The organism is Kitasatospora sp. NPDC038210 (genome assembly GCF_055600605.1).
This window is the reverse complement of the sequence record NZ_JBVJYK010000020.1, coordinates 1-56,327: the sequence shown is the minus strand read 5'-3', so window position 1 is coordinate 56,327 and position 56,327 is coordinate 1. Positions and strand designations below refer to the sequence as shown.

Annotated in this window: 48 protein-coding genes, 2 tRNA genes and 1 pseudogene (1 of these 51 running past the window's edge); 25 read left to right on the top strand and 26 right to left on the bottom strand. The window is 73.2% G+C overall.

The window, feature by feature from the left end; translation table 11 throughout:
* Positions 1-976 carry the 3' portion of a dolichyl-phosphate-mannose--protein mannosyltransferase gene (locus ACZ7KX_RS31820; protein ID WP_470329473.1) on the top strand. Its footprint begins 827 nt before the window's first position, so the window shows 976 of its 1,803 coding nt (coding positions 828-1,803); its start codon lies off the left edge, out of view; its stop codon occupies positions 974-976.
* Positions 977-1,185: 209 nt separating this feature from the next.
* Positions 1,186-2,946: a penicillin-binding transpeptidase domain-containing protein gene (locus ACZ7KX_RS31815; RefSeq protein WP_470329472.1), complete on the top strand. Its 1,761-nt coding sequence runs from the start codon at positions 1,186-1,188 to the stop codon at positions 2,944-2,946.
* A gap of 27 nt (positions 2,947-2,973) precedes the next feature.
* On the opposite strand, the gene ACZ7KX_RS31810 is transcribed toward ACZ7KX_RS31815, so the two are convergent.
* Positions 2,974-4,383 carry a glycosyltransferase 87 family protein gene (locus tag ACZ7KX_RS31810; protein WP_470329471.1) on the bottom strand — a complete coding sequence of 470 codons (1,410 nt, stop codon included), beginning with the start codon at positions 4,381-4,383 and terminating at the stop codon, positions 2,974-2,976.
* A 128-nt stretch (positions 4,384-4,511) separates the two neighbouring features.
* On the bottom strand, positions 4,512-6,002 hold the full coding sequence (locus tag ACZ7KX_RS31805; RefSeq protein WP_470329470.1) for an amino acid permease: 1,491 nt from the start codon (positions 6,000-6,002) through the stop codon (positions 4,512-4,514).
* 468 nt (positions 6,003-6,470) lie between these two features.
* On the opposite strand from ACZ7KX_RS31805, the gene ACZ7KX_RS31800 reads away from it, so the two are divergent.
* Together ACZ7KX_RS31800 and ACZ7KX_RS31795 are read left to right on the top strand one after the other, a co-directional pair.
* Positions 6,471-7,802, top strand: a complete 1,332-nt coding sequence (locus ACZ7KX_RS31800; RefSeq protein ID WP_470329469.1) for a VWA domain-containing protein — start codon at positions 6,471-6,473, stop codon at positions 7,800-7,802.
* A gap of 2 nt (positions 7,803-7,804) precedes the next feature.
* A complete protein-coding gene (locus tag ACZ7KX_RS31795; RefSeq protein WP_470329468.1) occupies positions 7,805-8,668 on the top strand; it encodes a peptidase in 864 nt (287 codons plus the stop codon).
* An 89-nt stretch (positions 8,669-8,757) separates the two neighbouring features.
* On the opposite strand, the gene ACZ7KX_RS31790 is transcribed toward ACZ7KX_RS31795, so the two are convergent.
* The 10 genes from ACZ7KX_RS31790 to ACZ7KX_RS31745 all read right to left on the bottom strand — a co-directional run bounded on the left by ACZ7KX_RS31790 (position 8,758) and on the right by ACZ7KX_RS31745 (position 18,277).
* Complete coding sequence (locus tag ACZ7KX_RS31790) at positions 8,758-10,377, bottom strand: DUF2079 domain-containing protein (protein ID WP_470329467.1); 1,620 nt, start codon at positions 10,375-10,377, stop codon at positions 8,758-8,760.
* Positions 10,378-10,449: 72 nt separating this feature from the next.
* Positions 10,450-11,652, bottom strand: a complete 1,203-nt coding sequence (locus ACZ7KX_RS31785; RefSeq protein WP_470329466.1) for a glycosyltransferase 87 family protein — start codon at positions 11,650-11,652, stop codon at positions 10,450-10,452.
* Positions 11,653-12,003: 351 nt separating this feature from the next.
* Positions 12,004-12,077 (bottom strand) — tRNA-Ala (locus ACZ7KX_RS31780).
* An 81-nt stretch (positions 12,078-12,158) separates the two neighbouring features.
* Positions 12,159-13,163, bottom strand: a complete 1,005-nt coding sequence (sepX, locus tag ACZ7KX_RS31775; RefSeq protein WP_470329465.1) for a divisome protein SepX/GlpR — start codon at positions 13,161-13,163, stop codon at positions 12,159-12,161.
* Between the two features lie 149 nt (positions 13,164-13,312).
* Entirely contained in the window at positions 13,313-13,939 is a 627-nt protein-coding gene (locus ACZ7KX_RS31770) for a GNAT family N-acetyltransferase (RefSeq protein WP_470329519.1), read from the bottom strand.
* Entirely contained in the window at positions 13,936-14,469 is a 534-nt protein-coding gene (locus ACZ7KX_RS31765) for a MogA/MoaB family molybdenum cofactor biosynthesis protein (protein ID WP_470329464.1), read from the bottom strand. Before ACZ7KX_RS31765 ends, ACZ7KX_RS31770 begins: the two co-directional genes overlap by 4 nt.
* Complete coding sequence (gene moaC, locus ACZ7KX_RS31760; RefSeq protein ID WP_470329518.1) at positions 14,466-14,906, bottom strand: cyclic pyranopterin monophosphate synthase MoaC; 441 nt, start codon at positions 14,904-14,906, stop codon at positions 14,466-14,468. The genes ACZ7KX_RS31765 and moaC overlap by 4 nt, the downstream gene beginning before the upstream one ends.
* Before the next feature lie 127 nt (positions 14,907-15,033).
* A complete protein-coding gene (glp, locus tag ACZ7KX_RS31755) occupies positions 15,034-16,371 on the bottom strand; it encodes a molybdotransferase-like divisome protein Glp (RefSeq protein ID WP_470329463.1) in 1,338 nt (445 codons plus the stop codon).
* 22 nt (positions 16,372-16,393) lie between these two features.
* Complete coding sequence (gene galU / locus ACZ7KX_RS31750) at positions 16,394-17,314, bottom strand: UTP--glucose-1-phosphate uridylyltransferase GalU (RefSeq protein ID WP_350525967.1); 921 nt, start codon at positions 17,312-17,314, stop codon at positions 16,394-16,396.
* A 51-nt stretch (positions 17,315-17,365) separates the two neighbouring features.
* Entirely contained in the window at positions 17,366-18,277 is a 912-nt protein-coding gene (locus tag ACZ7KX_RS31745; protein ID WP_470329462.1) for a GGDEF domain-containing protein, read from the bottom strand.
* Between the two features lie 62 nt (positions 18,278-18,339).
* Between ACZ7KX_RS31745 and ACZ7KX_RS31740 the strand changes: the two genes are divergently transcribed.
* The gene (locus tag ACZ7KX_RS31740) at positions 18,340-18,915 is read left to right on the top strand and encodes a 5-formyltetrahydrofolate cyclo-ligase (protein WP_470329461.1); all 576 of its coding nucleotides are present in this window, start codon (positions 18,340-18,342) and stop codon (positions 18,913-18,915) included.
* Between the two features lie 110 nt (positions 18,916-19,025).
* Here the strand turns inward: ACZ7KX_RS31740 and ACZ7KX_RS31735 are convergent, their stop codons facing one another.
* A complete protein-coding gene (locus ACZ7KX_RS31735; RefSeq protein WP_470329460.1) occupies positions 19,026-21,743 on the bottom strand; it encodes a penicillin acylase family protein in 2,718 nt (905 codons plus the stop codon).
* Positions 21,744-21,984: 241 nt separating this feature from the next.
* On the opposite strand from ACZ7KX_RS31735, the gene ACZ7KX_RS31730 reads away from it, so the two are divergent.
* The 5 genes from ACZ7KX_RS31730 (at position 21,985) to mscL (ending at position 26,629) form a co-directional block, all read left to right on the top strand.
* Positions 21,985-23,469 carry a potassium/proton antiporter gene (locus tag ACZ7KX_RS31730; protein WP_350525963.1) on the top strand — a complete coding sequence of 495 codons (1,485 nt, stop codon included), beginning with the start codon at positions 21,985-21,987 and terminating at the stop codon, positions 23,467-23,469.
* A gap of 360 nt (positions 23,470-23,829) precedes the next feature.
* Positions 23,830-25,191 carry an MFS transporter gene (locus ACZ7KX_RS31725; RefSeq protein ID WP_470329459.1) on the top strand — a complete coding sequence of 454 codons (1,362 nt, stop codon included), beginning with the start codon at positions 23,830-23,832 and terminating at the stop codon, positions 25,189-25,191.
* A gap of 138 nt (positions 25,192-25,329) precedes the next feature.
* A complete protein-coding gene (locus ACZ7KX_RS31720) occupies positions 25,330-25,626 on the top strand; it encodes an FmdB family zinc ribbon protein (protein ID WP_350629561.1) in 297 nt (98 codons plus the stop codon).
* A 280-nt stretch (positions 25,627-25,906) separates the two neighbouring features.
* Positions 25,907-26,179 (top strand): hypothetical protein, encoded by a 273-nt coding sequence (locus ACZ7KX_RS31715; RefSeq protein ID WP_470329458.1) that lies wholly within the window; start codon positions 25,907-25,909, stop codon positions 26,177-26,179.
* Between the two features lie 30 nt (positions 26,180-26,209).
* Positions 26,210-26,629, top strand: coding sequence for a large conductance mechanosensitive channel protein MscL (gene mscL, locus ACZ7KX_RS31710; RefSeq protein WP_350525959.1), 420 nt, complete (start codon positions 26,210-26,212; stop codon positions 26,627-26,629).
* A gap of 25 nt (positions 26,630-26,654) precedes the next feature.
* On the opposite strand, the gene ACZ7KX_RS31705 is transcribed toward mscL, so the two are convergent.
* Together ACZ7KX_RS31705 and ACZ7KX_RS31700 are read right to left on the bottom strand one after the other, a co-directional pair.
* Positions 26,655-26,930: a hypothetical protein gene (locus ACZ7KX_RS31705; RefSeq protein WP_470329457.1), complete on the bottom strand. Its 276-nt coding sequence runs from the start codon at positions 26,928-26,930 to the stop codon at positions 26,655-26,657.
* A 156-nt stretch (positions 26,931-27,086) separates the two neighbouring features.
* Positions 27,087-28,058, bottom strand: a complete 972-nt coding sequence (locus ACZ7KX_RS31700; RefSeq protein WP_350525957.1) for a sigma-70 family RNA polymerase sigma factor — start codon at positions 28,056-28,058, stop codon at positions 27,087-27,089.
* Positions 28,059-28,549: 491 nt separating this feature from the next.
* On the opposite strand from ACZ7KX_RS31700, the gene ACZ7KX_RS31695 reads away from it, so the two are divergent.
* Both ACZ7KX_RS31695 and ACZ7KX_RS31690 read left to right on the top strand, forming a co-directional pair.
* Positions 28,550-29,425, top strand: a complete 876-nt coding sequence (locus tag ACZ7KX_RS31695; protein ID WP_470329456.1) for a phosphatase PAP2 family protein — start codon at positions 28,550-28,552, stop codon at positions 29,423-29,425.
* Positions 29,426-29,467: 42 nt separating this feature from the next.
* The gene (locus ACZ7KX_RS31690; RefSeq protein ID WP_470329455.1) at positions 29,468-30,346 is read left to right on the top strand and encodes a carbon-nitrogen hydrolase family protein; all 879 of its coding nucleotides are present in this window, start codon (positions 29,468-29,470) and stop codon (positions 30,344-30,346) included.
* A gap of 510 nt (positions 30,347-30,856) precedes the next feature.
* Here the strand turns inward: ACZ7KX_RS31690 and ACZ7KX_RS31685 are convergent.
* Positions 30,857-30,929, bottom strand: a tRNA-Arg gene (locus ACZ7KX_RS31685).
* A gap of 176 nt (positions 30,930-31,105) precedes the next feature.
* On the opposite strand from ACZ7KX_RS31685, the gene ACZ7KX_RS31680 reads away from it, so the two are divergent.
* Positions 31,106-32,641, top strand: coding sequence for a glycosyltransferase family 39 protein (locus ACZ7KX_RS31680; RefSeq protein ID WP_470329454.1), 1,536 nt, complete (start codon positions 31,106-31,108; stop codon positions 32,639-32,641).
* Positions 32,642-32,793: 152 nt separating this feature from the next.
* On the opposite strand, the gene ACZ7KX_RS31675 is transcribed toward ACZ7KX_RS31680, so the two are convergent.
* The gene (locus tag ACZ7KX_RS31675; protein ID WP_470329453.1) at positions 32,794-35,352 is read right to left on the bottom strand and encodes a D-alanyl-D-alanine carboxypeptidase; all 2,559 of its coding nucleotides are present in this window, start codon (positions 35,350-35,352) and stop codon (positions 32,794-32,796) included.
* Between the two features lie 297 nt (positions 35,353-35,649).
* On the opposite strand from ACZ7KX_RS31675, the gene ACZ7KX_RS31670 reads away from it, so the two are divergent.
* From ACZ7KX_RS31670 to ACZ7KX_RS31660, 3 genes are all read left to right on the top strand, one after another.
* Positions 35,650-36,396, top strand: a complete 747-nt coding sequence (locus ACZ7KX_RS31670) for a GOLPH3/VPS74 family protein (RefSeq protein ID WP_470329452.1) — start codon at positions 35,650-35,652, stop codon at positions 36,394-36,396.
* A gap of 627 nt (positions 36,397-37,023) precedes the next feature.
* On the top strand, positions 37,024-37,887 hold the full coding sequence (locus ACZ7KX_RS31665; RefSeq protein WP_350526504.1) for a helix-turn-helix domain-containing protein: 864 nt from the start codon (positions 37,024-37,026) through the stop codon (positions 37,885-37,887).
* Positions 37,884-38,099, top strand: coding sequence for a DUF397 domain-containing protein (locus ACZ7KX_RS31660; protein ID WP_396552444.1), 216 nt, complete (start codon positions 37,884-37,886; stop codon positions 38,097-38,099). Before ACZ7KX_RS31665 ends, ACZ7KX_RS31660 begins: the two co-directional genes overlap by 4 nt.
* 80 nt (positions 38,100-38,179) lie before the next feature.
* Here the strand turns inward: ACZ7KX_RS31660 and ACZ7KX_RS31655 are convergent, their stop codons facing one another.
* Positions 38,180-39,295, bottom strand: a complete 1,116-nt coding sequence (locus tag ACZ7KX_RS31655; protein WP_470329451.1) for an ADP-ribosylglycohydrolase family protein — start codon at positions 39,293-39,295, stop codon at positions 38,180-38,182.
* A gap of 169 nt (positions 39,296-39,464) precedes the next feature.
* On the bottom strand, positions 39,465-42,053 hold the full coding sequence (locus ACZ7KX_RS31650; protein WP_470329450.1) for a bifunctional FO biosynthesis protein CofGH: 2,589 nt from the start codon (positions 42,051-42,053) through the stop codon (positions 39,465-39,467).
* A gap of 181 nt (positions 42,054-42,234) precedes the next feature.
* Here ACZ7KX_RS31650 and ACZ7KX_RS31645 point away from each other — a divergent pair, with 181 nt between their 5' ends.
* From ACZ7KX_RS31645 to ACZ7KX_RS31635, 3 genes are read left to right on the top strand one after another with little or no spacing between them, the layout of a single operon-like run.
* Entirely contained in the window at positions 42,235-43,479 is a 1,245-nt protein-coding gene (locus ACZ7KX_RS31645) for a LolA family protein (protein WP_470329449.1), read from the top strand.
* 3 nt (positions 43,480-43,482) lie between these two features.
* Complete coding sequence (locus ACZ7KX_RS31640; RefSeq protein WP_470329448.1) at positions 43,483-44,571, top strand: ABC transporter ATP-binding protein; 1,089 nt, start codon at positions 43,483-43,485, stop codon at positions 44,569-44,571.
* Positions 44,558-45,430: an ABC transporter permease gene (locus ACZ7KX_RS31635; RefSeq protein WP_470329447.1), complete on the top strand. Its 873-nt coding sequence runs from the start codon at positions 44,558-44,560 to the stop codon at positions 45,428-45,430. The genes ACZ7KX_RS31640 and ACZ7KX_RS31635 overlap by 14 nt, the downstream gene beginning before the upstream one ends.
* Positions 45,431-45,453: 23 nt before the next feature.
* Here the strand turns inward: ACZ7KX_RS31635 and rarD are convergent, their stop codons facing one another.
* Together rarD and ACZ7KX_RS31625 are read right to left on the bottom strand one after the other, a co-directional pair.
* On the bottom strand, positions 45,454-46,431 hold the full coding sequence (gene rarD, locus ACZ7KX_RS31630) for an EamA family transporter RarD (RefSeq protein ID WP_470329446.1): 978 nt from the start codon (positions 46,429-46,431) through the stop codon (positions 45,454-45,456).
* Between the two features lie 192 nt (positions 46,432-46,623).
* Positions 46,624-47,478 (bottom strand): SDR family oxidoreductase, encoded by an 855-nt coding sequence (locus ACZ7KX_RS31625; protein ID WP_470329445.1) that lies wholly within the window; start codon positions 47,476-47,478, stop codon positions 46,624-46,626.
* A gap of 96 nt (positions 47,479-47,574) precedes the next feature.
* Between ACZ7KX_RS31625 and ACZ7KX_RS31620 the strand changes: the two genes are divergently transcribed.
* Positions 47,575-47,979 (top strand): winged helix-turn-helix transcriptional regulator, encoded by a 405-nt coding sequence (locus tag ACZ7KX_RS31620; RefSeq protein WP_470329444.1) that lies wholly within the window; start codon positions 47,575-47,577, stop codon positions 47,977-47,979.
* A gap of 75 nt (positions 47,980-48,054) precedes the next feature.
* Here ACZ7KX_RS31620 and ACZ7KX_RS31615 read toward each other — a convergent pair whose 3' ends face one another.
* Positions 48,055-48,831: a TetR/AcrR family transcriptional regulator gene (locus tag ACZ7KX_RS31615; RefSeq protein WP_470329443.1), complete on the bottom strand. Its 777-nt coding sequence runs from the start codon at positions 48,829-48,831 to the stop codon at positions 48,055-48,057.
* Between the two features lie 60 nt (positions 48,832-48,891).
* On the opposite strand from ACZ7KX_RS31615, the gene ACZ7KX_RS31610 reads away from it, so the two are divergent.
* Positions 48,892-49,086 (top strand): DUF6011 domain-containing protein, encoded by a 195-nt coding sequence (locus tag ACZ7KX_RS31610; RefSeq protein ID WP_350526494.1) that lies wholly within the window; start codon positions 48,892-48,894, stop codon positions 49,084-49,086.
* Between the two features lie 65 nt (positions 49,087-49,151).
* Here the strand turns inward: ACZ7KX_RS31610 and ACZ7KX_RS31605 are convergent, their stop codons facing one another.
* A complete protein-coding gene (locus ACZ7KX_RS31605; RefSeq protein ID WP_470329442.1) occupies positions 49,152-51,077 on the bottom strand; it encodes a tetratricopeptide repeat protein in 1,926 nt (641 codons plus the stop codon).
* 236 nt (positions 51,078-51,313) lie between these two features.
* Here ACZ7KX_RS31605 and ACZ7KX_RS31600 point away from each other — a divergent pair, with 236 nt between their 5' ends.
* From ACZ7KX_RS31600 to ACZ7KX_RS31585, 4 genes and pseudogenes are all read left to right on the top strand, one after another.
* Positions 51,314-52,030 carry a chitinase gene (locus tag ACZ7KX_RS31600; protein ID WP_470329441.1) on the top strand — a complete coding sequence of 239 codons (717 nt, stop codon included), beginning with the start codon at positions 51,314-51,316 and terminating at the stop codon, positions 52,028-52,030.
* Positions 52,031-52,253: 223 nt separating this feature from the next.
* Positions 52,254-52,754 (top strand): hypothetical protein, encoded by a 501-nt coding sequence (locus ACZ7KX_RS31595; protein ID WP_470329440.1) that lies wholly within the window; start codon positions 52,254-52,256, stop codon positions 52,752-52,754.
* A gap of 19 nt (positions 52,755-52,773) precedes the next feature.
* A complete protein-coding gene (locus ACZ7KX_RS31590) occupies positions 52,774-53,043 on the top strand; it encodes a hypothetical protein (protein ID WP_470329439.1) in 270 nt (89 codons plus the stop codon).
* An 82-nt stretch (positions 53,044-53,125) separates the two neighbouring features.
* Positions 53,126-53,830 (top strand): annotated as a pseudogene (locus ACZ7KX_RS31585) (DsbA family oxidoreductase); the annotation flags it as partial.
* Between the two features lie 27 nt (positions 53,831-53,857).
* Here the strand turns inward: ACZ7KX_RS31585 and ACZ7KX_RS31580 are convergent.
* The 3 genes from ACZ7KX_RS31580 to ACZ7KX_RS31570 all read right to left on the bottom strand — a co-directional run bounded on the left by ACZ7KX_RS31580 (position 53,858) and on the right by ACZ7KX_RS31570 (position 56,090).
* Entirely contained in the window at positions 53,858-55,231 is a 1,374-nt protein-coding gene (locus tag ACZ7KX_RS31580; protein ID WP_470329438.1) for an FAD-dependent oxidoreductase, read from the bottom strand.
* A 131-nt stretch (positions 55,232-55,362) separates the two neighbouring features.
* Positions 55,363-55,617: a hypothetical protein gene (locus ACZ7KX_RS31575; protein ID WP_470329437.1), complete on the bottom strand. Its 255-nt coding sequence runs from the start codon at positions 55,615-55,617 to the stop codon at positions 55,363-55,365.
* Between the two features lie 23 nt (positions 55,618-55,640).
* Entirely contained in the window at positions 55,641-56,090 is a 450-nt protein-coding gene (locus ACZ7KX_RS31570) for a hypothetical protein (protein WP_470329436.1), read from the bottom strand.
* Positions 56,091-56,327: the final 237 nt, after the last annotated feature.

Here is a 56,327-nt window from a genome sequence, read left to right as displayed (position 1 = left end):
CGTGCTGGCCGCGAAGCTGGGCGGGGTCGAGAACGCCGGGCTCGCCCAGCGGGTGAACCTGGGCTGGCGCCCGTACCGGATCGCGGCCGGCGTCTGCATCGGCCTGACCTGCGCCACCAAGTGGAGCGGCCTGTACGTGATGGCGGCCTTCGGCCTGATGAGCGTGCTCTGGGACGTCGGCGCCCGCCGCCTGGCCGGCGCCCCGCACCCGTTCCGGGCGGTGCTCGCCCGGGACGTGGTGCCGGCCTTCTTCTCGGTCGTCGTGGTCTCGCTGTCGGTCTACGTCGCGTCCTGGTGGGGCTGGTTCGCCAGCAGCAACGCCCCGGGGAAGGGCGGCTGGGGCCGGGACTGGGCGGTCGGTCGCTCCACGGACTTCCCGTGGATACCCGAGGGCCTGCGCGCCCTGTGGCACTACCACTCGACGGTCTACGAGTTCCACACCCACCTGAGCGACCCGCACACCTACCAGTCCAACCCCTGGTCCTGGCTGGTGCTGGGCCGGCCGGTCTCCTTCTACTACGAGTCCGCCAAGCAGGGCCAGGCCGGCTGCACCGTCGCCGACTGCGCCCGCGAGGTGCTGGGCATCGGCACCCCGCTGCTGTGGTGGACGGCCCTGGTGGCCCTGGTCTACTGCCTGTGGCGCTGGGCCTTCCGGCGGGACTGGCGGGCCGGCGCGCTGCTGTGCGGCCTGGCCGCGGGCTACCTGCCGTGGTTCGCCTACCAGCAGCGGACGATCTTCCTCTTCTACGCGGTGGTCTTCGTCCCGTTCCTGGTGCTCGCGGTGACGATGCTGGTCGGCGCCCTGATCGGCCCGCCCGGCGCCTCCCGGGACCGCCGGATCATCGGCTCCGCGACGGCCGGCCTGCTGGTGCTGCTGATCGTCTGGAACTTCCTGTTCTTCTTCCCGCTCTTCACCGGCCAGACCATCCCGCTGGACGACTGGCGCCGCCGGATGTGGTTCAACAGCTGGATCTGAGCCCCCCCCCCGGACGGCCGGCCGCGCGCTCCGGCCGACACGGTGTCCCCCCGAATCGTCCGTATGCGGTGCACGACACGTACCAGATCCGTCACAAGTCCCGGGCGTTTCGTCGGCGCACCGATTCCGCCTGCCTAGGGTGGGGACGTAACGCGTTTCCGGCTCCGGCCGGTTGCGCCCGGCCGCGAGACCCCTGGGGGAACTGCACCATGCGCAGTGGCGCGAAGATCGGCATCATCACCGGCGTGTCCATCGTCGTCCTCGCGGGCGGCGGTTACGCCGCGTACAGCCTGATGGGCGGCTCGGACTCCGGCGGCGCCAAGCCCCGCACGGTGGTCGCCGAGCCGCCCTCGGCCGATCAGGCGGCAGCCGGCGCGAAGGACTTCCTGGCGGCCTGGGCGGCCGGCGACATCGCCAAGGCGGCCTCGCTGACCGACGACCCGGCCGCGGCCACCACCGCGCTGACCGCCTTCCGGGACCAGGTGAAGCCGAGCGCGCTGACCCTCACCCCGACCGGTCCGACCACCCAGCAGGTCTTCACCGCGGCCACCGGCAGCCCGGCCCCGGCCAAGCCCGCCGCCGGGGCCTCCGCGACGCCGTCGGCCGGCAGCACCCCGGGCGCCACCGACTCGCCGTCCGCCACCGCCGCCCCCGGGCCCACCGGCACGCTGATGAGCTTCAAGGCCCGCGCCGAGTTCGAGGGCACCAACCGGGCCTGGGACTACCAGGGCTTCCTGGGCGTCGTGAAGATGAGCGACAACACCCCGGCCGTGCACTGGGCGCCCACGGTGATCCACCCCCACCTGTCCGGCAACGAGACGATCGCCGTCCAGCAGGTCTTCGCCCCGCCGTCCACCGTGGTGGACCGCAACGGCAAGCCGCTGCAGGCGGCCTCGCTGACCCCGGCGCTGATGGCCACCGTGCAGGACAACGCCCAGAAGCTGCTCCCGCCGGACCCGACCCGGGACCAGGACTCCGGCAAGGCCGTGGTGATCAACGATCCGTCCGGCAAGGCCGCCGCGGACAAGCTCTTCACCATCGTCGAGCCGAAGCCCGGCAAGCCGTTCAAGGTGACCATCGACAGCACCGTCCAGGCCGCCGCCGAGAAGGCGATGACCGACCTCGGCGGCAAGCCCGGCTCCATCGTGGCCATCGAGCCAAGCACCGGCCAGGTGCTGGCCTTCGCCAACTCGCCCGCCAACGGTCAGAACCGGGCCTTCACCGGGCTGCTCGCGCCGGGTTCGACGATGAAGATCGTCACCTCGGCGGCGCTGCTGGAGGCCGGGATCAACCCGGACAGCGTGGTGGCCTGCCCCGAGAAGAGCAGCAACTCGGTCCCGATCCCCAACGACTTCCCGGGCGCCTTCCCGAACAACACGCTCCAGCAGGACTTCATGGTGTCCTGCAACACCGCCTTCATCAACCAGGGTCTGACCAGCCTCAAGCCGGAGACGCTGTCCGCCACGGCCAAGGACGTGTTCGGCATCGGCCTGGAGTGGAAGACCGGCCTGCCGAACGCCGACGGCAAGGTTCCGCCGACGCCGGGCAGCAAGGACGAGCAGGCCATGAACTACATCGGCCAGGGCAAGGTCCAGATGAACCCGCTGGCCATCGCCTCGATCACCGCCACCGTCCAGAGCGGGGCGTTCAAGCAGCCGATCCTGGTGGCCGGTCTGCCGCAGCAGGCGGCGGCCCGCCAGATCTCGCCGGACGTCGCCGGCAAGCTGCGCGCGATGATGAACGCCACCGCGGTCGGCGGCACGGCCAGCCAGGTGATGGCCGGGATCACCGACAACGCGGGCGCCAAGACCGGCTCCGCCGAGGTCCAGGGCGCGTCCACCACCAACAGCTGGTTCACCGCCTTCCGCGGCAACATCGCGGTGGCCGCCGAGGTCCAGGGCGGCGGCCACGGCGTCGACGCGGCCGGCCCGGCGGTGGCCTCCCTCCTGAAGGCCGCCGCCGGCCGCTAGCGGCCTCCGTCCCGAGCCCGCCCCGCCTCAGCTCCGCGGCAGGGCGGGCTCCGGCGTCTCCGGCACCCGGCCGGGCGGGGCGGGGCGCCGGCTGCTCCAGCGCCGGGCCGCCAGCCGGGGCCAGATCATCAGCACCACCGGAAGCGCGAGGTACCCGAACCGCCCGGCCGGGGCGAGCATGAAGGCGATCGCCAGCCCGGCGGCCAGCAGGTCGGCCGCGGCGATCGCGGAGACCGGCGGCCGGGCCAGCAGCCAGATCGCCACCCCGACCAGGGCCACGGTCATCAGGGCCAGCGAGATGGTGTGCCCGGTCGGCCCGAAGCCGGCCAGCACCTTGCCGGGCAGCGGACTGCCCGCCGGGGTGCGGATCGCGGTCATCCCGAGCGGGAAGCGCACCACCTGTTCGCGCAGCGCGTCCGCCTGGGTCAGGACGGACGGCAGGATCACCGCCGTGCTCACCCCGACCCCGATCAGTGCGGTCCGGGCCGCGGGCCGGCGGCCGTACAGCCGCCAGAGCAGCAGGACGGCGACCGGCAGCGCGGGCCAGGCCGTCCACTTCAGGGTGCAGGCGAGGGCGAGCACCAGCCCGGCGCCGACGGTGCGGTCCCGCTCGGCGAGCGCCATGGCCAGGCAGCAGACGCCGATCAGCGGCAGGTCCACCCCGCCGACCACCAGGGCGAGCGCTATCAGCGGCGACGCGGTGAGGACGGCCAGCGGCAGCAGCGGCGCGCGGTCCCTGGAGGGCCGCAGCAGGCGCCAGGCGGCCAGCAGGCAGGCGAAGAAGGTCAGTGCGAACCAGATCCGGGCGTCCCCGGCGACCCTGGCGAAGGCGGTGGAGTCGCCGAGCACTTGGCGCGGCAGGCCGAACAGGGCCATCGCGGGCAGGTACGGGTTGTAGTCGGTGACCACCACCGGGTGGGGCAGGTAGGCGTCGCCGGTGGTGAGCAGCAGGTGGGCCGAGCGTTCGACCACCATGACCTCGGACTGGTGGCGGCCGTGCAGGGCGAGCAGTCCGAGCGGTACGAGGACGGCGCCGACGAGGGCGACCGCGGCGGCCGCGTGGGCCGCGAAGCGCCGCGGCAGGGTCAGGCAGAGCAGCCCGGCCAGGGCGTAGGCGGGGGCCGCGATCAGGCCCCACAGCCGCTGGTTGGCCAGGTCGGAGACCAGCGGGAAGGCGGCGGCCCAGCCGGCGGCGATCAGGCAGCCGAGGAGTTGGACGGACCGCAGCGAGGCGAGTCCGGCGGGATTCAGTCGTTCGGGCGTGGGCGGAAAGGTGCTTTCGCCACGCTGGCGGGGGAAGGGGCGGACCGAGAAGCCTCTCGGCGGTCGTCCGGGTCTGGACGACGTCTCGGTCACGAAGGTCTGCGCCGGCGTTCTGCGGCGGCCGGTGAAGCGGCCGCCTGGGCGGGAGAAGCCGGGCGTGCGGGTGCTCACCATGGTGGAAGGTTATGGGTGTGGGCCCGGCCCTGTCGCCATGGCGTGGGGCACTGGGCGGGTGATGGCACGAAAAGGGCCGCCGGGTGTCCAGTCGGTCGGCGGCCCTTCACGTCGGATTCGCCTGCGGGTCAGCCGGCGGTCCGGTCGGCCGCGACGGCCGGTTCCTCGGCCTGCTCCAGGCGCGAGTGCTTGATGCTGTAGCCGAAGTACACGACCACGGCGACGGCGAGGGCGATCGCGCCGGCCCGGAAGGTGTCGGCGTGCAGGCCGGTGATCAGGTAGATGCAGAAGGCGACGCTGACCAGCGGGACGACCGGGTAGCCGGGCACCTTGAAGCCGCGCGGCAGGTCGGGCTGGGTGCGGCGCAGCACGATCACGCCGATCGAGACGACCGAGAAGGCGATGAGCGTCCCGAGGCTGGTGATGTCGGCCAGGACGTTCAGCGGGATGAACGCGGCCAGCGCGCCCACGCCGAGGCCGACCACGATGGTGTTCCAGACCGGGGTGCCGGTGCGCGGCGAGAGCTGGGCGAAGCGCTTGGGCAGCATGCCGTCGCGGCCCATCGAGTACAGGATGCGGGTCTGGCCGTAGATCACCACGAGGGTGATGCTGAAGATCGAGAGGATCGCGCCGATCGCGAAGACCATCGCGGGCCAGCTCTGGCCGGTGATGTCCTGGAGGATCTGGGCGAGGCCCGCCTCCTGGCCGTCGAACTTGTTCCAGGGCTGGGCGCCGATGCCGGCCAGCGCGACCAGGATGTAGAGCAGGGTCACCACGACCAGCGAGATGATGATCGCCAGCGGCAGGGTGCGGCGCGGGTTCTTGACCTCCTCACCGGCGGTGGACACGGCGTCCAGGCCGATGAAGGAGAAGAAGATGCTGGACGCGGCGACCTGCACGCCGCCGATGCCGAGCGGCATGAACGGGGTCAGGTTGCCGGAGTGGAAGCCGGTCAGGGCCACGCCGATGAACAGCAGCAGGATGACGATCTTGATCGCGACCATGGCCGCGTTGACCTTCACCGATTCGCTGACGCCGCGGATCAGCAGGACGCAGACCATCGCGACCAGCAGCAGCGCCGGCAGGTTGAACCAGTGGGTGCTGTCCGGCGCGCCCGCGAGCTGCTCGGGGATCTTGAACCCGAAGGCCAGGTCGAGGAACTTGTTCAGGTACTCGGCCCAGCTGACGGCGATCGCGGAGGCGGAGACGCCGTACTCCATCAGCAGGCAGATGCCGACGCCGAAGGCCACGCCCTCGCCGAGGGTGGCGTAGGCGTAGGAGTACGAGGAGCCGGAGACCGGGATCGCGGAGGCCATCTCGGCGTAGCAGAGCGCGGTGAGTCCGGCGGTGACCGCGGCGATCACGAAGGACAGGATGACGGCCGGACCGGCCGAGGGCACCGCGGTGTTCAGCACGAAGAAGATGCCGGTGCCGATGGTGGCGCCGATGCCGATCGAGGAGAGCTGCCAGAGGCCGATCGAGCGGCGCAGGTGGATGCCGGAGCGACCGCCCTCCTCGGGCGCGCCGGCCGGAAGGGCGTCGCGCCCCTCGCTCTCCGCGATCAGTGTCGAGACGGGCTTGCGTCGCAGCAGACGCGCACCAAGGGTGTTGCTGGCCAAAACTGCGGTCCTTCTAGACGGGGGAGGGTGTTGTGGCGGCTGGCCACCCGACACCACCGATGGGAGTCATTGCGGACCAACCGAACAAAGATGGGACAGTACCCGGCGAAAGCACCAGTGTCGCAAACGAACAGTCCGGGTACGCGCATTGTCCAAATCGGCACATATTGATGTACAAACCGGACACTTCGCAAACGGCGCATCTACCGGCGAGCAGCTAAAGCAGCAGCTCAGAGCCGTTCCGGGGGCCGGGATCATCCGCCGAGCACCGCCCGGACCACCGAGGCGGGCGCAGCGCAGCCGCGGCCCTCCCGCACGGCCCGGCCCGACGGCCCGATCGACCGCGCGCACGAAGCCCGGGCGGGCGCCGATTCGCCACCCCCGCGCCGGAGTTCACGCCGGAGCGGTCCGACGCACGGTCCGGACTCGTTTCGCCACGGCGAACTGATGATCCCTAGGATCGGCCGGGTGACTACCGGACGACGACCACAGACCAGGCTCGGCAGCCTGCTGGCCGCCCTGGCGATAACGGGCGCCTCGCTGCTCCTCGGCCTGCCCGCCCACGCCGACGAACCATCAGCCGGCGCCGCCCCAGCCCCCAAGGAAGCCCCCCGGGTCGACCTCGTCCTGGACGTCAGCGGCTCCATGACCGCCACCGACATCCAGGGCAAGAGCCGCATCTCGGTGGCCCAGCAGTCGCTGAACGAGGTGATCGACGCGCTGCCCGCGGAGACCGAGTTCGGCATCCGCACGCTGGGCGCGACCTACCCCGGCAACGACAAGAACCTCGGCTGCCAGGACACCAAGCAGCTCTTCCCGGTCGGGAAGACCAACAAGGTCGAGGCCAAGACCGCGGTCGCCACCCTGCGGCCCACCGGCTGGACCCCGATCGGCCTGGCCCTGCGCGGCGCCGCCCAGGACCTCGGCAAGGGCGAGACCACCCGCCGGGTGGTGCTGATCACCGACGGCGAGGACACCTGCACCCCGCCCGACCCCTGTGACGTCGCCCGCGAACTCGCCTCCCAGGGCATCCACCTGATCGTCGACACCCTCGGTCTGGCCCACGACGACAAGACCCGCCAGCAGCTGCTCTGCATCGCCAACGCGACCGGCGGCACCTACACCGACGTCCGCACCCAGGAGCAGCTCACCGACAAGGTGAAGCAGCTCGTCGACCGCTCCAACGACACCTACACGGTGACCCCGGTCAAGACCGCCGGCACCGACAAGTGCGAGAGCGCCCCGGTGCTCGCCCCGGGCGTCTACACCGACCGCGAGAAGTTCTCCGAGCACCGCGTCTACAAGGTCCCGGTCAAGGCCGGCCAGGAGCTGCGCGCCTCCGTCAGCGTCGCACTCGACCGCCCGACGGCCCGGGACTACGGCGTCCTGCTGCAGGCCACCAGCGCGACCGGCCAGGAGCTGGTCCGCGGCACCGACGCCGGCAGCAGCCGCACCGACGTGATCTCCACCGGCCTGCGCTGGTCCACCGACGACTCCAAGGGCTACGTCACGGCGAGCCCGACCTCCTCGTCGGGCTCCTCGAAGGAGAAGCCGACCACCACCGTCTGCCTGGTCGTCAGCAACTCGCTGGCCCCGCAGGCCGGCGTACAGGCCGACCCCGGCATGCCGCTGGAGCTGACCGTGGACCTGGCCTCCTCCTCGCCCGCCCCCGAGGGCGCCGCGATGGGCCTCGGCCGCGGCTGGATCCTGCTGCTCACCCTCACCCTGGCCGGTCTGGTCTTCGGCCTGCTGTTCGGCTGGATCGCACGTTGGCGGATCGCCGTCTGGCGGGAGAACTGACCATGCGTACGACCATTCGCGGCGCCCTCGCCGCCCTCGCCCTGCTGCCCGCCCTCGCCCTGGGCGCCCCGGCGGCCTCGGCCGCTCCGTCCCCCTCGGCCAGCGCGAGCGGCGCGCCGGCCCCGGCCACCAAGGCCGGCACCTCCTTCCTGACCGCGGTCAACCTCTCCCCCGGCCAGGACGCCGAGGTCGCCGCCTCCACCGGCGACTACCTGTACTGGGCGTTCGGCGCCTCCGAGGGGCAGACCCCGACGGTCAAGCTGACCGTCAACCTGGCCCCGGCGACCGACCGGCACGGCCCGCAGACCTGGTCCGTCGAGGTCTTCGACGGGCTGCGCCGCCGCCAGGCCTGCACCGCCGGCACCCAGAACGCCACCGGCGACCAGAACGCCACCTCGGTGGCGCTCGACTGCACCCTGCGCGAGGTCCGCACCTGGGCCGAGCCGTGGTCCGGAGACCCGCTGCCCGGCACCTACTACGTGCGGCTGTCGGTGACCGACGTCCCGCAGCCGGACCTCGGCCTGGCCACCTCCGTCCGGCTGCACGTCGCCGCCAAGGGCGGCTCCGACAACGCCCAGCCGGAGGGCGGGGAGCTGAAGGCCCCGCTGGTCCCGCCGGTCGGCGGCGGTGCGAGCACCGCCAAGGCGGCCGCCCCGGTGGCGGAGGAGGAGCACTGGTACACCGGCTGGTTCTCCGGCTGGAACAGCCGCTGGTACTGGACGATCGGCGGCGGCTTCCTGGCCGCGCTGGCGGGCGTCCTCGGCTACAACCTGACCCGGCACCCGCACGGCCGTCGGCCGGGCCACCACGGCACCGTGCCGCCCCAGGGCTCGTACCAGAGCGGTTCCTACTCCGACCGCCCCTGACCCGCTGACCCGCGCCCCAGCGCAGCCCGAGGGCCGGCCGGAGGACTCCTCCGACCGGCCCTCGGCCGCGTCCGGCCCCGGGGCGGGCGTCAGCCGCGGAAGAGGTCGTGCCCCACGTCGGACGGGACGACGTCCTGGAACGGCTTGCTGTCCGGCCCCGGCACGTGCTCGCCGGGCACGGGCTCACCGCTCTCCCGGTGCAGCAGCACCACGCCGTCCTCGGCCCAGAGCTGCCGGTACCCGTGGTCCAGCAGCAGCCGGATCCGCGCGGCCTGCTCGGTGTCCGTGGCGAACGGGAAGGAGCGCTTGTTCGACCGGGTGAGCACGTACTCGCGCCCGCGCGGCGTGCCGTCCACCAGCACCACGTCCGTACGGGCGGTCAGCCGCGGCGCGATCTGGTTGTCGGCCTCCACCGAGGCGCCGTCCGGGATCAGCGCCGCCGCCCGCACCAGCGCGGCCTCGCTCGGCTTGGCCTGCCAGGAGGACGGCACCGCCAGCTGCACCAGCCCGATCGGCACGGCGGCCACCAGGGCGATGCCGGCCGCGCCGAGGCCCAGCCGTCGCGCCCGCCGGACGGTCCGCTCGGGCTGCTCGGTGCTGCTCAGCCGGCCCAGCACCTCGACGGCGGCCGTGAGCAGGATCGGCCAGAGCATCGAGTCGTAGTGCCGGGCGATCGACCAGTGGTTGGGGTTGCTGGACAGGATCCGCTCGGCCAGCAGCGGCACCGCGCACAGCACGGTGGCCGAGCGCAGCGGCAGCAGGAGCGTCGTCCCGAACAGCCAGAGCAGCAGCAGCGGCTTGAGCGGCTGGTCGAAGGCCGTCTGCACCAGCAGGAACGGGTTGTGCAGCAGGTGGCGCAGCGCGTCCCCGCCGTCCGTGCCGAGCGCCGCGTAGTTCCAGTAGTAGCCCGGCTCCCCGCCCATCGCCGGGATCAGCCACGTGATCGCGACCGCCGAGGCGACCGGGCCGCCCAGCAGCAGCCCGAGGCCGGTGAAGCGGCCAGCCCGGTCCCCGGTGCGGCGGGTGCGCAGCAGCAGCACCAGCCCGTACGCCCCGACCACCAGGCCGAGGTCCTCCTTGGTGCAGCACAGCAGGACGGCGGCGAGCACCACCGTGCCGTACCGGCGGGCCAGGCCGCGCTCCAGCATCAGCAGGGTCAGCGGCACCGCGAAGGCGACCTCGTGGAAGCCGACCCGGGCGGCGACCAGCAGCGGCCAGCCGAGGGCGTGGACCAGCCCGGCCAGGTCGGCGGCCCGCCGGGCGGTGCGCGGAGGGGCGGCGGCGAAGCCGTGCGCGGCGATCCGCCGGATCAGCGGCACCCCGGCCGCGAACAGCAGCGACTGCCCGATGATCAGCGAGCGCGGGTCGTCCCAGATCCAGTACAGCGGGGCGAGCAGCGCCAGGACCGGCGAGAAGTGGTCGCCCAGCAGCGAGAAGCCGGGCGGGAACTCGTGGTGGTAGCTCTTCAGCGTGGAGACGGGCAGCCCGAAGTGGGCGTAGCCGCGCACGCCCTGGTCGAATATGCCGAGGTCGAAGCCGCCGAGCGACACCGAGGTCCAGCCCTGCAGGCCGACGGCGCACATCACCGCGAAGCAGAGCGCGGTGAGCAGCGCGGTGCGCCGGGCCGGGCCGTGCAGCAGGGCCGCGGCCGCGTTCCGGGCGGTGGGCGCGGCGGCGGGCGGCGACGGGGGTGCGGTCTGGGTGGTCACGTCAGCTCTGATCCGTCCGGTCTGGGTCCGTCGGGTCCGGTGGGGCGGGCCCGGTGGGGCGGGTCCGGTCCGTCAGGTCCGGTTCGTCAGCGCGGGATCGCGGTCCAGCTTGGCGGCCAGCAGCGCCCAGGCCCCGCCGCCGGTGGCGTCCACGGCCTGTCGCCGGGCGCGGTACAGCCGCACCCCGAGGACGACCAGGACGGCGATCCCGATCGGCGGGTAGATCGCGCCGGGCAGCTGCCAGTACCAGGCGACCCCGCGGCCCCAGCGGTGCGGCACCGTCCACATGACGTGGGAGAGGAACACGAGGAGGGTCACGCCGAGCAGGACCTGCCGTGCCCTGGTCCGGGCCTCGACCACCAGCAGGGCGATCAGCGGGACGCACCAGACCCAGTGGTGGGTCCAGCTGATCGGCGAGACCAGCAGGGCGGTGAACGCGGTGCAGACCCCGCCCCAGGCGTCGGCCCGGCGCAGCACCCGCGCCGAGCGCCCGGCCAGCACGGCCACCCCGAGTCCGAAGGCGCCGACCAGCGCGGAGGCGGCCAGGCCGACCAGGCCCGGGTCGTTGACGTCGAGCAGCCGGCAGACGGCGCCGCGCAGCGACTGGTTGTCCACCAGGACGGTCACGCCGACCCGGCTCGGGTCCCAGAGGTACGTGGTCCAGAACCCGTACGAGGCGTCGGGCAGCAGGACCCAGCCGATCAGGCCCGCCGCCACGAACGTGCCGGCCGAGACCAGTGCGGCCCGGACCCGGCCGGTCAGGAAGAGGTAGACCGCGAACAGGCCCGGGGTGATCTTGATGGCGGTGGCCAGGCCGATGCCCACGCCCTTGAACCGGTTGCGGTCCGAGCGGGTCAGGTCCCACAGCACCAGGCAGAGGATGCCGAGGTTGACCTGCCCGTACTGGAAGGTGGTGAACACCGGCTCCAGCCAGATGCCCAGGCCGGTCGCCAGGATCACCACGGCGGGCCGGTTGTGCCTGGCCCACCCGGCCAGCTTGAGCGACAGGTCCACCGCCAGGGCGAGCAGGCCGTAGTTGAGGAGCATCACCAGCACGCGCAAGGTGCTCACGTCGAACCAGGTGCTCGGCACGAAGAGCATCGCGGCGAACGGCGGGTAGGTGGCCGGCAGGTCCCAGCCGGGCAGCCGCATCGCGTACAGGTCCTGGCCGCGGACGACGGCCTGGCCCTCGGCCCGGTAGACCAGCATGTCGACCATGGTGGCCCCGTGGGCGTGCCGGAAGCAGGCGAACACCGCCAGTGACACGGCGGCCACGCAGGCCGCCGCGAGGGTCCAGGAATTCGATCTTCCGGTTTCCGGGGTGCCGCCGGATCCGTCCGGGCCGGACTGCCGCGCCCACCGTGTCAGACCGAACTCGCGCACCGCGATGGCACCCCGTTGAGATAGACCAGATCGTTCCGTCGTCAGCGTCTGGGCCAACCCACCATAACCGACCCCCCTGAGGCCCAAACCGCGTCAGAAACCGCCCCAGGAAGGTGTTGTGATCTCGACCACAACGGGTCGTCGGACCGGCCTGTGACGACCCCTGCGCCACAAAACGCGAAATCCCGCCGGGAGTTGCCTCCCGGCGGGATTCGGTGGACCGGCCGGAGCCGATCCGTTGGGTGGAGCTGAGGGGATTCGAACCCCTGACCCCCTCGATGCGAACGAGGTGCGCTACCGGACTGCGCCACAGCCCCAACGAGAAGAAACTCTAGCACCTTTCGGAGGTGGTCCGTGACCACCCCCCGGTGGCGGCGCCGACCGGGGGGCGGCCGGGGTCATTCGTTGGCCGCGCGGGGGCGGGACTCGGTGACCTGCGGCTCGGCGTACTGGTCGAAGAGCGGGGTGCTGCGGGACTCGGCGGGGCGGCCCGCCGTCCAGGTGCCGGGTGCCGACAGGTCGAGGCCCCGGGAGACCCGGGGAGCGACCGGCGCGGTGACGTAGGTCGGCAGCGGGACGGGCACCGGCTCCCAGGAGTCCGGGCCGGCCGCGCCGCGCTCGCGCATGCCGTCGACCCACTCCTCGTGCTCGGTCGCCTCGGCCACCGCGGAGGCGGAGGGCACCGAGACGGTGGCCTCCTCCGGGTCGGCGGCCAGCCGCAGGTGCGGGCGGCGCGCGGCGCGCTCGTCGGCGGGCGCGGCCGGGGCCGGCTCCGCCCCCGCCGGCGCCTCGGCCGGGGCGGCGTCGGCCGACGGGGCCGGGACGCGCTGCTGCTCGCGCTTGCGCAGCCGTTCGGCCGCCTGGGCGGCCCGGACGCGGTCGAGCTTCACCTCGTACCGCTGGCGCTCCAGCTTGCGCAGGTGGCCGATGTACAGGGTGAGGAGGGCCGCGGGAACGGCCGGGACCCAGAGGAAGGCCAGTCCGGCCACCGCCGCGACCACCGCGCCGAGCGCGAAGCAGAGGAAGAGACCGGTGACCATCCGGCGCCGGCGGGCCAGCAGCCGCGCCCGGCGCTCGACCCCGACCCGTGGCGCCGGGGCGGGCCGTTCGGCCGCCCGCTCCGCCGGTGGCTCGGGTTCCCGCGCCGCGGGGTCGTCTGAGGCGGCCTCGTCCCGTCCGGGAGGGCCGTCGTTGCTGTGCTCGTCGTCACGCGGTTCGTCGCCCAGGGCCCGGGCTGCCCGCCGCTCCAGCGCCGAACGCCCGGCCAGCAGGCGGATGGCGGTGCTGAAGCGTTCCGTCGGGCGCGCCTCGTTGAGTTCGTCCTGCCTGCGGAGCCACATCGGCACCAGATAGGCGGCCCAGGCCCCTACGATGACGGCGTAGATAAGGCCGCTACTGCTCACGATCCACACCGTACGGGCGCCGGGAAGGCCTGGCAGCAATTTGGCCCGGCGTGTCGTGTGATCAAGCTGATTCTCCGACTATTTTGCCGGTATTTGTGACGGTCCGCCACCGGGCCGATGCCATATCGATATTTCGTTCGAACATATATTCAATTACCTGGCCGGTGTCCGGAACTGAGCGCGCGCCAGCGCTCCAGCATCCCCTCCGGAACCTCCTCGTCGGTCAGCGCGTAGACCAGGTGGTCGCGCCAATCGCCGTCGATGTGGAGATAGCGCGGGCGGATTCCCTCCGAGCGGAAGCCGAGCTTTTCCACCACGCGCCGGCTCGGGGTGTTCTCCGGACGGATGCAGACCTCGATCCGGTGCAGTCCGAGGGTGCGGAAGCAGTAGTTCACCGAAAGCGCCACGGCGGCCGGGATGATGCCCCGGCCGGCCACCGCCTCGTCGACCCAGTAGCCGATGTTCGCCGAGCACATCGAGCCCCAGGTGATCCCGCCGACGGTCAACTGACCGACCAGCTCGCCCTTGTAGAGCACCACGAAGGGCAGCATCCGGCCCGCCGAGGCCTCGCCGCGCAGGAAGCGGACCATCTGCCGGTAGGTCGGGCGGGGCCCGGCGGCCTGGCCGGCCGGGCCGGGCGGCACGGTGGCCTCCCACCGCCGCAGCCAGTCCCGGTTGCGGCGGCTCACCTCCTGCCAGTCGCGCTGGTCGCGGGCCCGGATCGGGCGCAGCGCGACCTCCCCCTCGTGGAGTTCTACCGGCCAGCCGGCGTTCAGTGCCCTCTCCCGGATTCTGGAGCCCCGGGGGCCGGGGCGTCGGGCCGGGGGTGGTCCCCACCGCCGAGCTGGTCGACGGCGTGGGCGAGCAGCGGCTCCAGGACGGCCAGGCCGTCCTTGACGCCGCCGGTCGAGCCCGGCAGGTTGACGATCAGGGTACGTCCGGCGAGCCCGGCGAGCCCCCGGGAGAGCGCCGAGGTGGGCACCTTCTCCCGGCCGTACGCACGGATGGCCTCGGCGATGCCGGGGATCTGCCGGTCGATCACCCGGGCGGTCATCTCCGGGGTGAGGTCCATCGGCGAGATGCCGGTGCCGCCGGTGGTCAGCACGACGTCGTAGCCGGCCGCGACGGCCTCGCGCAGCACGGCCTCCACCGGCTCCCCGTCCGGGACGACCCGGGGGCCGTCGGCGGTGAAGCCCATCGCGGTCAGGCCGGCCACCAGCAGCGGGCCGCCCTTGTCCGCGTAGACGCCGGCCGATGCCCGGTTGGAGACGGTCACGGCCAGCGCCCTCCCGGCCGGCGCGGTCATGCGTCCACCTCCGGCGCGAACCAGTCGCCGCTCTTGCCGCCGGTCTTGCCGAGCACCCGGACGGACTCGATGGTGGCGCCCTTGTCCACGGCCTTGACCATGTCGATGACGGTCAGCCCGGCCACCGCGACGGCGGTCAGCGCCTCCATCTCGACGCCGGTGCGGTCGGCGGTCTTCACGGTGGCGGTGATCTCCACCGCGTCGTCCGCGACGGCGAGGTCGACCTTGACGCCGGAGACGGCGATCGGGTGGCAGAGCGGGACGAGGTCCGGGGTCTTCTTGGCGCCCATGATCCCGGCGATCCGGGCCACCGCGAGGGCGTCGCCCTTGGGCACGCCCTCGCCGCGCAGCAGCTCGACCACCTTCGGGGAGACCCTCACCCGTCCGGCCGCGACGGCGGTGCGCGCGGTGGTGGCCTTCTCGGAGACGTCGACCATGCGGGCCGCGCCCTGGTCGTCGACGTGGGTGAGGCGGTCGCCGGGGGGAGGTGTCGTCACGGGTGGCTCCAGGGGCGCGCAGGTCGAAGTACCGCGCTACCGTACAACTCCGTGACTCCCCGGGCGCTCAGGAGTCCAGCAGCACCACGTCGACCTCGCTGCCGGCGGGCAGGGCGGTGACGTCCTCGGGGACGGTGATCAGGCAGTCGGCCCGGGCCAGTGCGCCGACCAGGTGCGACTCGGCGCCGCCGACCGGCTCGACCGTGCCGTCCGCCGCCGAGTAGCGGCCGCGCAGGAACTGCCGGCGGCCGGCCGGGGAGCGCAGCGCGGCCGGGCAGAGCGCGCGGACCACCGGACGGTGCACGTCGGCGGCGCCGAGCATGGTGCGGATGACCGGGCGGACGAACAGCTCGAAGGAGATGTAGGCGCTCACCGGGTTGCCGGGCAGGGCGAGCAGCGGCACCCCGGGCGCGTCGCCGATCCGGCCGAAGCCCTGCGGCTTGCCGGGCTGCATCCGCAGCTTCCGGAAGTCGACGCCGCCGTAGGTCTCGAAGACCTCCTTGACCACGTCGTACGCGCCGACGCTGACCCCGCCGCTGGTGACGATCAGGTCGGCCCGGCCGAGCTGGTCCTCCAGGACGGCGCGCAGCCGGTCGGCGTCGTCCGGGACGGCGCCGACCCGGAAGGCGATGGCGCCGGCCTCCTGGGCGGCGGCGGTGAGGGTGAAGCTGTTGGAGTCGGCGATCTGCCCGGGGCCGACCGGCTCGCCGGGCTGGACCAGCTCGCTGCCGGTGGACAGCACCACGACCCGCGGGCGCGGGCGGACCTTCACGGTGGCCCGGCCGATCGCGGCGAGCAGGCCGAGCTGGGTGGGGCCGAGCCGGGTGCCGGCCTCCAGGACCTTCGATCCCGCGGCGACGTCGCTGCCGCGGCGGCGGATGTGCGCGCCCTCGGCGACCGGGCGCAGGACGCGGACCTCCTCGTCCGGGACCGGCGCGGTCATCGCGGCGGCGGCCACGCCGGTGCCGGTGCCGCCGTCGGTCCACTCGACCGGGGCGACGGCGCGGGCACCGGGCGGCACGGGGGCGCCGGTCATGATCCGGGCGGCCTGGCCGGGGCCGACCCTGGGCAGCTCGTCCGCGCCGGCGGCGATGTCGCCGACCACCGAGAGCACCGAGGGGTAGGCGTCGGTCGCGCCCTCGGTGTCGGCGGTGCGGACGGCGTAGCCGTCCATCGAGCTGTTGTCGAAGGGCGGCAGGTCGCCGTCGGCGACCACGTCCTCGTCGAGCCGGCAGCCCTGGGCGTCGAGCAGCCGGAGCTCGATCGCGGGCAGCGGGCCGACGGCGGCGAGCACGTCGGCGAGGTGCTCGTCCACCGTCCAGAGGCGGGGGGCCGCCGGTGCCGGGTCCGTTCCGGCGTCGCAGCAGGCTGCGGGCGTGGTGCTGTGCTCGGTGGACCCGGTCATCGGCGGCTCGCTCTCTGTCGTGTCAGTCCTGCATCTCGGAGCCGACGAACTCCCGCAGCCAGGAGCGGAACTCCGGGCCCAGGTCCTCGCGCTCGGCGGCCAGACGGACGATAGCGCGCAGGTAGTCGGCGCGGTCGCCGGTGTCGTAGCGGCGGCCCTTGAAGAGCACGCCGTGCACCTGGCCGCCGTCGGCGGGCTCGCGGGTGGTGAGCTCGCGCAGGGCGTCGGTGAGCTGGATCTCGCCGCCGCGGCCGGGCGGGGTCTCACGCAGCACGTCGAAGACCAGCGGGTCGAGGACGTAGCGGCCGATGACGGCGTAGTTCGAGGGGGCCTCGCCCGGCTCGGGCTTCTCGACCAGGTCGGTCACCTGGAAGACGTCCTCGCCGAAGCCGTTGGCCTTGACGGCGGCGCAGCCGTAGAGGTGGATCTGGGAGGGGTCGACCTCCATGAGGGCGACGACCGAGCCGCCGAGCTCCTGCTGGACCTCGATCATCCGGGAGAGCAGCGGGTCGCGCGGGTCGATCAGGTCGTCACCGAGCAGGACGGCGAAGGGCTGGCCGGCGACGTGCTGCTCGGCGACCGAGACGGCGTGGCCGAGGCCCTTCGGGTCCCCCTGGCGGACGTAGTGCATGTTGGCCAGCTCGACGGACTCCCGGACCCGGGCCAGGCGCTGCTGGTCGCCCTTGCGCGCCAGGAGCTCCTCCAGCTCGTAGGCACGGTCGAAGTGGTCCTCCAGCGCGCGCTTGTTGCGGCCGGTGACCATCAGTATGTCGGACAGGCCTGCGGCGGAGGCCTCCTCGACGACGTACTGGATCGCCGGCTTGTCGACGACCGGCAGCATCTCCTTCGGGGTGGCCTTGGTCGCCGGGAGGAAGCGGGTGCCCAGTCCGGCCGCGGGTACCACGGCCTTGGTTACCGGAACTCGGGAGTTGGTCGTCGTCATGCGTTTACCTTACTCAGGCACGTTTTCGCCCGGCCGAGCGCGGTCGGACGGCTAGGACAGCACGTCGCGGGGCACGGCCACAGAGGCTGGCGTATGGGATGGGACCGGCTGGGCGAGGGGGTCCCCTCCGGCACAGGCCGACAGACTACCCGGCTTTCCCGAACGGTCACGTTCGGCAGTCAAACCGTGCTCCGCACCGGAATCGACCGGCCGGGGAAGCCCGGTGGCGGGCAGGTCGCCGTGGCGCGGCGAGATCCGCCAGCAGTCGCCGCCGGCCGCCCGGGCCTCGGCCAGCGCCGTGTCGGCCGCGCGCAGCAGGACGGCGGCGTGGGCTCCGTCCTCAGGCAGTACGGCGATGCCCGCGGCGGCGGTGAGGCCGTTGCCGCGCACCGGGCGGGACTCGCGCGTCCCCGAGGACCAGTCGAGCAGCAGGTGGCGGCGGACCGACCAGACCAGCCGCTCGGCGACCTGCACGGCGCCCTCGGCCCCGGTGTCGGGCAGCACCACCAGGAACTCCTCGCCGCCGTACCGGCCGAGGGTGTCGGCCCGGCGGATCTCCATCGCGAGGCGCTGGGCGAGGTCGCGCAGTACCGCGCCGGCCCGACCGCGGCCGTGCTCGGCGACGACCGCGTCGAAGCCGGTGATGGCCAGCATCAGCACGGCGAGCGGGCGGGGGCCGTCGCCCGGGTCGGTGTGCTCGGCGCGCCGGGACCGTTCGATCTCCCGGTCCAGGGTGAGCTGCAGGTGGCGGTAGTTCCACACGCCGGTGAGCGGGTCGCAGGACGCGGTGCGCTCCAGTTCGGCGCAGTGGGCCTCCAGCTCGGCGATCCGCTCCCGCAGCCGCTCCGTCCCGGCCGCGGCCCCGGCCCGGACCCGCCGGACCCGCACTCCGAGGGCGGTGGCGCCGGCCAGTGCGGGGACGCTGAGCGCGGCCAGGGCCTGGACCAGCAGCGGGGTGGACAATCGGGGCGCCCTTTCGCGTGGCAGGCTCTGCGCGTCGACGGTCTGGAGACGTGGAGGATCCGGTGCACAACGAGAAGAGCGACCTGAGGACACGGCTGCTGACGCGGCGCCGTGGGCTCTCCGCCGAGGAGCGCACCGCGACGGCGCTCGCGCTGGCCGGGCACGCCGGGGAGCTGGCCGGGCCGGGCGTCACGGTGGCCGCGTACGTCTCGGTCGGCGCCGAGCCGGGGACCGGGCCGCTGCTGGAGGAGCTGCGGGCGCGCGGGGTGCGGGTGCTGCTTCCCGTGCTGCTGGCCGACAACGACCTGGACTGGGCCGAGTACGCGGGGCCCGGGGAGCTGGCTCCGGCCGGTCGCGGATTGCTGGAGCCGGTCGGTCCCCGGCTCGGGCCGGAGGCGGTCACCCAGGCCTCGGTGGTGCTGCTGCCGGGCCTGGCGGTGGACCGCGGCGGGCTGCGGCTGGGCCGGGGCGGCGGCAGCTACGACCGGGTGCTGGCCCGGCTGGGGCGGGCGGGCGCACGGCCGGTGCTGGCGGTGCTGCTGTACGAGCACGAGCTGCTGGAGCGGGTGCCCGCCGAGCCGCACGACCGGCCGGTGGACCTGGCGGTCACGCCGTCGGGGGTGCAGCGGCTGGGCTGACGGCGGGCCCGGCGGAACGGGCTCGCGCGCCGGGAGCGGCTGCGGGCCCGGGAAACGGCGGCGGCCCCGCTCCGGAGTGGGAGCGGGGCCGCCGGGTGTCCGTCCGGGCGTCAGCCGGTGGTGAGCACCAGCTTGTGCTTGGTGGCCTTCTCGACCGCGTCCGGGCTGGAGGCCCAGGTGAGCAGCTTGCCCTTGAGCCAGAGGTCGGTCTGGTCGTTGTAGTTCTCGTGGAAGGCGTGACCGGAGGCGCCGCCGACGTTGATCCAGCGCGAGGCGTCGAGGTCGTTCAGGTCGACCACCATCCGCATCGACGGGATCCAGTCCACCTGGTAGCCGGCCGCCGCGTTCCAGCCGGCCGCGTCGACCGCCGCCGAGCCGCCGGAGAGGCGGTACGGGCCGCGGTTGAGCAGCTTGTGGAGCACGCCGGAGGCGATCGAGGAGTCGTCGGTGCCCAGGGTCTGCTCCTTGAGCTCCAGCTTGTGCAGCCGGCCCCAGCTCCAGGTGGAGACATCCTTGCTGAGCAGCGAGGTCAGCTCCTGGCGGGCGTTCTTCATCGCTTCCTTGAGCAGGTTGTCCAGGCCCTTCTGGACGTTGTGCTGGGAGTCGATGTACGTCCACCACGAGCTGTCGGGCTTCTCCAGCTGGTCGCGCACCACCTCGGTCCAGCGGTCGCCGCCGTCCGGCTGGGCCTTGGCCGGGTCACGGGTGCCGCACTCGGTGACGATCCTGGTGGTGCTGTCCGGCTTGGTGGGGTCGTCCTGCTGGCGGACCAGCAGGCAGTTGTCCTTGGCCCGGAGGTCGGCCGGGAACTTCTGGCCGAAGGCGAGGGTGAGCAGCTGGCGCCAGACACCGTTGTAGTAGGCGGCGGCGGCCGAGTCGGCGTCCTGGTGGTAGTTCCAGTCCTTCAGCAGGTCCTGCGCCTCGCGGACGTACGGGTCGTCGATCTGCTGCTTGAGCAGCAGCGGGACCAGCGTCTTGGCCATCACGTTGGTGTTGTCCAGCTGCAGGGTCTGCATGTCGTCCGGCGAGATCTTGCCGTTGTTCTTGAGCAGGCCCTCGATCTGGTCGGTGATCTCCTTGGCGCGGGTGCCGTACTCCCAGTCCTTGGTGAGGCTGTACTTGTAGCTCGGGTCCACCACGGCCTGGTTGGCGGTGACGATGTAGCCGGAGGAGGGGTTGAGGCTCCACGGCAGCGCGTTGAAGGGGATCGGGTCCTTCCACTGGTACGCGGAGTCCCAGCCCAGCGCGGGGTAGGTGCCGTCGCCCTTGCCGCGGACCGGGATGGTGCCCGGGGCCTGGTAGCCGATGTTCTTGGCGTCGGCGTAGATCAGGTTCTGCGCGGGGACGGTGAAGTCCTTGGCGGCGGCCCGGAAGTCGTCCCAGTTCTTCGCCTTGTCCAGCTCGAAGACGGCGTCCATGGTCTTGCCGGGGCTGAGCGCCGTCCACTGCAGGGCGACGCCGTAGCCGCCGGTGCCGCGGTCGGGCGCGGAGGTGCCGTTGGGGGCGTACTTGCCGACGTTCTGCTGCTCGCTGCTCTGGTCGGAGATCAGCGGGGCGCCGGTCTGGGTGGTGCGGACGGTGATGGTGCGGTCCTCGCCGCCGGCGACCTTGATGGTCTCCTTGCGGAGGTCGAACTTCACGTCCTTGCCGTCGACCTGGTAGGTGTCCGGGCCGGTGACCTTCTCCAGGAAGAGGTCGGTCACGTCGGCGCCGAGGTTGGTGAAGCCCCAGGCGATGTCCTTGTTGTGGCCGATGATCACACCGGGCATGCCCGCGAAGGTGAAGCCGGAGACGTCGAACTGGCAGGCCGGGGAGGCCGTCCGGCAGTGCAGGCCCATCTGGTACCAGACCGAGGGCAGGCCGGGGCCGAGGTGCGGGTCGTTGGCCAGCAGCGGCTTGCCGGTGGTGGTGTGCGAGCCGGCGACCACCCAGGAGTTGGAGCCGATGCCCTGGCCGGGGCGGCCGAGCAGCTGCGGCATCCCGTCGATCCGGTCGGTGAGGCCCTGCAGCATCGCCTTGGTGGTGGCCTCGCCCTGGGCGGTGGCGGTGCCGTTGCCGGTGCCCGGCTGGGCGGAGCCGTCGGCCGGGCGGTAGGCGTCGCCGGCCACGGTGCCGGTCTTCACGATGGTGCCGTTGCGGGTGTACGGGTAGTCCGGGTACAGCTCGGCGATCTTGTCCGGGGTGAAGTCCTGGGCCAGCAGCGAGCGGTCGACCTCCTCCTGGAGGTTCCCGGAGAGGTTCCAGGCCATCGCCTTGAGCCAGGCCACCGAGTCGACCGGGGTCCACTGCTCGGGCTCGTAGCCGCTGTTGACGACGCCGAGCAGGGTGTACTCCAGCGAGGCCTTCGCACCGCCGGGGTGCTCGGAGAGCCAGGCGTTCACGCCGTCCGAGTAGGCCTGCAGGTACTTCTTGGTCTCCGGCGACAGCTTGGTGTCGAACTCCTTCTGCGCCACCTGCCGCCAGCCCATGGTGCGGATGAAGGCGTCGGTGTCGACCTGGCCGTCACCGAACATCTCGGAGAGCCGGCCGGCGGTGATGTGGCGTCGGACGTCCATCTCCCAGAAGCGGTCCTGCGCCTGGACGTAGCCCTGGGCGCGGAACAGGTCCTCGGGAGTGTCGGCGTACAGCTGCGGGATGCCGTTGGCGTCCCGCTTCACGTCGACCGGCGCGGTCAGGCCCGCGACCTTGACGCTGCCGTCCACCTCCGGGAAGGACGCGCGGACCGCGGAGACCCCGCGGTAGCCGCCGTAGCCGACGCCGGCCACCAGCAGCACGACCAGCACGATCACGAACAGACGGGCGCGCCGGAACTTCTTCGAGCGGGGCATCTGGGTCCTTGCGGTCCTGACTTCGGGGCGGGCGGGCGTGTCCAGGGCCAGCGGCCGTGACAGGGAACCACATTAGGCCGAGTCCGCCGAGCACTGTGAACGGGGGACCAAGCTAAAGATATGGCAAAATGTTAGACTGCGTAACGATCCGCAAGGGGAGCATTGACGCCTTCTTAACGGGTCGACCCCTCAGCACCACCCTGACACCCCGTCCGCCCCTGCCTGCCCGAGGTGCCACTGCGTGAACGTCTCCCACCTGAACCAGCTCCTCCTCGAAGCCTCCGTGATCCTGCTCTTCGCGGTGGTCGCCGTACGGATCTCCACCCGATCAGGGCTGCCCAGCCTGCTGATCTATCTGGGGATCGGCGTGGCGCTGGGCCAGAACGGAGTCGGCTTCACCTTCAACAACGCCGAGCTCACCCAGGTGATCGGCTACGCGGCACTCGTGGTCATCCTGGCCGAGGGCGGTCTCAAGACCAGCTGGCGGGAGATCAAGCCGGTGATGCCGGCGGCCACCGTGCTGGCCACCGTCGGCGTCGGGATCAGCGTGTTCGCCACCGCGGCCGGCGCGCACTGGCTGGTCGGCCTGGACTGGCGGACCTCGCTGCTGCTCGGCGCCATAGTCTCCTCGACCGACGCGGCGGCCGTCTTCTCGGTCCTGCGGATGGTCCCGCTGCCGCACCGGCTCACCGGTCTGCTGGAGGCCGAGTCCGGCTTCAACGACGCGCCCGTGGTCATCCTGGTGGTGGCCTTCGCCACCACCGGCGAGCTGGACCCCTGGTACGTCCTGATCGGCACGATCCTCGCCGAACTCGCGATCGGCGCCGCGATCGGCCTCGCCGTCGGCAAGCTCGGCGCCTTCGGCATCAAGCACGTCGCGCTGCCCTCCTCGGGCCTCTACCCGATCGCCGTGATGGCGCTCACCGTGCTCGCCTACGCGGGCGGCGCGCTGCTGCACGGCTCCGGCTTCCTCGCCGTCTACATCTGCGCGGTGATCCTCGGGAACTCCAAGCTGCCGCACGGCCCGGCCGTCCGCGGCTTCGCCGACGGGCTGGCGTGGATCGGGCAGATCGGCATGTTCGTCCTGCTCGGCCTGCTCTGCACGCCCGCGACCATGGGGTCCGCGGTGGTGCCCGCGCTCGTCATAGGCGGCGTGCTGGTCTTCCTGGCCCGCCCGCTGTCGGTGGTGGTCTCGCTGACCCCCTTCAAGGTGCCGGCCCGTGAACAGGCACTGCTGAGCTGGGCCGGGCTGCGCGGGGCGGTGCCCATCGTGCTGGCCACCATCCCGGTGGTGTCGGGCGCGCACCAGGCCGAGGACGTGTTCAACATCGTCTTCATCCTCGTCGTCGTCTTCACCCTGCTCCAGGGGCCCACCCTGCCGTGGGTGGCCAAGCGGCTGCGGATCGGCGAGGGCGCGATGGGTCAGGACCTCGGCATCGAGTCCGCCCCGCTGGAGAAGCTGCACGGGCACCTGCTGTCGGTCGCGCTCTCCCCCACCTCCCGGATGTCGGGTGTGGAGATCGGCGAGCTGCGGCTGCCCAAGGGCGCGGCGGTCACCCTGGTCGTGCGCGAGGGCAACTCCTTCGTGCCGGACAAGGCGACGGTGCTGCGCGGCGGGGACGAGCTGCTGGTGGTCACCACGGACGACGTCAGCGAGGCAGCGGAGAGGCGGCTGCGGGCCGTCGACCGGGGCGGCAAGCTCGCGGGGTGGCTCAACGGGCGGTGAGCCCGGAACGCTCGGGGCGTCTGGGGCGCCCCGGGTACTCGGGGCGCCCGGGACGCTCGGGGTGCTTGGGGCGCTTGGGTGCTCCGGGCCCTCCGGGGCGCTCGGGGCGGGTGGGCTGGCGGGATCTACGCGCGTAACTGTATGCTGGTTCGACCACGCCGTATAACCACCGCTAGACCACCCCCAGCATCTGCCTGACGCAGAGTTGGCGCGACCGCTCGGCGGCCGCGGTCCGGCCCCCGGCAACCACACCGGGCCGACCCGGTATCTACCCCGGTCGACGCGCGAGAGGACGACTCTCGGCGCCGTCGGGGCCACACCATGCCCTGCCGCGCTACCAGGCAGCAGGAAGGACCGACCGTGACGGCCCGCCGAACGGTCGACACCTCCGCGGACAGCACCGCGGACACCAGCGCAGCCCAGGCCCCCGCCCGCGTCGGGTACGGCGAGCTGCTGCGCACCCCCGGAGCCTGGACCTTCCTGGCCCCGGCCCTCGTCGCGCGACTGCCGTACGCGATGCTCAGCATGGGCATCCTGCTGCTCGTCTCCAAGACCCACGGCTCGTACGGCACCGCCGGTACGGTCACTGCCGTCGCCGCCGTCGCCCAGGCCCTGGTCGGGCCGCAGACCGGGCGGCTGGCCGACCGGTACGGCCAGGCCGCGGTGCTCGTCCCGACCGTCCTGGTGCACGGCGCCTCGGTCGGCGTGCTGATCGCGCTGGCACTCGGCCACGCGCCGGCCTGGAGCCTGTTCCTGGCCGCCGTCCCCGCCGGTGCGAGCGTCCCGCAGATCGGTGCGATGGTCCGGGCTCGCTGGGTCGCCCGGTTCACCGCCGACGGCCCGTCCGACGCCTCGGCGGCCCGGGTCAGCACCGCGTTCGCCTTCGAGTCGGTGACCGACGAGTTCACCTTCGTGATCGGCCCGATCCTGGCCTCCGGCATCGCCGCCGTGGCGAGCCCGGCGACCGCCCTGGTCGCCGAGGCCGCGCTGACCGTCGTCGGCGGCCTGGCCTTCGCCGCCCAGCGGCGCACCGCCCCGGCCCGGATCGTGCCGCAGCCCGGCGCCGAGCGCGTCTCGGCGATCGCCTCCCCCGGCGTCCGGCTGCTCGCCGGCTCCATCCTCGGGGTCGGCGCGGTGTTCGGCGGCATGCAGGTCTCGGTGAACGCCTTCGCCGACTCGGTCGGGCAGCACGACGCGGGCGGCACCGTGTACGGGATCTTCGCGGGCGGCTCGATGCTGGCCGGCGTGCTCTACGGCGTGATCGCCTGGCGGCGGCCCGTCCACAAGCGGATGCTGATCAGCTACGCGCTGCTGGTGCTGGGCTGCTCCACGCTGTGGGCCATGCCGAACCTGGTCGCGCTCACCGTCGCCGGACTGGTCTGCGGCCTGGCCATCGCGCCGACCCTGATCAGCGGCTACACCCTGGTCGAGACGCTGGTCGCGGACGGCGCCAAGACGGAGGCCTTCACCTGGCTGACCGGCGCCATCGGGCTGGGGCTCGCGGTCGGCTCGATGGTGGCGGGCCGGCTGATCGACGGGCACGGGCCGTCCACCGGGTTCCTGGTGCCGCTGGTCGGCGCCGGCCTGGGGCTGCTCGCGCTGTTCTCGCTGCGGCACCTGCTGGTGGCGCCGCGGACCTCGAACCGGATCGTCGCCGGCTCCGCGGCGGGCTCCGTGGAGTCCGCCGGTGCTGCGCAGCTGGTGGGCGCGGCCAAGGGCTGAGCGGGGCGGTGGTTCGCGGCCGATCCCGGGCCGGGGCGGGGCCGATCTCACACCGGAGTCGCTGGACTGATCCCGCGGAATGCCGCATCATTGACCATCGTTAGCACTCATCAGGCGAGAGTGCCAGGAGGAAGACAAGTGCCCACGTACCAGTACCAGTGCACCGAGTGCGGCAACGGCCTGGAGGCGGTGCAGAAGTTCACCGACGAGGCACTGACCACGTGCCCCGACTGCCAGGGACGGCTTCGCAAGGTCTTCTCGGCCGTGGGTGTCGTGTTCAAGGGGTCCGGCTTCTACCGGACCGACAGCCGCTCCTCCTCCAGCAGCTCGGTCGGTTCCGGGTCGTCCTCGACCTCGTCGACGACGACCTCCGCGGCCCCCGCGTCGGGCACGGGCTCCTCGGCCCCGTCCAGCCCGGCTCCGGCCGCGAGCTGACCCGGGCGCCCGGGGGGAATCCCGGCGCACAGCAGTCCTCGGAAAGGCCCGTCGACCCCGCTTCCACGCGGGGGCGGCGGGCCTTTCCGCATATTTTCGGCCCGCTTTCGTCAACTCCGGAGGACCCGGCCGACCGGTGTGGGTGTACGAAGTCGTCCACAGGGGCGGGTTTGTCCACAGGCTGGGGAAACGGCTTTCCGGACCCGGCCCGAGCGCGCATCGTGGGGGTGGTCAGCCGGTCCACCGGGGGTCGGCTGCCGGACCCTCCGGAGGTGCGTCGATGACGACCGTGGGCTTCTCCGTCCCGCTGCCCGCCCCCGCCGTTCCGCCCCGACAGGAGGTGCCCAGCTTCCCGCCGATCCGGCGCGGGTGCGGCGGGTGGCACCGTCTGCGCAACGCGGTCCGGCGACGGGCCGGGGTGCCCGCGCTGGTGCTGCTCGCGGTGGCCGCCGCGCTCGCGCTCGGGCCCGCGCGGGCCGGCCTGCCGCCGTCCGGCGGGGGCGCGCTGGGCCGGACGGGTTGTCAATCCGGGACCGCGGAAGATCACCCGTAACCCGGCAACGACTTCGTCGTTCGAGGCGACATGAAGGGCTTCAAGGAATTCCTGCTGCGCGGAAATGTCGTCGAACTCGCCGTCGCCGTGGTCATCGGCGCGGCTTTCACCAACATCATCAACGCCTTCGTGAAGGGCGTGATCAACCCGATCATCGGCGTCTTCGGAACGAAGGACCTGGGTTCCTACAGTTCCTGTCTCAAGGGGCCCTGTGTGGTGAGCCCGACCGGTGAGGTCACCTCCGGGGTCCAGATCCTGTGGGGATCGGTGCTCAGCGCCGCCCTGCAGTTCCTGATCACCGCGGCCGTCGTCTACTTCGTCCTGATCGTGCCCATGAACCGGATGGCGGCCCGCCGCAAGACCCCCGGCGAGGTCGCGGCGGAGGCCGAAGCCAAGGAGGTCCAGCTACTGACCGAGATCCGCGACGCGCTGGTCGCGCCCCTGCGCTGACGCGCAGACCTTCCCCGTCCGCCCCTCAGCCCCCGTGGTGCGGCGGGCGCTGGCTCAGGTACCAGTCCAGCCCCCGCCCACCGCTCTCCCCCGCCCCGGAGCGCTCGCCCCAGCCAGTGTCGGTGTCGTCCCGGGACTGCTGGTCCAGCGGATCCCGGAAGACCAGCCGGGCCTTGGCCGCGGGCTCCTGCTGCGGCTCGCCGTCCCGGGTCGGGTCCTGAGCCTGAGCCTGGCCCTGGTTCCGGCTCTGGTCCTCGTCCGTGCCCTGCTCCGCCGGCTGTTCCTGCCCCTGCTCGCTCACCCTGTCCACTCCGTCGTTCGCGTCGTCCTGGCCGCCCGTCCTGTCCCTCCAGCCTAAGAGCCCCGTGGCACGACTCGGGCCCCGGTACGGAGCGCTCCGTACCGGGGCCCGGGCGGGCGGCGGCAGATCCGTCCGGCAGGCCGGCGGACGGGCTGGTCAGGCGGCTTCGAAGCCCGCGTGGTCCGCGATCTTCTTCAGCTCGGCCAGCGCGTGCTTCTCGATCTGCCGGATCCGTTCCCGGGTGAGGCCGTGCTGCTTGCCCACCTCGGTGAGGGTGCGCTCGCGGCCGTCCTCCATCCCGTAGCGGGAGCGGATGATCGAGGCCGTGCGGTCGTCCAACCGCCCGATCAGGTCGTCCAGTTCCTCACGGCGGAGCATCACCATCACGGCGTCCTCGGGGGACGTCGCCCCCGTGTCCTCGACGAGGTCGCCGAACTGGGTCTCGCCCTCGTCGTCCACCGACATGTTCAGGCTGACCGGGTCACGCGCCCAGTCCAGCACGTCCTTGATCCGGGCCTCGGTGGTGTCCAACTCGGCCGCGATCTCGGCCGGCTCGGCCTCGCGCCCCAGTTCCTTGGACTTCTCGCGCTGCACCCGGCGGATCCGCCCCAGCTCCTCCACCAGGTGCACGGGCAGCCGGATGGTGCGGGACTGGTCGGCGATGGACCGGGTGATCGCCTGCCGGATCCACCACGTCGCGTACGTGGAGAACTTGAAGCCCTTGGCGTAGTCGAACTTCTCGACGGCGCGCACCAGGCCCGCGTTGCCCTCCTGGATGAGGTCGAGCAGGGGCAGGCCGCTGCGCGGGTACCTGCGGGCGACCGCGACCACGAGCCGGAGGTTGGAACGGATGAAGACGTCCTTGGCGCGCTCCGCGTCGGCGGCTATCGTCTCCAGCTCCTCGCGCGTGATGCCGTCGGGGAGTTCGTCCTCGTCCAGCAGATGCTGGGCGTACACCCCGGCCTCGATCCGCAGCGAGAGCTCGACCTCCTCGGCGGCATCGAGCAGGGGCGTCCTGGCGATCTCGTCGAGGTACATACCGACCAGGTCACGGTCGGCCTCAAGGTTGGTCGGGCGGGCCGCGCGAGTCCGGTCGGCCCTGTCGCGAACGACGGCACGGGTGGCCATGCTTGCTCCCTTTGCTGGTGTTGCCGAGGTCTGCCTGCCTGCCCCGAGGGCAAGAAGTGCGGGCCCCGCGGGGCTCACACGTAACGATCCAACGAACAGATTCCGGACAACATTCCCAAGTCACTCCGATTCTTCCCGGTGATGCAGTATCCTGCCGGTTTTCACTCCGACTTTGGACGCTCGGTGACCACTCGGGCACGGCCCGTGCATTCGCGCGACCGTTCACGGAGCGATTTCTTCACCCGACCCTCACGCGCCGGTCGCCTACTGGTTGAACCCGCGAACGGCCGTCGGCGTTCCCACGCACCCCGCCCGCACGCCCGCGCCCACGCCCCGGCGCACGCAGGACCTCCGCACAAACGATGCCGAATCGCTATCGCTCCAGCTCCCGATCGGCACGGGACACTGGGAAGGTGTCAGCCATGCACCTGACCAACAGCACGACCTCCGCCACTGCGCGTAATCGCAGTCTCCTGCGGGATGCCGCGGTCATGTTGGTCTGTGCCGCGCTGTTCAGCCTCCTGGCAGCCCTGGTGACGGGCCACTGGCGTCCGCTGGAACGCTTCGACCAGGAGTGGACCGACGAACTGCACATCTACGCCCGGGAACACCGGATCTGGACCGCCTCGGTGCAGACGCTCTCGGACATCGGCGGCACCGTCACGATGCGTGCACTCCTCGGAATCGCCGCCGCCTGGCTCTGGTTGATCGGCGCGCGGGTGCTGGCCGGCTGGGTGGCCGCCCAGACACTGGTCGGCTGGGGCGCCCAGTGGGCCCTGAAGCTGGCCTTCGACCGCGCGCGGCCCGGCTTCTCCGACCCGGTCTCGCACGCCGGCGGCCCGGCCTTCCCCTCCGGCCACGCCATGGCCTCGACGATCACCTGCGCCGTCCTGGTCAGCCTGCTCTGGTACCGGGTCCGCCGCCGGGGCCGGACCGCCGCCTCCGCGGTGGCGGCGGCGACCGTGCTGACCATCGGCTGGACCCGGATCGCGCTCGGCGTGCACTGGCCCAGCGACGTGCTGGGCGGCTGGCTGGCCGCCGGGATCGTGCTGGGTGCCGTGACCACCGTGATCGAGCTCTGGCGGCCCGGCGCGCTGGCCCGTGACGTACGGCGGGTCAACTGGCGCACCAGGCCCAGGGTTCAGCGGGTCATCGTGTCGTCGGGCCGACCGGCCCGGACCGTCGACCCGCTGGACGAGGACCACCCGGACGACGCCCTGCGGGCCGAGGGCACGCCCGAGCCGGACCCGCTGGGCGAAGGTGCACCGGCCGACGGCTCGCCCGCCGGGGGCACGCCGAGCGGACGCGGCCGGGGCGGTGCCGCCCGGAAGGACGCGGCCGACCGCCCCGACGAGACCGTCAGTTGAGCCCGCGTCACCGGCGCGGACCCGTCGGCTAGCGTGACCGCCATGTCCACCACCCCTGCTCCCGCCCCCACCCAGCCGGCCGGACACCCCGAGCGGCCGCTGCGGATCGCCACCGTCCAGACCCAGGCCGTGGCCGGCGACATATCCGCCAACGCCGAGCAGGCCGCCGCGCTGATCCGCGAGGCGGCCGGTGCCGGCGCCCGCCTGGTGCTGTTCACCGAGAAGTTCCTCTCCGGGTACGAGCCCGAGCTGATCCGCGCCGACCCGCTCAAGTACACCGTCCAGAACGGCGATCCGCGCCTCGCACCGATCGCCGAGGCGTGCCGCGAGACGGGGACCGTCGCCGTCGTCGGCGCCGCCGTGCCGGACGGTGCCGACCTGCGGATCTCCGCCCTCGTCCTCGGCTCGGACGGCGGCTTCGTCACCCGCTACGACAAGCAGTACCTGTTCAAGAGCGAACGCGACCTCTACCGCCCCGGGACGGCCGGCTGCACCCTGGAGCTGGACGGCTGGCGCCTCGGCCTCGGCATCTGCTACGACTCCGGCTTTCCCGAGCACGCCCGTGCCGCCGCACTCGACGGCTGCCACGCCTACCTGGTCGGCGCGCTGTTCAGCAGGGGCCACGGCCACCACGAGTCCCGTACCTGGTTCCCCGCCCGCGCACTCGACAACACCCTCTACACGGTGCTCGCCAACCACATCGGCCGGACCGGCCCCTGGCACACCTGCGGCGGCAGCGCGGTGTGGGGCCCGGACGGCCGCCTGATCGCCGAGGCGAGCGAGGACCGGCGCGAGGTCGTCGTCGTCGACCTGGACCCCGCCGTCCTGCGCACCACCCGCGAGAACGAGACCCTGCTCGCCGACCTCGCCCTCGCCGCCGGACAGCCGGCCGCGCCGCGCACCCGCGTCACCCTGGGCTGACCCGGCGAGCGGCCCGACCCACGCCCGGCCCGGCCCTGACCCACCGGGGCCGGGCCGGGCGGCGGCCCCGGGAGCCCGCTCGGGCGGTCCGGGGCCGGGAAGTCAACGTCCCGGACCCGGAGTTCACCCCGGCCCGATCGGTCGGCCCGCCCGACGGCACCCGCCCCCGGCCCACACCGCCGTCACCGCAGCCATCCGGCCGCCCCGGCGGGCGGGGAGGACGGCCGCGGCGAGGCCGGTCAGGACGGTCGGGGCCAGGGCGGGCAGGAGCGCCTGGGGCGGACGAGCCGGGGAACGATGACGACGTACCGATGCATCGTGGCCGAGTGCCGCGGACCCTCGGCACGAGGTCTGCTCCATGATCACTCCGTGGACGGACCACCGGCCCCGGCGGCTCCTCCCCCAGAGGTGCGGCGCCCCTGGGACCGGTCCGCCGGCGAAGCACCGGGCCGGAAACGGCGCAGGCCCCCGCCCGGAGTGGGCGGGGGCCTGCGACTGCGTTCCGCGCTGTGCCCCAGACAGGAATCGAACCTGCGACACCGGCTTTAGGAGAGCCGTGCTCTATCCCCTGAGCTACTGAGGCGTGGCCCGGTTGTGGCGAGGCCGTTCACAGCGTACCGGATCGGGGGTGGGGAGCGGGGTGGCGGACGGGTCACGGGTGGGGTGCGGGTGCCGACGAGGCGTCAGCCCGGGTCAAGTAGCCTGCCGGGAAGTGCCTGATCCGCCGGGGCACCCCGCGCGAAGGAGACGAAGGACCCGATGAGACCTGCTGTGCGCCCGGTCGGCCGACTGCTGGGGCAGGTGTGGTTGTGGCCCGCGGTGGTGATGCTGGCCGTGGGGGCGTACCGGTTGGGCACCCCGGACCTGTGGCGGGACGAGATCGCGACCTCGACGGTGGCCACCCGCTCGCTGGGCGACATGCTGCGGCTGCTCCAGCACATCGACGCCAGCAACGGCGCCTACTACCTGCTGATGCACGGCTGGACCGCGGTCTTCGGCGACTCGGCGGTGGCGCTGCGGATTCCGTCCGTGCTGGCCATGGCGGGCGCCGCGGCGTTCGTGGCGCTCACCGCCCGGCGGCTGTTCGGCGGACGGGTCGCGGCGATCGGGGCCGGCCTGCTGTTCGCGGTGCCGCCGCTGGTCTCCCGCTACGCCCAGGAGGCGCGCTCGTACGCGCTGGTGACCTGTGCGATCGCGGCCGCGACCTACTTCCTGCTGCGGGCCCTGGAGCGGCCGACCTGGCGGCGCTGGGCGCCGTACTGCGCGGCCATGGCGCTGGCGGGCGCGGGACACCTGGTCTCGTTCAGCACGGTGGCCGGGCAGGCCGCCCTGGTCGGACTGCACCTGTGGCGCACCCGGGAGGCGACGGACCGGCGGCTGCTGTGGCAGTACCCGCTGGCGGTCGTGGTGGCCGCGCTGCCGGTGCTGCCGGTGGTGCTGCTGGGCAGCCGCCAGTCGGACCGGCAGCTGGGCTGGATCGCCACGCCGTCGCTGCGCGGCCTGGCCCGCTTCGGCGAGTCCCTGTTCGGCTCGGACCTGGTGTTCTACGCCTTCGTGCTGCTGGCCGTCCCGGCGCTGGCCCTGCCCGGTCGGCGGCTGCAGGCCTGGCAGGCGCTGCTGCTCGCCGAGCTGCCGGTGGTGAGCGTCTGGCTGGTGTCCCGCCTCGGGGAGACCTCGTACTTCATCGACCGGTACCTGCTGTTCACGGTGCCCGCGTGGGCGGTGCTGGCCGGGGGCGGGATCGGTGCGACCCACGGTGCGGTGGCAGCCCTGGTCCGACGCGGTCCGGCGCCCCGCAGGGCCGTGGCGGTGGCCGGGGTGGTGACGGTGGGCATGCTCGCCGTACCGGCCGTGGCGGCGCTGCCCAGGCAGCCCGAGATCCGGTACGTGGGCTCGCACACCGGCTCGGAGGAGCCGTTCCGGGTGGCCGCCCGGACGATCGCCGCCGGCTACCACTCCGGGGACGGGATGGCGGCCCCGCTGGGCAACCAGTCCTGGGCGATGGTCTGGCCGGGCGTCAGCCACTACCTGCCGTCGGACGTCCACCCGTACCCGGTGTTCGTCGCGCAGAGCGCCGACGACGCGGAGGACCTGTCGCCGGTCGCCTGCACGAAGCCGGAGGACTGTCTGGGCTCGGTGTCCCGGATCTGGCTGCTGGTCCTCGGTGACACCGCGGACCCGCTGGGCGCCATGCCGACGGACCAGGCGCAGCTGCTCCGCACGCAGTACGGCGACCCGGACCAGGTCACGCCGCTCGGCGGGTTCACGCTCGCGCTGCTCGACCGCGACACGTAGGCGCGGGCGGGAGGGCGCAGGGTGCGGGCCACGGGCCGCGAACGCCGAAGGGGAGCCGGTACGGACCGGCTCCCCTTCGGCGTTTCTCCGCCGAGTCGGCGTCGCGGCGTCGCGGCGGCTCAGTGGCCCGGCCGCTCGGCGACGTCAGTGCCTCACAGCATGCGCAGCAGGCGGGACTGGATGGACGGCGGGTTGAGGTCCGACTGGAGGGCCACCGGGACCTCCACCTTGTTGTCGCCGGTGCCCACCTGCAGCGTGCCGACCTCCTTGCCGGCCTGCTCGCTGTGGCCGATCTTCGCCGCGTCCAGGGTGACCGTGCCCGAGATCCCCGGGAAGCCGGCCACCACCAGGTCCTTGGTCGCGACGAGCGGGACCGAGCCGCCGAGACCGTCGTCCACCGAGCCGACGACGTCGCCCTTCTTCACCACGGTCTGGCCGGTCACGCCGTTCTGTGCGGCCTGGATCTGCTTGCCGCTGACCTTCAGCACGGTCGGCAGGATGCCGTCGCCCGGAGCGGGCGAGGTGGCCGGCTGGCCCAGGGTGACACCGAGGATCAGCCGCTTCACACCGCCGATCTCCTTGTACGCGGCCCACATCAGGCAGCCGCCGGCCGGGGTGCTGGAACCGGTCTTGACGCCGATCACGCCGGTCTTCGGGTTGATCAGGTTGTTGGTGTTGGGGATCTTCACGTTGTTGAAGTTGGTCTCCGGGGTGGAGACGATCTGCCGGAAGATCTCGTCCTGCATGACCTGCTCGGCCAGCTTCAGCTGGTCCTTGGCGGTGGACTTGGTGTCCGAGTTGTAGCCCGCCGGGTCCGCGTAGACGGTGTTGGTCATGCCGAACTTGGAGGCGGTGTCGTTCATGACCTTGACGAACGCGTCCTCGGATCCGGAGTGGAAGCGGGCGAGCAGCCGGGCCACGTTGTTGGCGGAGGGCAGCATCAGCAGCTCCAGCGCCTGGTACTCGGTGAGCACCTGGTTCTCGGTGAGCGTGACCTTGGACTCGTCGACGTTGCCGGACTCCTGCGCGGCCTGCTTGTCGACGACGATCTTCGGCCCGCTCTCGCCCTTCTTCAGCGGGTACTTCTGCAGGATCAGGTAGGCGTTCATCACCTTGGTGACGCTGGCGATCGAGGCCGGCGTCTCCGGGCCCGAGCTGCCGAGGCTGCCGACCCCGACCACCTCGGCGGCGGACTGGCCCTTGGCCGGCCAGGCGAGGTCGAGCTGGTCACCGGAGAAGCTGAAGCTGCCCGCGGCGGTCATCTTCGCCTTGGCGTCCGGCAGCGGACGCAGCAGCTGGGCCACCGCGAGGGCGCCGAGCACCACGGCGATGAAGACGGTCCAGATCGTCACCCGCTTGAGGGCGCGACGCAGCGGCGAGACCGGGCGGGCGTTGAGGGAGGCCAGGACCTCCATCGCCTCCGCGGTGGTCTCGGGCGAGGGCAGCGGCTCCGGGGAGGGCAGCGGCTCCGGCGAGGGCAGCGGCTCCGGGGAGGGCAGCGGCTCCGGCGAGGGCAGCGGCGGGACCGGCGGGACCGGCCGCGGGTCGGGCCGGGGCAGCGGCTTCGGGGCCGGCGCGGGTCCGGGCGCGGGCTTGGGGGCCGGCTTCGGCAGCGGTTCCGGGCCGGGCGTCGGCTCGGGCTCCGGTACGGGGGCCGGTGCCGGCGGCTCGGGCACGGTGCCGGCCGCGGACACGGCGGAGGCGCGCAGCGGCCTGGGCTTCTCCAGCTTCTCGGCCTGACCCGCCTTCTGACCGGGCTGCCCGGTCTCGGTCAGCGTGACGGGGGCGGCGTCGGCGGCGGGAGAGTCCTCGGCGGAGGGGCCTTCGGGTTCGTCGGCCTCCTCGGTTTCCTCGGATCCGTCCGTTTCCTCGGTGTTCTCGGCGGGGGCTGCGGCGCCGTCGGCCTTCGTGGAGTTGCCGGTCTCCTCGGCCTTCGCCGCCTTGCCGGTCTCCTGGGCCTTCCCGTCCGCGACGGCTTCGGCGGCTTCGGCGGCCTTCCCGTCCTCAACGGCCTTTGCGTCCTCGACGGCCGGCGCGGACTCGGACCCGGCTGCGGCTCCGGCGGAGTCGGCCGCCTTGTCCTCTGCCTTGTCCTCGGGCTTCCCCTCTGCCTTGTCCTCGGGCTTCCCCTCGGCCTTGTCCTCAGCCTTCCCCGCCACCGCCGCCTTCGTCCGCATGGCGAGACGCGGGTCGGCGCCGGACGGGCGCTCGGCGGGCTTCTTCGACTCGGCTTCCGCCGACGGGGCTTCCTTCTTCTTGCCCTCATCACCGGAACTCCCGTTACCGGCGGCCTTCACCAGCTCGTCGGGCAGCCGCAGTGCGGTGGTCTTGTTGTCCACCGGAAGCCGCAGCATCGTCGTCTTGCTGTCCACATCCCGGACGCGGAGCTGTACGGTCGAGCCGCCCTTGGCCCCGGCCACCGGAGCGTCGCCGGACTCCTTCGCAGGCTCCTTCGCGGACTCCTTCGCGGGCACCTCCGCCGAGGCCTTCCGCTCCGCCGCGGACGACTCCGAGGACGGCTTCGCGGGCGCCTCGCCCGAGGTCGACGCCGAGCTGTCCGACGAACCGTCCGAGGACGTCGCGGCTGACGCCCCGGCAGCCGCCGGGCCGGAACCGCCCTCGGCGGCACCGGCCGTCGTACCGGTCCGTTCGCGTTCGCGGCCCTGCTCCCGCTCGCCGTCCCTCAGCACCCTGTCGGGGGACTCGCCCACGTATCCCAGCCTCCTCAACGCCCGTGGGGCACCGGCGAACCCGATTTCGGGAAGCCGACGCCCCGCCCCGTGTACCTGTACAGTCTCCGCCACCGACGGCCGTTCCCACCGCGCACACCCCGCCCGACCGGCGCTTATTGCCATCGCTCGGCCGCACCGCGGTCCGTTCACCGGTCAGACGCCGGGCCCGAGGCCGCCGGTTCCGCGCCTTCACCGCAAGGTCACGATTCGGAGGCGTACTCGACAAGCCCGTGTGAGAGGCGTCACCCTGTCTCTCATCCACGCGGGGAGGCTTGGATGGGCAAGAGCCGCAGAACTGTTCCCGAGGAACTCTTGCTGCTCGCTTTGGACCCGACCACGGGTACCACGGCGCAGCCGCAGACCCTCGACCTCGGACTCGCCGGGGCGCAGCTCGTCGAGCTGTCCCTGGCCGGACGGATCGTACCGGAGGGAGACCGGATCGCTGTCGTGCTGGCGCGGCCGACCGGCGACCCGACCCTTGACCACGCACTGGAGTTGCTGCGCCGACGCGGCAGTCCGGTTCGCGCGGCGCACTGGATCGGCGGGCCCCGGCTGGGGCTGCGGCAGACCTATCTGGCGCACCTGGAGCGCTGCGGCATGGTGACGGCCGTGCCGGGCCAGGTGTGCGGGGTGCTGCCGACGACCCGGTACCAGGCGTCCGACGACTGCACCAACGCCGCGATCAAGCAGCGGTTGGACACCGCGATCCGCACCGGTGTGCCGCCGGACCCGCGGACCGCGGCGCTCGCGGCGCTCGCCCACTCGGTGGGGCTGGGCAAGCACCTGTACCCGGGCAACGAGGGCCGGTCCTCGCGGTCGCGGCTGCGCGACCTGATCCGGTACGACCCGCTCGGCGGGATGGTCGCGCACGCCGTGATGGACGTGCAGAACGGCCTGCCGACGCAGCAGAACCGTTCTTCCCAGGGCGCCGCGTCCGCCCCCGTGGCCGGCCGGGCCGGCTCCCGTACGGCGGGCCGGGGTTCGGGCGGGCGGGTCCCCGCCTCCCGGGTCGGCGTCCGCTGACCGGGGCTCGCCGACCGGGGCCCGTCGGCCGGGCCCGCTGACGGACGGACGGGCGCCCGGTGTGCCGTCCGACGCTCCCGAGGGCACGCCGGACGGCGCGTGCCGCGTCGCCCGCGCCCCCGGAGGCGCTGAGCGACCCGACGCACGACCGACGCACACCCGCACGACCAGTACCAGTGGCACCTTGAGCACGAGGAGCGCCACCCGCGCCGCCCGAACGACAGTCACGACGAGCACGACGAGCACGACGAGCACGACGAGCACCACCGGAAGCACCGAGGGGCGGTCGCCCCGCGACGCAAGTCGCCCGGCGACCGCCCCTCTTGCCGTCCCCGGAGGCCTGCGGCCGCGGCTCCCACACATGCCGGAGGCACGTGCGCAGGGGCCCCCGGGGACATCCGTCGCACTACCTGTCCGAGTCGTCGAGCCGCATTACCACCTGGGGGCTTTCACTGTCCCGCGGAAGCGCCATTCCGATGATCTGTTCTACCGCGCTGCTGTGATTCCCCGGCGCCGACCTGGCCCAAGGTGACATGCTGCTCCAAGTCAGGGGGGTTGCTCCCAATGTCCGAAGTGTTCCGAGGGCTGCCGTTCCAACGATCACCAGAGGTCCGGCCGGAGGTCGAAGTGTCCGCCAACGTCAATCCCACCGTCCGCCGCCGACGCCTCGGCTCCGAGCTGCGCAAGCTCCGCGAGGGCCTCGGCATGACGGCCGAGGAGGTCGCCGGCCGGCTGATGGTCTCCCAGTCCAAGATCAGCCGACTGGAGAACGGTCGCCGCAGCATCAGCCAGCGGGACGTCCGGGACCTCTGCGACGTGTACAAGGTGTCCGACGACCAGATGCGCGCCAGCCTGATGGAGATGGCCAAGGAGTCCCGCCAGCGCGGCTGGTGGCACGACTTCAACGACATGCCGACCCCCTACAGCGTCTACATCGGCCTGGAGGCCGAGGCCTCCTCGATCCGCGCGTACGAGTCCTCCTTCGTCCCGGGCCTGCTGCAGACCGAGCAGTACGCCCAGGCCGTGGTCGAGGGCACCCAGCCGGACACCGACGCGAACGCCGTGCAGCGCCGGGTGCAGGTCCGGATGAAACGGCAGGAGCGCGTCCACGGCGAGAACCAGCTGGGCAGCCTGTGGACCGTCATAGACGAGGCGGTGCTGCGCCGCGAGGTCGGCAGCAAGGCGGTGATGGCCCGCCAGCTGCAGCAGATGCTGGAGCTCAGCCTGCGCCCGAACATCACCATCCAGGTGATCCCGTTCTCGCACGGCGCGCACCCCGGCATGACCGGGACATTCTCCCTGCTGGAGTTCCCGGAGTCAGCCGATTCCACGGTTGTCTACTTCGAAGGTGTGACGAGCGATCTCTACCTGGAGAAGGAGGCTGATGTGCGCCGCTATACCGGTCTGTACGACTACCTGAGGGCGGCCGCACTCGGTGTCGCGGAGAGCCGGTCGCTGATAGCCGACATCGAAAAGGAATTCCACGAATGATCACCCCGTCCGAGTACGGAACCCGATGGCGCAAGAGCAGTCACAGCGGCGGCCAGGGCGCCTGCGTGGAGATCGCCGTCCCCGGCACGGGGGCGGTGGCCGTCCGGGACTCGAAGGACCCCCGCGGGCCCCAGCTGCGCTTCTCGACCGAGGCCTGGAACGCCTTCGCCACGGCGGCGGCGGCGGGCGCCTTCGGCGAGCTCCCGGGCTGACCCGCCCGCGCGGTTCCGCACCCGCCCGCGCGGTTCCGCACCCGGCGCGTCGGGTCGGCGCCCGGCCCCTCGCGGGGTGTTCAGCCCGTCACGGGGTAGCGGACGGCCCAGTTGACGCCCTCCGCCGTCTGCCGGTCGTGCAGTTCGGCGCCGTGCATCAGCTCCAGCACGAAGTCGTCGGCGAGTTCGAGGATCGCCGCGCGCCCCTCGACGCCCGCCACCAGGCCCGGCGGCAGCGCGGTGTCCCCGTGCAGCACCCCGAGCAGGTTGCCGCAGATCGCGCCGGTGGAGTCGCTGTCCCCGGAGTGGTTGACCGCGAGCAGCAGGCCCGAGCGGACATCGTGGGCGACCAGCGCGCAGTAGACCGCGATCGACAGTGCCTCCTCGGCGACCCAGCCCTCCCCCAGCGCCTCGACCCGGTCGGCGGAGGGCTCGCCGGCCCGGACCGCGTCCAGCGCGGCCCGCAGCGCGGCCGTGGTCTCCTCGTGCGCCTGCCGCTCGGAGAGCAGGGCGAGCGCGAGGTGGACGCCCTCCTCCAGGGTGCCGCCGCGGGCCACCGCCTGGACGATCACCGCGAACGCGCCCGCCGCGAGGTAGCCGGTCGGGTGACCGTGGGTGAGCACCGAGCACTCGACGGCGAGCTGGAACACCAGGCCCGGCTCCCAGGTGGTGAGCAGCCCGAACGGCGCCGCCCGCACCACCGTCCCGCAGGCCTTGGAGTGCGGGTTCTTGGGCCGCTCCACGGTGCCGAGCCGCTCGGCTTCGGGCCCGGTGAGGCCGGACAGGCAGCCCTGGCCGGGCGCGCGCTGGGCGTACAGCCACTCCTCGCGGCCCAGCCAGCCGAGGTCGGGGCGGCGCTCGTCCGGGCCCCAGTCGCGCTGGGTGGCGGCCCAGCGCAGGTAGGCCAGGTGCAGGTCGGTGGGCGGGTGCCAGCTGCCGGTGTCGCGCCGGATGTGGGCGCGGATGAGGCCGTCGACGGTGAACAGGCTGAGCTGGGTGTCGTCGGTGACGGCGCCGGTGCGCCCGTGCGCGGGGACGTACCCGGTGACGCCCTGCGGCCCGTGCTGGGCCCGGATCTTCTCCAGCGCCTCGAACTCGACGCCGGCGCCGAGCGCGTCGCCGATGGCCCCGCCGAGCAGGCAGCCCCGCACCCGGCTGCGGTAGTCCTGCTGCTGGGCGCGTGACCACAGTGGCATCACGACGGGGCGCCTTTCCTCGGGGTTGGGCGACGCGACGCTCGGCCGGTCGCGCGCCCTCGCACTGTACTTCGACGGCCGTGCGGATCGACGGGATCCCTCGAACTTCAGTGCCCTTCCCCGGTGCCGGGCCCGGCCGCCGCGCGGGCGGCGGCCGGGGCGCGCACGGTCAGTCCAGCACGGGCAGCAGCTCCGGCAGGTGCCCGTCCGAGGCCAGCGCCGCGGCCCGGCGCTCGGCCGGCACCTCACCGTAGGTGGTGGTGCGCTGGCGGTGCGGACGGCCCGCGGCCTCGGCGATCGCCTGCAGGTCGCGCACCGACTTGTAGCTCCCGTACGCCGAGCCCGCCATCCGCGAGATGGTCTCCTCCATCAGGGTGCCGCCCAGGTCGTTGGCGCCGGAGCGGAGCATCTCGGCCGCGCCCTCGGCGCCCAGCTTGACCCAGCTGGTCTGGATGTTCGGGACGTGCGGGTGCAGCAGCAGCCGGGCCATCGCGACCACGGCACGGTTGTCCCGGGCGGTCGGGCCCGGCCGGGAGATGCCGGCCAGGTACACCGGGGCGTTGGTGTGGATGAACGGCAGGGTCACGAACTCGGTGAACCCGCCGGTCCGCTGCTGGATCCCGGCGAGCAGCCGCAGGTGGCCGAGCCAGTGCTCCGGGGTGTCCACGTGCCCGTACATCATGGTGGACGAGGACCGGATGCCCAGCTCGTGCGCGGTGGTGACCACCTCGACCCAGGTCGCGGCCGGCAGCTTGCCCTTGGTGAGCACCCAGCGGACCTCGTCGTCCAGGATCTCGGCGGCCGTGCCCGGGATGGTGTCCAGGCCCGACTCCTTGGCCCGCTGCAGCCACTCGCGGATCGAGAGGCCGGTGCGGGTCGCGCCGTTGACGACCTCCATCGGGGAGAAGGCGTGCACGTGGATGCCGGGCACCCGCTCCTTCACCGCGCGGGCGATGTCGAAGTAGGCGGTGCCGGGCAGGTCCGGGTGGATGCCGCCCTGCATGCAGACCTCGGTGGCGCCCACCTCCCAGGCCTGCGCGGCCCGGTCGGCGACCTGCTCCAGCGAGAGGGTGTAGGCGTCCGCGTCGGTGCGGCGCTGGGCGAAGGCGCAGAAGCGGCAGCCGGTGTAGCAGACGTTGGTGAAGTTGATGTTCCGGGTGACGCAGTAGGTGACGTCGTCCCCGACGGCGGCGCGGCGCACGTCGTCGGCGATCCGGCAGAGCGCGTCCAGGGCCGGGCCGTCCGCGTGGAAGAGGGCCAGCGCCTGGTCGTCGGTCAGCTTCACCGGGTCGTCGGCCGCCACCGCCAGGGCCTCCCGGAGGTCCCCGGCGAGGCGCTCGGGCGCGCCCTTCGCGAGCACCTGCTCGCGCAGCACCTCCCAGTCGCCGTACACGTCCTCGAAGTCGGCCCGGCGGTCCCCGGTGCGGCCCTCGGTGTCGATGGTGGCGTGCAGGTCGGTCCGCCCGTACGACTCCGGCAGGTCCTCGGGCTCCTGCCAGGGCAGGCCGCGGACCACCGCGTCCGGGTTCGCCAGGCCGGTCTCCGGATCGGCCAGCGCGCGGACGTGCGGCAGCACCCGCGGGTCCAGCCAGGGCTCGCCGTGGCGCACGTAGTCGGGGTAGACGGCGAGGCGCTCGCGCAGCTCGAAGCCGGCCGCCGCCGAACGTTCGGCCAGCCGCTCGATCTGCGGCCAGGGGCGCTCGGGGTTGACGTGGTCCGGGGTGAGCGGGGAGACCCCGCCCCAGTCGTCGATGCCGGCCGCGATCAGCCGCTCGTACTCGCCGTCCACCAGGTTCGGCGGGGCCTGCAGGCACGCGGCCGGGCCCAGCAGGTGCCGGGCGACGGCCACGGTGGCGACCAGCTCGTCCAGTTCGGCGTCCGGCATGCCGCGCATCGCCGTGTCCGGCTTGGCGCGGAAGTTCTGCAGGATCAGCTCCTGGATGCCGTGGTAGGCGCGGGAGACCTTGCGCAGCGCGAACAGCGACTCGGCGCGCTCCTCGTAGGTCTCGCCGATGCCGATCAGCAGGCCACTGGTGAACGGGACTGAGCTGCGTCCGGCGTCCTCCAGCACCCGCAGGCGGACGGCGGGTTCCTTGTCCGGGGAGCCGTGGTGCGGACCGCCGGGCTCGCTCCACAGCCGGGTCGCGGTGGTCTCCAGCATCATGCCCATCGAGGCGGAGACCGGCTTGAGCCGCTGGAAGTCCGTCCAGCTCAGCACTCCGGGGTTGAGGTGCGGCAGCAGCCCGGTCTCCTCCAGGATGCGGATCGACATCGCCCGCACGTACGCGATGGTGTCGTCGTAGCCGTGCGCGTCCAGCCACTCGCGGGCCTCGGGCCAGCGGTCCTCGGGCTTGTCGCCGAGCGTGATCAGGGCTTCCTTGCAGCCGAGTTCGGCCCCGCGCCGGGCCACCTCCAGCACCTCGTCGGGGGACATGAACATCCCATGGCCCGCCCGGCGCAGCTTGCCGGGGACGGTGACGAAGGTGCAGTAGTGGCACTTGTCGCGGCACAGCCGGGTGAGCGGGATGAACACGCTCTTGGAGTAGGTGATGACGCCGGGACGGCCGGCCGCTTCGAGACCTGCGTCGCGCACCCGGGCGGCGCTCGAACAGAGGTCCCGGAGGTCCTCGCCTCTGGCTTGCAGCAGTACGGCGGCCTCGGTCACGTCGAGGGCGACGCCGTCCCGGGCGCGGCGCAGGGCGCGGCGCATCGCGTTCGCGGTCGGGGGGTTGCTTGCGTCCATGGCGGTTCCGTCCATGGCGCGACCCTACGCCAGCGGTGGTACCCCGGGATGAGCAACCCTGAGACCGTCTCAGGGTCGGCATACCCACGAAGGCCAACCCGATCTGGCCCTGCAGGGCGATGACGCCGGTGGCACAGCGGCCTCTAATGGAGGGGCAAGACCAATCGCACGTGTCCGCAGAGGAGTTGAGTACGCCATGACCAATGAGACGGCGACGGGGGACGACCAGGACGGCGGCGTTCCGTACCGCTCTCGGCGGCACGTCCTGGTGCGTGCCGGGGTGCCGCTGGCGGTGGCCGCGGTGATCGCCACGGGGATCGGGCTGGTGCCCGCGCTGGCCGCCGACTCCCCGCCCGACCTGCCGACGCTCACGGCGGAGCAGGTCGTGGCCAAGGCCCTCGGCTCCCAGACCCAGACCCTGTCCGGGACGGTCTCCGTCAGCACCGACCTCGGCCTGCCCAGCCAGCTGCTGGGCATGGCCGGCGGGCTCGGCGCGGCGGCGTCCGGGCACGGCGGGGACGCGGCGGGCGCGTCGGCCGACCCGCAGGCCAAGCTGCTCGGCCTGCTCGGGGGCGACCGGACGCTGCGGGTCGCGGTGGACGGCCCGGAGCACCAGCGGGTCGACATGATGGAGAACATGGCCGGCTACACGGTGGTCCGCAACGGCGACCAGGCCTGGGCCTGGGACAGCTCGTCCAACAGCGCGGTGCACATGACCGGCCGGCCCGCCGACCAGCACCCCCGGGGCCCGCTGTCCGAGCTGCCGACCACCCCGCAGGAGGCCGCCCGGCAGTTCCTGACCGCGAGCGCCGGCACCACCGCGGTCACCGTGGCCGGCACGGCCAACGTGGCCGGGCAGAAGGCCTACCAGCTGAGCGTGAAGCCGACCCAGAGCGGTTCGACCATCGCCGAGGTCCGGATCTCGGTGGCCGCCGACAACGGGGTGCCGCTGGCGGTGGCGGTGAAGTCCACCGACGGCACCACCGTGCTGGACGTCCACTTCACCGACGTGTCCTTCGCCAAGCCCGCCGCCAAGACCTTCGACTTCACCGCCCCCAAGGGCGCCAAGGTGACGGAGCAGAAGGCGGACGACGCGGCGGCCGGGGGCAAGGGCGCGGGCAGGGGCGACGCCGCGGGCAAGGGCGGGGCCAAGGACCACGAGGGCATGAACGTGATCGGCGAGGGCTGGACGGCCGTGTTCACCTCGCAGCTGCCCAGCGGCGCGGTCGAGATGCCGAAGGGCGATGCCAAGGGCGACGGCAAGCACGGCGGCCGCGGCTCGGTGAACCCGCAGGGGCTGATGAAGTCGTTCGGCAAGCAGGTCGACGGCGGCACCCTGATCGGCACCAAGGTCGTCAACGTCCTGCTCACCGACGACGGCCGGGTCTTCGCCGGCGCGGTCACCCTGCCGACCCTGCAGCACGCCGCCGGGGTGAACTGACGGATGACCAAGACTCCCGTAACGGGGGACGTTACGGAGTCGGCCGGGGGTCCGGGCGCCGAGTCGCGCCCGGCCCCCGCTCCCGTTCCGCCCGCTTCCCCCGCTTCCCCTGCTGCCTCCGTCGGCTCCACCGCTTCGGCTGCCTCCGCCGGCAACGACGTCATCAGGACCCGCGGCCTCACCAAGCGCTTCCGGGGCGGCCAGCTCGCCGTGGACGGCCTGGACCTGGCCGTTCCGCGCGGCTCCGTCTTCGGCTTCCTGGGCCCCAACGGCTCCGGCAAGACCACCACCATCCGGATGCTGATGGGCCTGATCGCCCCCACCGCGGGCGTGGCCACCGTCCTCGGCGAGTCGATGCCGCAGTCCGTCGCCTCCGTGCTGCCCCGGGTGGGCGCACTGATCGAGGGCCCCGCGCTGTACGGCTTCCTCTCCGGGCGGGACAACCTGGTCCGGTTCGACTCCGCCGACCCGACCGCCGACCCGCGCACCCGGCCGCAGCGGGTGGACGCGGCGCTGGAGCGGGTCGGCCTGAGCGCCGCCGCGGGCAAGAAGGCCCGCGCGTACTCGCTCGGCATGAAGCAGCGCCTGGGCCTGGCCTCCGCGCTGCTGCAGCCGCGCGAGCTGCTGGTGCTGGACGAGCCGACCAACGGACTGGACCCGCAGGGCATGCGGGAGATCCGGGCGCTGGTCCGGGAGGTCGCGGCGGAGGGCACCACGGTGTTCCTCTCCTCGCACCTGCTGGACGAGATCGAACAGGTCTGCACCCACGCGGCGGTGATGTCCCGGGGCCGACTGGTGGTGCAGGGCACCGTCGCCGAGCTCGCCGCCCGGGCGCAGGGCCGGCTGGTGGTCCGCACCCCGGACGTGGCGCAAGCCGCCGAGGTGCTGGCAGCCCACCAGGTCACCGCCCTGGTGCCCGGCGAGGGCCGGATCGACGGCGAGCCGGGCGAGCGGGGCGACGACGCGCTGCCCAAGCTGTGCGCGGCACTGGTGGAGGCCGGGGTGCGGGTGCACGGCTTCGGGCTGGAGCGGGGCACGTTGGAGGACGCCTTCGTGGCGCTGACCGGGGAGGGCTTCGATGTCGCGGGCTGAGGCACTTGCGCCGCGTACGGGCCGGCGGCCGCAGACGGCGGCCGGGTTCCTGGCGCTGTTCCGCAACGAGCTGCACCTGACCTTCCGCCGACTGCGCACCAAGGTGCTGCTGGGGATCCTGGCGGTGCTGCCGATCCTGATCGGGGTGGTCGTCAAGCTCAACACGGACAGCCCGCACGAGGGCGGCGGTCCGAGCTTCATCGCGCAGACCACCCAGAACGGGCTGTTCCTGGTCTTCACCGCGCTGGCGGTCGCGCTGCCGGTCTTCCTGCCGATGACGGTCGGCGTCGTCGCCGGGGACTCGGTGGCGGGCGAGGCGGCCACCGGGACGCTGCGCTACCTGCTGGTCGCCCCGGCCGGGCGGACCAGGCTGCTGGCCGCCAAGTTCACCGCCGGGCTGGTGTTCTGCCTGGCCGCGACGGCGGCGGTCGCGGCCGCGGCACTGGCCACCGGCGCCGCGCTGTTCCCGCTCGGCGAGGTCACGCTGATCTCCGGTGACACCATCGGCTTCACCGAGGCGCTGCTGCGCGCGGTGCTGGTGGCCGGCGTGGTCGCCGCCTCGCTGGCCGGGCTGGTCGCGATCGGGCTGTTCGTCTCCACGCTCACCGGCAGCGGCATCGCGGCGATGGCCGCGACCGTCGGGCTGGTGATCACCGTCCAGATCCTGGACGCCTTCCCGCAGCTGGACGCGATCAGGCCGTTCCTGTTCACGCACTACTGGCTCAGCTTCTCCGACCTGCTGCGCCAGCCGATGTACTGGGACGACGTGCTGAAGAACCTCGGGCTGCAGGCCGCCTACGTCGCCGTGTTCGGCTCGGCGGCCTGGTCCCGCTTCACCAGCCGGGACATCAGCGCGTGACGATCGTCAAGAGGTGACGGCGTTCAGCGGGTGACGGCCGCCCCGGCCGTCCGCGCGGGTGCGGGGTGCGGCACGGTCGCGGCCCGCACCGCGCGGTCGGCCCGCACCTGGCGCAGCGCGTCCCAGGTGAGCACCGCGAGCGCGGCCCAGACCAGGGCGAAGCCGGCCCAGCGGGCGGGCGGCATCGCCTCGTGGAAGACGGCGACGCCGATCAGGAACTGGAACACCGGCGCCAGGTACTGCAGCAGCCCGAGCACGGTCAGCGGCACCCGTACGGCGGCCGCGCCGAAGAACAGCAGCGGGATCGCGGTGATCACACCGCTGAGCATCAGCAGCCCGGAGTGCCCCCAGCCGTACGAGCCGGCCACCGTGTGCCCGAAGGTGCCGCGCCCGCTGAGCTCCAGGTAGACCAGGTAGCCGAGGGCGAACGGGAACATGAAGGCGCTCTCCGCCGCGAGGCTCTCCAGCCCGCTCAGCCCGACCTTCTTCTTCAGCAGGCCGTAGGTGGCGAAGGAGAAGGCGAGGGTGAGTGCGATCCACGGCAACTGCCCGTAGGCGACGCTCAGCACCGCGACGGCGAGTGCGCCGACGCCCACCGCCGTCCACTGCGCGACGCGCAGCCGCTCCTTGAGGACCAGGACGCCGAAGGCGATGGTGACCAGCGGGTTGATGAAGTAGCCGAGGCTGGTCTCGACGACGTGCCCGGAGTTGACGGCCCAGATGTAGACGCCCCAGTTGACGGAGATCACGGCGGCCGCGCCGGCCAGCATGGCGAGCCGGCGGGGCTGGCGCAGCAGTGGGCGTATCCAGCCCCAGTGCCGCTGGGCGACCAGCATCAGGACCACCGCGACCAGCGACCAGACCATCCGGTTGGCCAGGATGTCGTCGGCGGCGCCCGGCTCCAGCAACGGCCAGAACAGCGGGAAGAGCCCCCAGATCCCGTAGGCCGCGAAGCCGTACCAGAGGCCCCGGCCGCTGTCCTGCTGCTCTGACTGTGGCATGGCCGAGTGCCCTTCCGCGCGCGTGTGGTCAGGTGACCGTAGCGGGCGGAAGGGCAGGCTGTCATCTCCGTTTCCGGATTTTGGTCATGACATTGCTTGAATGCTGGACGTTTCCGGCATCCGGGCCGGTCGGCGGGGGTGCACCCGACCGGGCGGGTCGACGCGAGCGCCCGGGCGATCCGCCCGGACGGCTCAGGCCGTCAGTGCGGCCCGGACGGACTCCGCGAGCGGGACGGTCGGGCGGCCGATCAGCCGGGCCAGGTCGCCCGGGGTGCCGGCCAGCTCTCCGCGGGCGATGCCGGCGTCCACGTCGACGAACACCTCGGCGAAGCCCTCCGGCATCCCCGCACCCACCAGCACCTCGCGGTGCTCGGCCGGGGTGACGTCCCGGTGCACGACCGGCTTGCCCGAGGCCTCCGCCAGCTCGGCGGCCAGCTCGGACAGGCTCCAGGCCGCGTCACCGCTCAGCTCGTACGCCTTGTTCTCGTGGCCGTCGCCCTCGCCCGTCAGGACCGCCACCGCCGCGTCCGCGTAGTCCCGGCGCGGGGCGGTCGCCACCCGGCCGTCCCCGGCGCTGCCGAGCACCACGCCCCGCTCCAGCGTGCCGGCCACGTCGCCCAGGTAGTTCTCGGTGTACCAGCCGTTGCGCAGCAGCGCGTACGGCAGGCCGGAGGCGAGGAGCAGTTCCTCGGTCGCCTTGTGCTCGTCGCCCAGCCGGAAGGTCGCCGTGCCCAGGATGCTGGTGTACGCGAGCAGCGCCACCCCGGCGGCCTTGGCCGCGTCGATCACCGCGCCGTGCTGGGCCACCCGGCTGCCGAACTCGTTCCCGGAGATCAGCAGCACCCGGTCACCGGCCGCGAAGGCCCCGGCGAGCGTCTCGGGCCGGCCGTAGTCCGCCTCGTGGACCCGGACACCCCGCTCCGCCCACTCCTCGGCCTTGGCGGCCGAGCGGACCACGACCGCGATCTCGCCCGCCGGCACGGCCGCCATCAGGCCCTCCACGACCAGGCGGCCGAGCTGTCCGGTGGCTCCGGTGACGACGTACATGGTTCTGCTCCCTGTGGGTGTTCCGATGTCTTCGGAACTCACCCTAGGGATGGCACTAACTTCTGGATAGTACGCACTTTGAAGTACGGTACTGACATGGAGGTAATCGAGGTATTCGAGGAGGACCGGTCGCTGCTGGACCGGGTGCCCGACGTCTACGACCGGATGTGCCCCTCCCGCGGCGTGCTGGAGCACGTCACCAGCCGGTGGGGGGTCCTGGTCCTGGTCGCCCTGCGGGAACGCGGCTACCGCTTCAGCGAGCTGCGCCGCCGGGTGGCCGGGGTCAGCGAGAAGATGCTCGCGCAGACCCTGCAGACGCTGGAGCGGGACGGCATGGTCCTGCGGGAGGCGCACCCGGTGATCCCGCCCCGGGTGGACTACAGCCTCACCCCGCTCGGCATGGAGGCGGCCGAGTACGTCTCGGCGCTCGCGCACTGGGTGGAGGCCCGGATGTGCGCCGTCTCCGAGGCCCGCGAGGAGTACGACGCCAGGCCCCGCTGATCCACCGGGGCGGCGGGGTGGCCTGGGTGACGGGGCGCCGATCCGCCGGGGCGCAGGGGCGGCGGGGCCACGCGGTCAGGCCGGCCGGGCCTCGCCGACGAGGGCTGCCAGGCCGTCCAGGACGCGGGCCAGGCCGAACGCGTAGGCGTGGTCCGGGCTGTACGCGCCGCCGTGCGCCTCACCGGCGGCGGCGCCGACCCGCGCGGCCACCGGGTAGCGCTCGGGGTCGAAGACCCGGGCCAGCAGCTCGGCGTTGGCGGTCCACCACTGCTCGTCGGTCATCGCGCTGTCCTGCTGGGCGGCGCGCTCGTCGGCGGCCATCCGGGCACAGGTCTGGACGAAGCCGAGCAGGTGGGTCAGCGCGGCGTCCAGCTCGACGTCGGTCAGACCGGTGTCCTCGAAGGCGCGCAGCTCGTACTCGTACTTGGCCATCAGGCCGGGCCCGAGCGGCGGGCGGCTGGTGGACACGGCGGCGACCCAGGGGTGGGCGCGGTGCAGCGCGCGGTTGTCGTCCGCGACGGCGGTGACCCGGGCGCGCCAGCCGTCGCCGGCGGGGGCGCTGCGGGGCATGGTCGCGTAGACGGTGTCCAGCATCAGGTCGAGCAGCTCGGCCTTGCCGGGCACGTAGGTGTAGAGCGCCATCGGGGAGAGCCCGAGCTCCTGGGCGACCCGGCGCATGGTGACGGCGTCCACGCCCTCGGCGTCGGCCAGGGCGACCGCGGCGGCGGCGATCTCACCGGTCGAGCGCGCCTGCCTGGGCCCGCGCCGACCGGGCTTCTCCTCGGCGGTGAGCCCCCAGAGCAGGGCGAGGGTGCGCGCCGGATCTCCTGCGCTGCTGCGGTCGGTGGCCATGGGGTCATCGTTTCACGCATCCCCGGGGGCCCCGCACGGCCGGACCGCTACCGTCTCCCCATGACCAGCCCTGAGCCGCTCCCCGGTACGGACACCGCGCAGGCCCTCCGCGCCCGGGTGACCTGCCGCCGCTGCCACCGACCGCTGCACGACCCGGAGTCGCGGATGCTGCGGCTGGGGCCGGAGTGCCGCGACCCGGCGGAGCGGGTCGCGCGGTTCGACGTCGACCAGGATCCGCTGCCGGGCGTCGGGTAGCCGCTCGGGGGTGAGCCGGGGTCAGTGCGGGTTTTGCGCAGGGCCGGTGCGGCGCCGGTGCGGGGTCAGCCGCGGCCGAGCAACCGTCCGAGGAAGCCGGGGCGCCGCGGTCCCGGGGGCCGTTCCGGCTCGGGCGCCGACTCGGGCTCGGGCGCCGGGTCGGGCTCGGACTTCGGGGTGTCGGCGGCGTCCTCGGCGCGGATGGCCGCCCGTGCGAGGTCGCGGTCGGCGGGCGACACCCAGGGCGCGGCGAGCACCAGTCGGCACACCGAGCGCAGGATCGTCACCACGCGCACCCGCCGGGCGTCGACGCAGTAGTGCAGCCGCCGCCGGAGCTGCGCGGCGATGTCGGCGCGGGCCTCCGGGTGCGTCCAGCCGATGGCGACCAGCGCGAAACCGGCCGCCTCGGCGACCCAGTCCTCCGGGCCGAGCAGCAGGTCGAGCAGCACCCGGCGGCGCTCCGACTCCGGCCACGGCTGGTCGGTGCGGTGGTGGGCGATGCCGAGGCAGGCGAAGGACTGGACGGCGCGCACCCACAGCTCGGGCTGGTGGGCGAGCAGGGCCCGGCCGAGCTCGTCCTCGGGCGGCAGCGGCGGGTGGGCCAGGACGCCGAGCAGGTCGTCGAGCGACAACCCGGCGAGGCGGACGGCGTGGTCGTAGGCGGCCGGGACGGTCGGCCAGACGATCCCGGCGGTGGCGCGGACGAGTTCGGCGCTCTCCGGCGCGGGCGGCGCGACGGCGGGCCTGGGGTCGGTGCCCTCCCAGGCCCAGACCCGGGTGACGGTCGCGGTCAGCGGCCGCCGGGGGTCGGGTTCGTCGACGGACTGGTAGGCGACCGCGCACAGCGGCAGCGCGAGGTGGAGGGCGAGCTGCGAGCTGGGCGGTTCGAGGGTGGAGACGTTGCAGTCGATCGCCGTCCCGCGGTCGGTGTCGGGCGCCGCGAGGACCTGGTGCAGCAGGTTGACGGTGGCCTCGGGCGTGCCCGGAACCATGCCGAGCCAGGGCTCCTGGTGGCTCAACCGTGCCAGGACGTCCTGGGCGTACTCGTGGTCGGGGTGGGCGCGGTGGTGGTCGGCCAGGCCCAGCAGGTGCGCCGGGTCGCCGTCCAGGGCGTGCTGCAGGCCGTACCGGGCCGGGGCCGCCTTGGGGTGGTCGGGCTCGGTGGCGAGCACCCGGTCCAGCCAGGGCAGGCCCTCGGCGGGGCGGTCGAGGGCGCCGTACAACTCGGCCACGTCGACGGCGAGGTAGCTGCTGGAGTTGTCCCGGTCCGGTGCGACCCGCTCCAACTCGGCCTCCCAGACCGCGAGGGCGCGCTCCGGACGGCCGTCGGCGCGCAGGGCGTTGCCGAGCATCACCGCGGGCAGGTACCCGGGTGCCGCGCGATGGGCCCGTTCGGCGAGTTCGACGGCGCGGGCGGTGGCGCCGAGCCGCCGGGTCAGGCCGGAGGCCATCGCCAGCAGCAGCGCGTGGTCGCCGTGGCGGGCCAGCACGGCCTGCACGAACACGTCGAAGGGCCCTACGGCCTCGGCCAGTTCGGCGGGGAGCGGGTCGGGCAGGGCGCCGGCCGCGCGGGCCACCGCCTGGGCGACGGCGTCCGGGTCGACCAGGCCGGGCAGGTCCTCCCGGGCCAGCCAGGCGGTGTGCGCCCAGGGCCGGGCCGGCTCGTACTGGATGGCGGAGGCGAGCAGGCCGACGGCGGCGTCCCAGTCCCCGGCGGCCGCCTCCACGTGGGCGCGGCAGACGACCGTGCCGAGGTACACCTCGCCGTCCAGCGGGAACAGCTCGCGCGCGGCCGCCGGGCCGCCGGCAGCGGCGGACAACTCGGCCAGCGCCTCGTGCAGTTCGGGCAGCTGCGGGTCGGCGAGGATGGCGTCGGAGAGGTGGTCGGCGGCGTGGTCGAGCTCGCCGGAGTCGATCGCCAGCCGGGCGACCGCGACCTCCCCCTCGGCGGCCAGCCGGGCGTCGCCCTCGTCGTCGGTGTGACCGCCCATGCCCTGCCCCCCGGTTGCGTCGTCTCGATCCGGACGAGGCTATCCGGTGCGGGCGACGCTCCGGTGATCAGCCTGACGGTAAACTCCGGCCAACTCTCCGATCGGATAAGGCCCTTACGAGTGGTTCAGACCTCCAAGGCGTGCAACTCGCGGCCACCTGCCACCACGATGGCCGAGGCGCTTCGCAGCCGAAGTGCCGCCGTCCCCCTGTCGATCGAGGACACATCGAGGATCCGATGAAGCTTTCGCGCACCATGTCGCTGGCCGCCTCGGCCGCCGTCCTGAGCACCCTCGCCCTCGCCGGTCAGACCGCCCCGGCGTCCGCCGCCGGCTCGTTCGTGGTCAGCGAGTCCCAGTTCAACCAGATGTTCCCGAGCCGGAACCCCTTCTACACGTACAAGGGCCTGGTCGACGCGCTGAACGCCTACCCGAAGTTCGCCGCCACCGGCGACACCGCCACCCGCAAGCGCGAGGCCGCCGCCTTCCTCGCCAACGTCAGCCACGAAACCGGCGGCCTGAAGTACGTCGTCGAGCAGAACAAGGCCAACTACCCGCACTACTGCGACACTTCGCAGCCCTACGGGTGCCCGGCCGGGCAATCCGCGTACTACGGGCGCGGCCCGCTGCAGCTCAGCTGGAACTTCAACTACAAGGCCGCCGGCGACGCCCTGCACATCGACCTGCTGCACGACCCGTACCAGGTCGAGAAGAACCCGGCCACCTCCTGGAAGACCGCCCTCTGGTTCTGGAACAGCCAGAACGGCGCCGGACGGATGACCTCGCACGACGCCATCGTCAACAACAGGGGCTTCGGCGAGACCATCCGCAGCATCAACGGCGCCCTGGAGTGCAACGGCAAGAACCCCGACCAGCGCAACGACCGCATCAACCTCTACCGGAAGTTCGTCGGCACCCTGGGCACGGACGTCGGCGGCGGCAACATCTCCTGCTGATCGACGCGGCGCCGGTGAGCCGCCGGTGCGGCCGTGAGGCCCTGAGGCCTCACTGACGCGGAGTGGGAAGTCGGCCGGGCCGACTTCCCACTCCGGCTTCCGACTCCAACGCTCCCGCTCCGACCTCCGACACCGTCCTCGGAGCACCGTGACGGCGCCACTGTCAGTGCCCTCTGCTTCACTGACGCCAGGCCTGGAGAAGCTGCGTCGAAGGGAGCCTGCGATGGGCGTGCTGACCGACTACTTCCGCGCGCCCGATGCGGCGACGGTCGTACGAGCCCTGGAGCACACGGGCGGCGGGCGGCCCGACTTCGACGACGGGTCCGGGGCCGGGTTCGACGGGGTCGAGGCGAAGCGGATCGACCCGGTCGTCCTGCTGGGCCTGCTCGTCGCGGCGATCCGCCGCGAGGAGTGGCAACCCGGCACGGTGCCGGACGCGCCGGTCTGGCCGACCACGCCGCAGCCCGGCCCGAACGGGCCCGGGGGCGAGGACGACCCGTGGACGACCGGCCCGTGGGTGACCGAGCTGGGCGACGCCGCCCGGGACGCGCTCGCCGGGGTTCCCGACGAACGGGTGCCGGAGGCCGTCGCGCGGTGGGCGCGGGCGGAGGAGTGGGGCGGCGCCGATCCGTCCGATCTCCTGCCGTTGGCCAAGGAGTTGATAGGCCTCGCCCGCCGGGCGCGGGCGGCTGGCGAACGGATGTACTGCTGGATCTGCCTGTAGCGGCCGCGACGGCGGCCCCGTGCGGCGGTGGCGCCGGCGGGAGGGCGAGGACCTCGGCTCGTTCGCCGCACGGCTGCGGGCACTCCGGGACGAGGACGGCACCGGGACGGCCCGGCTCCCGAACGGCGGGCGCGCGTTCGTCGCGCTCGTGGACGGGGACGTGCCGGTGCCGGAGCAGCTGTCCGGCGCGCTGTACCGGCTGTACCCGGGGCCGGTGGATGCCGCGGCCGAGGAACCGGAGCGGCCGACCGCCGGGGACCTGCTGGCCGGGCTGGCGCCTCGACCGTGACGCCGGAGCCTGAATATTTCTTGTCCTGAAATATTCAGGCTCCCGACCGTGTTGACGCCGGAGATCGACGCGGGAAGGGCCTGCGCGAGGGAAGGAGAGCAGCGCCGTGCGCGTCGAGATCTGGAGCGACATCAACTGCCCGTGGTGCTACATCGGCAAGGCGCGGTTCGAGCGGGCCCTGGAGGCGTTCCCGCACCGCGAGGAGATCGAGGTCGTCCACCGTTCCTTCGAGCTGGACCCGCGTGCGCCGCACGAGGCCCGTCCGGTCGTGCCGCTGCTGGCCGCCAAGTACGGGATGAGCCTGGAGCAGGCCGCGGCGGCGGAGGCCCGGATCGCCGAGAACGCGCGCGCGGAGGGGCTGCCGTACCTGAGCGAGGGGCGGGACGCGGCGAACTCCTTCGACATGCACCGCCTGCTGCACTTCGCCGAGGAGCAGGGTCGGCAGGCCGAGCTGCTGGACGTGCTCTACCGGGCCAACTTCGCCGACGAGCGCTCGGCGTTCGAGGAGGGCCGGCTGGTCGAGCTGGCCGTCGAGGCCGGGCTGGACGGCGAGGCGGCGGCGGCCGTGCTGGCCGACCCGGAGGCGTATGCGGAGGCGGTCCGCGAGGACGAGACGACGGCGAGCGCGATGGGGGCGACGGGCGTGCCCTTCTTCGTCCTGGACCGCAGGCTGGGCGTTTCGGGTGCCCAGCCTGCGGAAACGTTCACCCGCGCGCTGGAGCAGGCTTGGGAGAGCCGGGTCACCGTGCCGCTGACGCCGCTGAGGCCGCTCGCACCGAAGGAGTAGCACGGGCCCGGCCGCCTGCCCCGGCGCTCAGGCCGGGATGAGCGCCTCCCACTGGGCCCGGGTCGGACCGTCGTGCTCCGGCGTGAAGTCGGGTCGGGCAGCCAGCCAGGCGGTGACGTGCCGGTCCACCTCTTCGCTGCCGTACGCCTCGTCCGCCGTCCGCACCAGGTGGCGCACCTGGGCCCGGGCCCTCATGACGACCGGGTCGTCGAAGGCGCAGGCGGCCACGGCGGCTGCGCGTCGCTCCGGGAGGGTCGAACCCTCGGCGAGCTGTCGCTCGTTGGCGCGATCGGCCGTCACCTGCGCGTCGAACCACGGGCGGAGCGCCTGCGCCGTCCAGGCGTGGTAGTCGGCCGGGTCCGCGGCGACGCCGTCGACATGGGTGGCCAGGTACTGGGCGGCGATCAGGCCGAGCGCCACGCCGTGGCCCAGAGTCGGGTTGGTGTGGATGAGGCTGTCGCCGGCGTTGACCAGGCCGGTGACGACCGGGCCGTCATCGTCGGCGAGGGCGGTCCAGCGGTTGTCCAGGCCGGCCATCGCCAGGACGGCCGACTGCGGTTCGGCCGCCAGGTCGAGCCACGCGGCGGGGGCGGGGAAGCGGCGGGCGACGGCCTCGAACACGGCGGGGTCGGTGAGCGCGCCGCGGGTCGGATCCGCCGTGGAGAGCATCACGTTCACCGCGAAGGTGTCGTTGTCGGAGGGGAAGACCCCGGCGAGCGCGAACGCTGCGGCCGAGCCGTTCTTCACCCGCCCCGGGTCCCGCGGGCCCTCGCCGCGCAAGCGGTACCAGCGGCTCAGATAGGTGATCCCGGTGCGGTGGCTCTCGACCACCGGCGGCCGGCAGCCGGCCGCGACCAGCCAGGCGGGTACCGGCGAGCGACGGCCGGAGGCATCGACGACGAGGTCCGCCCGGTGCGTCTCCTCGCCCACCCGGACACCGGTGACCCGGACGGGGCTGCCCTCCCCGAAGGTGAGGGCGCTCACCCGGCAGCCCGACCGCACCTCGACGGTGGGCTCCCGCCGCACGGCCGCGGCCAGGGCGGCCTCCAGCACGATGCGACGGGTCCGCAGGGTCACCAGGTCCTCGTCACCCGCCCGGTGCGGCGGGTGCTCGTCGAACCAGTCGAAGTCGTGGTACTCGTGGGCCCCGCGGTCCAGCAGGTCCGCGTAGACGTCCGGCGCCTCGGCGCGCAGGACGGTACGCACCGGAGCGAGGAACGAGTGCGGCTGGACGGCCTGCGGGACCCGGGGCCTGTTCCAGTGGAAGAAGTCCCGGTTCAGGTCGTCTCCGGCCTCGCGCACCTCCTGCTCGAACAACGTGACCGTGTGGCCCCGTCGACCGAGCATGAGCGCCGTCCCCAGCCCGCTGGTACCCCCACCGATCACCGCAACCCGCGCCACCGAACTCCCCTTCGCATCGTGTTGCGGAGGGAGACTACCGCTTGGTGATCACCGACCGCCAAGCGCGGTCGCCGGACACGGGGTCGGCCCGGTCCCGGTCGGATCGAAAGTCAGAGGTCAATGGCAACAGGTCAACGGTCGAGCGGGACAAGGAACTCCGGCCGCAGGCGCCACGGGCTGCCGTCCTCGGTCTCGACGAAGTAGACCGGCCCGACACGGCCCCCGTCGCGGTCGTCCGCCTCGATGACGCAGCCGAGGACCACGCCCCGGGTGCCCAGGACCTCCTCACCCAGGTGGCCGAGTTCGGGTCGCGGCGGGTCCGGGGTGGTCAGTGCCACCCGTTCGCCCCGGGCAAGGGTGGCTTCGTCCGGCCATGCGCTCGTCACGGCGGCAGAGTACGGGGCGGGTCTCAGTCGTAGAAGAACTGGCGGAGGTCGTCGGCGGCGCCGGGGCCGAAGAGGAACGCCTCGAAGCCGCGGACGGCCCGGGACGGTGGTGGGCCGTCGAGAGGGAGCCGCCGCAGCCAGGTCTCGCCCTGCTCACCCACCGCGTGGACGGCGGAGAGCAGTTCGGCCATGCCTGCCGGCCGCGGCGGGGTCACACCGGTGACGGGAACGAGCTCCCAGCCGCCGGCCCGGGCCGCGATGCGGAGCACATCCGCCCAGGCAGCGAGACGGCCGAGCCGTACGGGCCACGGGAGTTCGGCCGAAGGGTCCACGTACGCCGGGGTCGCGGCGGCGATGTCGTCCATGACCCGGCGCTCAAGCGGCGTGCGGGTCCAGCGGCCTTCCTGGGCGTCCTCGATGGCGGCATCCCACCACTCCCAGGCGCTGTGCAATCGGGCCGCGAACTCGTCCATGCGGTCAGGCTAGTGGGAGCGCGGGTTGAGCCGGGTCGCGAGCCAGGGGGAGTTGCGGCCGGCGGCCTCCCGGTAGGCGATCCGCTCCCCCGGCCGCTCGCCGCTCCGGCGAGCGGCCGCGGATCGTTCCTCAAAGTGCCGGGGAAACGCGAAGAACCCCCATCCGGAATCCGGATGGGGGTTCTTCAGCAATGATTGTTCGGCGGCGTCCTACTCTCCCACAGGGTCCCCCCTGCA

What these genes read in the sequence shown, in the direction of transcription:
- ACZ7KX_RS31695 (WP_470329456.1), top strand. Translation starts at nt 28,550, where the DNA reads ATGTTGGTCTGTGCCGCGCTGTTCAGCCTCCTGGCAGCCCTGGTGACG.
- ACZ7KX_RS31595 (WP_470329440.1), top strand. Translation starts at nt 52,254, where the DNA reads ATGGGCGTGCTGACCGACTACTTCCGCGCGCCCGATGCGGCGACGGTC.
- ACZ7KX_RS31815 (WP_470329472.1), top strand. Translation starts at nt 1,186, where the DNA reads ATGCGCAGTGGCGCGAAGATCGGCATCATCACCGGCGTGTCCATCGTC.
- ACZ7KX_RS31635 (WP_470329447.1), top strand. Translation starts at nt 44,558, where the DNA reads ATGTCGCGGGCTGAGGCACTTGCGCCGCGTACGGGCCGGCGGCCGCAG.
- rarD (WP_470329446.1), bottom strand. Translation starts at nt 46,431, where the DNA reads ATGCCACAGTCAGAGCAGCAGGACAGCGGCCGGGGCCTCTGGTACGGC.
- ACZ7KX_RS31625 (WP_470329445.1), bottom strand. Translation starts at nt 47,478, where the DNA reads ATGTACGTCGTCACCGGAGCCACCGGACAGCTCGGCCGCCTGGTCGTG.
- ACZ7KX_RS31700 (WP_350525957.1), bottom strand. Translation starts at nt 28,058, where the DNA reads ATGGCCACCCGTGCCGTCGTTCGCGACAGGGCCGACCGGACTCGCGCG.
- ACZ7KX_RS31645 (WP_470329449.1), top strand. Translation starts at nt 42,235, where the DNA reads ATGACCAATGAGACGGCGACGGGGGACGACCAGGACGGCGGCGTTCCG.
- ACZ7KX_RS31795 (WP_470329468.1), top strand. Translation starts at nt 7,805, where the DNA reads ATGCGTACGACCATTCGCGGCGCCCTCGCCGCCCTCGCCCTGCTGCCC.
- ACZ7KX_RS31690 (WP_470329455.1), top strand. Translation starts at nt 29,468, where the DNA reads ATGTCCACCACCCCTGCTCCCGCCCCCACCCAGCCGGCCGGACACCCC.
- ACZ7KX_RS31810 (WP_470329471.1), bottom strand. Translation starts at nt 4,383, where the DNA reads ATGGTGAGCACCCGCACGCCCGGCTTCTCCCGCCCAGGCGGCCGCTTC.
- ACZ7KX_RS31600 (WP_470329441.1), top strand. Translation starts at nt 51,314, where the DNA reads ATGAAGCTTTCGCGCACCATGTCGCTGGCCGCCTCGGCCGCCGTCCTG.
- ACZ7KX_RS31605 (WP_470329442.1), bottom strand. Translation starts at nt 51,077, where the DNA reads ATGGGCGGTCACACCGACGACGAGGGCGACGCCCGGCTGGCCGCCGAG.
- ACZ7KX_RS31660 (WP_396552444.1), top strand. Translation starts at nt 37,884, where the DNA reads ATGATCACCCCGTCCGAGTACGGAACCCGATGGCGCAAGAGCAGTCAC.
- ACZ7KX_RS31655 (WP_470329451.1), bottom strand. Translation starts at nt 39,295, where the DNA reads ATGCCACTGTGGTCACGCGCCCAGCAGCAGGACTACCGCAGCCGGGTG.
- moaC (WP_470329518.1), bottom strand. Translation starts at nt 14,906, where the DNA reads ATGGTCGACGTCTCCGAGAAGGCCACCACCGCGCGCACCGCCGTCGCG.
- glp (WP_470329463.1), bottom strand. Translation starts at nt 16,371, where the DNA reads ATGACCGGGTCCACCGAGCACAGCACCACGCCCGCAGCCTGCTGCGAC.
- ACZ7KX_RS31620 (WP_470329444.1), top strand. Translation starts at nt 47,575, where the DNA reads ATGGAGGTAATCGAGGTATTCGAGGAGGACCGGTCGCTGCTGGACCGG.
- ACZ7KX_RS31650 (WP_470329450.1), bottom strand. Translation starts at nt 42,053, where the DNA reads ATGGACGGAACCGCCATGGACGCAAGCAACCCCCCGACCGCGAACGCG.
- ACZ7KX_RS31670 (WP_470329452.1), top strand. Translation starts at nt 35,650, where the DNA reads ATGGGCAAGAGCCGCAGAACTGTTCCCGAGGAACTCTTGCTGCTCGCT.
- ACZ7KX_RS31640 (WP_470329448.1), top strand. Translation starts at nt 43,483, where the DNA reads ATGACCAAGACTCCCGTAACGGGGGACGTTACGGAGTCGGCCGGGGGT.
- ACZ7KX_RS31715 (WP_470329458.1), top strand. Translation starts at nt 25,907, where the DNA reads ATGACGACCGTGGGCTTCTCCGTCCCGCTGCCCGCCCCCGCCGTTCCG.
- ACZ7KX_RS31765 (WP_470329464.1), bottom strand. Translation starts at nt 14,469, where the DNA reads ATGACCGCGCCGGCCGGGAGGGCGCTGGCCGTGACCGTCTCCAACCGG.
- ACZ7KX_RS31680 (WP_470329454.1), top strand. Translation starts at nt 31,106, where the DNA reads ATGAGACCTGCTGTGCGCCCGGTCGGCCGACTGCTGGGGCAGGTGTGG.
- galU (WP_350525967.1), bottom strand. Translation starts at nt 17,314, where the DNA reads ATGACGACGACCAACTCCCGAGTTCCGGTAACCAAGGCCGTGGTACCC.
- mscL (WP_350525959.1), top strand. Translation starts at nt 26,210, where the DNA reads ATGAAGGGCTTCAAGGAATTCCTGCTGCGCGGAAATGTCGTCGAACTC.
- ACZ7KX_RS31735 (WP_470329460.1), bottom strand. Translation starts at nt 21,743, where the DNA reads ATGCCCCGCTCGAAGAAGTTCCGGCGCGCCCGTCTGTTCGTGATCGTG.
- ACZ7KX_RS31570 (WP_470329436.1), bottom strand. Translation starts at nt 56,090, where the DNA reads ATGGACGAGTTCGCGGCCCGATTGCACAGCGCCTGGGAGTGGTGGGAT.
- ACZ7KX_RS31615 (WP_470329443.1), bottom strand. Translation starts at nt 48,831, where the DNA reads ATGGCCACCGACCGCAGCAGCGCAGGAGATCCGGCGCGCACCCTCGCC.
- ACZ7KX_RS31610 (WP_350526494.1), top strand. Translation starts at nt 48,892, where the DNA reads ATGACCAGCCCTGAGCCGCTCCCCGGTACGGACACCGCGCAGGCCCTC.